This window comes from Actinomyces provencensis, assembly GCF_900155435.1.
GTDB classification, from domain to species: Bacteria; Actinomycetota; Actinomycetes; order Actinomycetales; family Actinomycetaceae; genus Pauljensenia; species Pauljensenia provencensis.
Genome location: NZ_LT700212.1, coordinates 1,389,522 through 1,440,642, shown reverse-complemented (window position 1 = coordinate 1,440,642; position 51,121 = coordinate 1,389,522). Strand labels below are relative to the sequence as shown.

Sequence of the window (51,121 nt, the reverse complement as noted above, 5' to 3'; positions counted from 1 at the left end):
CTCGCCCTCGGCCGACCCGCCCTCGGCGGACCCGACTGCAGCCAGCTCGCCCTCCACCGGCCCGACCCCCACCCGCCTGCCCTCCCCCGGGAATGACGAGGGCGGCGCCGCCCTCGTCAGTGGTGGGTCCGAGGGCGCGGAGGACCACCCCGACGGGCGCGGGGAGGACTGATGCGCGAGGAACGTCCCCGCGGGGTCGTGCGCGTCTGGGCCCTGCTGCCCGCGGCGGTGTTCCTGCTCTTCACGATGACCCTCCGCGCCCCGATCACCGCCGTGCCCCCACTGGTGGGACGGATCGGGGACGACCTCGGACTCGGGCCGACCGCGCTCGGTCTGCTCACGTCCATCCCCGTCCTCTGCTTCGGGCTCTTCACCCCGGTGGCCTCCGCCTGGTTGCGACAGGTGGGCGTCAACTCCGGAGCCCTGGGCGCACTGGGACTCATCGCCGTGGGTTCCCTGGCGCGCTCGGCAGGAGAGGTGTGGACCGCATTCGCGGGGACCGCCCTGATCGGTGCGGGCCTCACCATCGGCAACCTGGCGGCGCCGATGGTCATCGGGCGTGACTTCCGCAGGCGTGCCCCCCTGATGGCCGGCCTCTACACGGCGACCGTCAATGTCGTGGTCACCGGCTCCACCGCACTGGCCGTACCACTGGCCCTCGTGATCGGGTGGCAGGGCTCCGCCGCGGCCTGGGGACTGGTGCCCGCCGTGGTGGCCGCACTCGCCTGGGTGTGCGTGTTCCCGCCCGGGTCCCGCACGGCGCGGACGTCGGTCCTGCGCCGCGGGGGGATGCACACCGGCACGGAGTCCGATCTGTGCATGGACACCCCGACCGCCGGGACCTCCATCCTGCGCTGGCCCGTCGCCTGGGTGATGGCCGCCGCCTTCTCGGGCCACACCTTCTCCTACTACGCGCTCTCCTCCTGGCTTCCCACCGCCCTCGGGCAGATGCGCGCCATGGACGAGTCGGCGGCAGGTGTCGCGGCCAGCGTGTTCCAGCTCACCGGGATCATCGGCCCGATGCTGGTGCCGGTCATGTTCGGCGTCCTGCACTGGTCCACCCGGCGGACCCTGGCCGTCATCTGCGTGTGCTGGTCGGTGCTGCCCCTGGGCCTCGTCCTGGCACCCGGCACCTGGCTGGTGTGGTGCGTGGTCTCCGGGTTTGCCCAGGGCGCGTTCTTCACGGCCCTGTTCACCATCGTCATCCAGCGCACGCGTACCGTCGACGAGAACCGGCAACTCACCGCCCTGGTGCAGACCGTGGGCTACTGCGTGGCGGCCCTCGGCCCCGTGGTGATGGGAGCCCTGCACGAGATGGTCCAGGGGTGGACGCTTCCCCTCCTGGTCGTCTCCGGCGCGCTGGTGGTCATGTTCGTGTGCTCGATGGTCCTCGCTTCCGACACCTCGGAGCCACCCCCTGCCACTGTCCGCCACGTCGACGGCGCGGGAGCAGCCGGTGACGGTGACGATCCCCGGGCGGCGGGAACGAGACCGGGGAAGGTCGTGGGAGACGATGAGGTGGGGCGCCGATGAGTCCGTCCCTGCCCCAGGGGATCGCCTGGCCCCGCGACGGGGCCCTGGACCCGGCCCTCGCCCAGCCCGCTGCCGGGCGTCCCCTCAGCCTCTACGTGCACGTGCCCTTCTGCCGGGTGCGTTGCGGGTACTGCGACTTCAACACCTACACCACGGGTTTCGGGGAGGGCGCGGAGCCGGGTTCCTACGCCACCACGGTGCTCGGCGAGGCGGACCTGGCCGTGGGCGCGCTCGAGCGGGCGGGCTTCGCTCCGCGTCCCGCCAGCACGGTGTTCTTCGGCGGGGGTACCCCCACCATGCTGGACGCCGGGGAACTGGGTGACATCCTCCTCGGCCTGCGGGAGCGCTTCGGGGTCGCTCCGGGGGCGGAGGTCACGACCGAGGCCAATCCCGAGACCGTGACACCCAAGTCCCTTGAGGCCCTGGCGGGGGCGGGTTTCACGCGGGTGTCCGTCGGGATGCAGTCCGCCGTGCCGAGGGTGCTGGCCACCCTGGACCGCGAGCACCGACCCGAGCGGGTGCCCGAGGTCGTGGCGTGGGCGAGGCAGGTGGGTCTCGACGTCTCCGTGGACCTGATCTACGGGACGCCGGGGGAGACCCTCGACGACTGGCGACGCTCCGTGGAGGCCGCGGTGGCCATGGGCCCCGACCACATCAGCGCCTACGCCCTGGTCGTGGAGGAGGGCACGCGCATGGGTGCCCAGGTGGCCCGCGGCGAGCTGCCCACCCCCGACCCGGACGACGAGGCCGACAAGTACGAACTGGCCGACGAGCTGCTCTCGGAGGCCGGCTTCCGCTGGTACGAGATCTCCAACTTCGCGCGCGTGGAGGCGGGGGAGGAGGACCTGGTCGCCACACGGCTGCGCCACGCCTCCTGCCACAACCTCGCCTACTGGCGCGACTGGGACTGGTGGGGCCTGGGCCCGGGGGCACACTCCCACGTGGGGCGCGAGCGCTGGTGGAACGTCAAGCACCCGCGCGCCTACGCGGGGAGGGTGCGCGCGGGCACCTCTCCGGCAGCTGCGGGCGAGGTGCTGGGCACGGACACACGCGAGCTGGAGCGTGTCCTCCTGGCGGTGCGCACCGCGGAGGGGGTGCACCTGGGCCCACTGGACGACCGCTCGGGGGTGGCCGGACTCGTCGAGGACGGCCTGGTGGAGCCGGACCCCGCACGGGAGGGACACATCGTGCTCACCCTGCGGGGCCGACTGCTGGCCGACCTCGTGACCCGCACACTGACCGGATAGGGCAGGCCCGGCGACCGGCGACCCGCGACCGGCGACCCGCGACCGGTGAGCGGCGACTGGCCAGCGGCGCGCGGCGACCGGCACCCGGAGGGGAGTCGGTGGTGCTGCCGGAGGGGCGTGCTGGCAGCGACGGGTGGTGCTGCCGGAGGAGCCCGCTCGCAGGGATGGGTGGTGCTGCCGACGTGGCGCGTCCGCGTCAGCGCACTGACCTCCTAGGCTGTCCCGCGTGATGGACCCCTACGGCACCGACATCTTCAGTCACGACCCCCACCGGGACGGACCGGGCGCCCGGCGCCCGCGCTCGCGGGAGGTCCACGTCGAGATCGGAATGGTCCTGGAGGACGTCTCCACGGGATTCGTCGGAGCCGTCATCGGTGTGGAGAAGTCCGGCGGCATGCACGTCGTCGAGCTCGAGGACCGCCGCGGCCGCACTCGTTCCTTCCCCCTGGGGGGAGGGTTCTGGCTGGAGGGCGCACCGGTCATCGCCCTGCCCCCGCTGCCCGCGTCACCGAGTCCCGACCCCGGGGCACCCACCACACCGGGTGGGCGGAAGGTGACCAACTCCGGGTCCATTGCCGCTCCACGGGGCCCGGCCCGGGTCGCACGCGCGAGCAGGATCTGGGTGGAGGGCCGCCACGACGCCCAGCTGGTCGAGCACGTCTGGGGCGATGACCTGGCCGAGGCGGGAATCGCCGTCCAGCTGCTGGAAGGCGTCGACCACCTGCTGGACGTCCTGGAGGTCTTCGGCCCCAGCGACACCGAACGGGCGGGGATCCTGGTCGACCACCTGGTCGAGGGGTCCAAGGAGTGGCGCATCGCCCGCGCCGCGGAGCAACGCTGGGGCGGGGGCGTGCTCGTGGTGGGCCATCCCTTCGTGGACGTGTGGCAGGCCGTCAAACCCGCACGTCTGGGGCTCGCGCAGTGGCCCCACGTGCCACGTGGCACCGACATCAAGCACGGCACCCTCGAAGCGCTGGGCTGGCCCCACGACGACCAGGCCGACATCGCCCAGGGGTGGCGCCGCATCCTGTCCACCGTGCGCGACTACCGCGACCTGGAGCCGGCGCTGCTGGGCCGGGTGGAGGAGCTCATCGACTTCGTCACCGAACCCGGGGTCCGCTAGGCCGAGGGGCCTCGACCTCGGTCCTGCTCGCAGGTGGGGCGTGTGCGGCGCTGGCGAGCGGGCCGGGGCGCTCGAAGACTGACGAGATCCACGATCGCGGGTGAGATCCACGGTCCATGGTGAGATCCACGCGCAGACCCCGGTATCTCGCCCGGAATCCGGTATCTCACTCCGACCCCGGTGTCTCGCCCAGGACCCGGTGTGGGGGCGGAGTTCACAGGGCCAGCAGGGTGCACCGCGGCCCGTGCGGGGTAGGATTGGCACTCGAATGAAGTGAGTGCCAAGAAGGTGCCGAGCGGGCACCGGACGAAGGGGGGAGGGACCGGTGGCGGATTCACGCAGGCTCGACGTGCTGCGCGCCATCGTCTCGGAGTACGTCCACACCCGCGAGCCCGTCGGGTCGAAGGCCATCGCGGCCTCCCACGACCTGGGTGTCTCACCGGCGACCATCCGCAACGACATGGCTGCCCTGGAGGAACAGGGGCTGATCTTCCAACCCCACACCTCGGCCGGGCGTGTCCCCACGGACTCGGGGTACCGGGTCTTCGTCGACCGCCTCGCAGGCCTCAAACCGATGAGTGCCCCGGAGCGCCGCGCAGTGGAGTCCTTCCTCGCGGAGTCCGTGGACCTCGACGATGTCGTCAACCGCACCGTGCGTCTCCTCGCCCAGGTGACCCACCAGGTCGCCGTCGTCCAGTACCCCTCACTCTCCACGGCGACACTGCGTCGCTTGGAGCTCGTGGACCTCGGTGCCCACCGGGTGCTGCTGGTCGTCATCACGAACTCGGGCCGTGTCGAGGAGCGCATGCTCGACTTCCCCGAGGCCGTCGACCCCGAGACGGTGCGCTCGCTGCGCATCCGCCTGAACCAGGAGTGCGAGAACCTCGCAGCCGACCAGATCAGCCCCGTCCTGGACGATCTGCGCGGCTCGGCAGCGCCGGAGGACTCCGCACTCGTGGCCGCCGTCTGCGACGGGCTGTTGGGGATGCTGCGCCCCGCCACGGAGGCGCGATTCGTCATGGCGGGCGTCTCGAACCTGGCACGCGCCGGCATCGACCTCCGCGACATCGCCCCCGTCCTGGACGCCCTGGAGGAACAGGTCGCCCTGCTGCGACTCTTCTCCGAGGTCGATCCCGACGACCGGCCCGTGCACGTGACCATCGGGTCGGAGAACCCCCACGACGCCTTCACCAGGACGTCAGTGGTCTCCGGTTCCTACGGGCGCGGCGAGGGACCCGTGGCACACATCGGGGTCGTCGGTCCGACCCGCATGGACTACCCGCGCACGATGTCGACGGTGAGGGCCGTCGCCGCGTACCTGTCGCGCTACCTGAACAACTGACCACCCACCCGCACACGAGGACCATCGAGGACCCAACCGAGTGAACGACTACTACGAGATCCTGGGGGTGTCGCGCGAAGCGACCGCCGAGGACATCAAGAAGGCCTACCGCAAGAAGGCACGTCAGCTCCACCCCGACTATGCGGGACCCGACTCCGAGGAGGCCTTCAAGGACCTCTCGGTCGCCTACGAGACCCTCTCCGACCCCCAGAAGCGCCAGATGTACGACATCGGCGGCCCCGACGCCATGAGCGGGATGGGCGGCGGTGGGGCGGGCTTCGGCTTCGCTGACATCTTCGAGACCATGTTCGGTGGTTCCGGCTTCGCCTCCTCCGCGGGCCCGGTCCCGCGCGAGCGTCGTGGCCAGGACCAACTGATCGCCGTCCAGGTCACCCTCGAGGAGGAGACCTTCGGTGCGAAGAAGGAGATCAGCCTCGACACCTTCGTGCGCTGCGAGACCTGTGGTGGCTCCTGCTGCGAACCGGGCACGCACCCCGTGACCTGTTCCTCCTGCGGTGGCACCGGCACCGTGACCCGAGTCCAGCGCTCGCTGCTGGGCAACATGCGCACCCAGAGCCCCTGCCCCGCCTGCCAGGGCCACGGGACCACCATCCCCAACCCCTGCCACGAGTGCTCAGGAAACGGGCGCGTGCGCACACGACGCACACTGACGGTGGACATCCCCGTCGGGGTCGACGATGGCACCCGCATCCGCCTGAGCGGACAGGGCGAGGTCGGCCCGGCCGGTGGGCCCAATGGTGACCTCTACCTGGAGGTGCGCGAAAAGAAGCACCCGGTCTTCACCCGTCAGGGCGACGACCTGCACACCTGGATCACGGTTCCCATGACCACCGCCGCGCTGGGCACGGTCTTCTCCCTCCAGACGCTGGACGGCCTGCGTGAGGTCAGCATCCACCCCGGTACCCAGCCGCGCGACGAGGTCATCCTGGACGACCTCGGTGTCGGCCACCTGCAGCGCCCGGGCCGCGGTGACCTGCACGTCCACGTCGACGTGGAGGTCCCGCGCAAGCTGGACGACCGCTCGCGTGAGCTCCTGGAGGAGCTCGCCTCCATCCGCGGTGAGGAGCGGGTCGAGCCGCGTCGCGGTGACCAGTCGATGTTCGAACGCCTGCGCGACAAGTTCACCGGGCAGTGACCCCGTGACCCTGCCCGTCTTCCTCGCCGACGACCTGGAGCCCCGCGCCGCGGACCTCACCCCGGGGGACCGGGCACACCTGGGTGGGGTGGAGGGTCGACATGCGGCGGTCGTGCGCAGGCTCGCACCGGGGGAGGCACTGGACGTGGTGGACCGTCGTGGCCTGCGCCTGACGTGCCGGGTCGAGGCCGCATCGAAGTCGGGTCTGGACCTCGTGGTCGACTCCCTGCTGCGCGAGCCGGAGGCCCGCCCCCGACTGGTCCTCGTCCAGGCCCTCGCCAAGGGCGGCCGGGACGAACAGGCCGTGGAGACCGCGACCGAGGTCGGTGTCGACGGGGTCGTCCCCTGGCAGTCCGACCGCTCGATCGTCCGGTGGAACGCCCAGAGGGCCGCGCGCGGAGTCGACAAGTGGCGCGAGGTCGCACGCGCGGCCGCCAAGCAGTCACGCCGCGCGTGGGTGCCCGGGGTCAGCGGGGTCCTCGACTCCCGTGGGCTCGTCGCGTGGGTACGTGACCTCATTGACGAGGGCGGCGTGTGCCTCGTCTGCCACGAGGAGGCGACCGGGACCCTCACCGACCTGCTGGGCGAGCACCGGGAGGCGCTCGCCCGGGCCTCCCGGGTGGCTGTCGTGGTGGGTCCCGAGGGGGGGATCTCCCCCGAGGAGTTGGAGGCGCTGCGCGACGCAGGAGGGCAGGTCGTCCTGCTGGGACCGCATGTGCTGCGCTCCTCGACGGCGGGGCCAGCCGCCTGCATTCTCATCGGTGCCGCCCTGGGGCGCTGGTAGGAGACGTCGCAGCTGCACCCCACGGTCGCGGGACACCGTCCGGGGCGGCTGGCGTGGTGCGTGGGCTGGCAAGGCGCGGTGTGCGCGGCGCTCGGCGTGGTGCGGGGCGCTCGACCCTGTTCGGGGCGGATGGCACGGAGCTGGAGAGCTGGCGTCGCGGGGGAGACGGGCGCGCGGCGCCGACGGGAGTGGAGGGCAAGTTCTGCGGGCCTCCTGGGAGGTGTCTACCCTCGATGGATGAATCGCACACGGAGAACCAGGACAATGATCGCTTCTGGGGCACTGCTGGCGGCTCTGCTCGGCGGCTGCACCGGAGGCGGGGATGCCCAGTCGGATCCCGCAGCGTCCGGAGGTGTCCAGTCGGGCACGCAGTCGGGCCCGACGGCGACCACACCCGAGTCGTCAGGTGCCGCTTCTGCCACACCCTCACAGGGGACCACCGACCCCTCCATGGGGACGGGCACCGGGGCAACGGCTCCCTGCACTGCTGAGGACCTTGAGGCGTCGCTGACTGCGGGCGGGGGTGGGGGAGCGGGAAGCACGTACCCCTACCTCGTGCTCACGAACGCCAGCTCCCGGACCTGCACCCTGGGTGGTTACCCGGGTGTATCCTTCGTCGGGGACGACAACGGGACGCAGCTGGGAGCGCCCGCCGAGCGTGAGGACGGCGGCTCAGCACAGACGATCACCCTCGAGCCCGGCGACGCGGCCCACTCCGAGCTGCGGATCGTCAATGCCGGCACCTTCGACGAGGCCACCTGCTCGCCCGAGCAGGCCGACGGCCTGCGCGTCTACCCTCCCGATCAGACCGAGGCACTCTTCGTCCCGAGCAGTGACTACACCGCCTGCGCGAACCCCGAGACGTCGATCATCTCGGTGAAGGCCCTCACCCCAGGCGAGGGATGAGCCCGGCGGCGCCCGGCCGAGCCGTGGCGGCCACGCGGCGCTCGGCCACGCGGTGGTGCCAACGACGTCCCGCCACCTGGCACATCCGACATGCCGCATGCCCTATAGTCATCACGTGATGAAATCATCAGGTGATGACATCGGTTCCCGCGCCGACCATCCCGACGGGGCCGACCGTTCCGGCCACTCCGGCCACCCCGACCGCTCCGACGGCGCCGCACCGGCCCTGGAGGTGACCCACCTCGACGTCTCGCGGGGACGCACCCCGGTGCTCCGTGACCTCACACTGGCCCTCCCACGTGGGACGCTCCTCGGTCTGCTGGGGCCCTCGGGCTGCGGGAAGACCACCCTGATGCGCACCATCGTCGGGGTTCAGCGCATCGACTCCGGCGAGGTCAGGGTCCTGGGTCTCCCCGCGGGCGACACCCGGCTGCGCGGCCGCATCGGCTACGTGACCCAGCAGGTCTCGGTGTACTCCGACCTCTCGGTGCGCGACAACGTCGCCTACTTCGCCTCCCTGCAGGGAGCACCTGCGGGCTCGACCGGGGCGGCCATCGACTCCGTGGGTCTGGACGGCCTCAGCGGACGCACCGTGTCGACCCTCTCGGGAGGCCAGGCAGGGCGCGTCTCCCTCGCCTGCGCGATGGTGGGAGACCCGGAACTGCTCGTCCTCGACGAGCCCACGGTGGGGCTGGATCCCGTGACCCGCGAGGAACTGTGGGAACGCTTCCGCGACCTCGCCACCGACGGTCACACCCTCATCGTCTCCAGCCACGTCATGGACGAGGCCACGCGTTGCGACCTGCTCGCACTCATGCGCGACGGGAGACTCCTGGGCCTGTGGACACCTGAGGAGCTCCTCGCACGCACCGGGACGGACACCCCCGACCGCGCCTTCCTTGCCCTCGTGCGCGGAGGGGCGGCAGGAACCGAGGAGGAACAGGACCGATGAACCCCCGCACCTACTCCGCCACCACCCTGCGCGTGCTGCGCCAGCTCACCGCCGACCGACGCACCATCGGGCTGATCCTCGGTGTGCCCACGGGTCTGCTCGTCCTGCTGTACTTCGTCTACCTGGACGTGCCGACACCTCCCTCGGGGCAGGCGGTCTTCCCCCGGATCGCCCTCACCATGCTGGGGATCCTCCCCATGTTGGTGATGTTCCTCGTGACGTCCGTGGCGATGCAGCGTGAACGGGCCTCGGGCACCCTGGAGCGCCTGTGGACGACGCCCATCCACCGGGCGGACCTCCTGGCGGGCTATGCGAGCGCCTTCGCCCTGGCCGCCCTCGTCCAGGCGGTCCTCCTGGCATCGGTGGCCTACTGGTTCCTGGGGGTCGAGACCGTGGGATCACCCGCCTGGGTCCTCCTCATCGCCGCCCTGGACGCCGTGGTCGGGGTGGCGCTGGGACTGATGACCAGTGCCTTCGCGCGCACCGAGTTCCAGGCGGTGCAGTTCATGCCCGTCATCGTCGGACCGCAGATCTTCCTGTGCGGGCTCCTCGTCCCCCGCGACCAGCTGCCCGACGTCCTGCGGTGGGTGTCCGACGTGCTGCCCATGAGCTACGCGGTGGACGCGCTCGGCATCGTGCGGGACCAGGCGGGGAGCGGTGCGGACCTCGCGCGCGACCTCGTCGTCCTCGCCGCCTTCGGCCTGGGCGCCCTGGTGCTCGCTGCCCTCACCATGCCCAGGAGCACCCGGTGAGCGCACGGGACACACGCCAGCGCATCCTCACCGAGGCCAGGGAGGCGTTCGGGCGTGGTGGTTACGAGGCCACCTCGGTGCGCTCCATCGCGACGCGGGCCGGGGTCGACCAGGCGCTGGTCCACCGCTACTTCGGGACCAAGCAGCAGCTGTTCCTGGCCAGCCTGGAGCTGCCCGTCGATCCCGAGGTGGTGCTCGCCCCCGTCGTCTCCGCCCCCCGCGACCGGCTCGGGGAGACCTTCATCCGTACGCTCCTCAACCTGTGGGACTCCGATGCGGAGCCCATCGTCCTCTCCGTCGTGCGCACGCTGAGCGCCTCACCCGAAGGTGCCGAACTGGTGAAGGGGTTCCTGCTCCACCTCGCCCTGGTGCACCTGGGGCCCCGTGTCGACGACCCGGAGGGATCCGCACCGGCGCGACTGTCGCTGGTGGCCAGCCAGACGATGGGACTGCTCATGGTCCGCAAGGTGGTGCGGCTGGAGCCGCTCGCCTCCATGCCCGTCGAGGACGTGGTCGCCCTCGTCGCCCCGACCCTCCAGCACTACATGACCGGGGAGCTGGCCCCCTCGGCGGGTGCGCCACGCCCCCCCGACCATGCGTGACCCCCGCCCCCGCGACATGGACGAGGGCGCCCCGGGCGCGGCCGGGCCGTCCGGCTAGACTTGCAGGCAGATGGAGAGCAGGGCCGACCGACCAGAGGAGTGTGTGGGCGCATCGCATGAGTGACCCGACCGCAGGCGGAGTCGAACCGACGACCCGACGCATCACGATCCCCGCCGGGGTCGAACCCCTGAGCCTCCTGGGGGCCTCGGACCAGGTGCTCCGCGCGATCGAGCGGGGCTTCCCCGCCGTGCGCTTCATCGTCATGGGGCGCGAGATCACCCTGACGGGCACCGAGGTCGACGTCGACCTCGCCGCCCAGCTCCTCGTCGAGCTCATCGAACTGGCGCGCTCCGGCACCCTCCTGGACGTCCCCGCCGTCGAGCACGCGATCTCCCTGCTGACCAGTGCCGCCCTGGCCGAGCGCGCCAGCAGCGAGATCCTCTCGGTGAGAGGTCGCTCCGTGCGGCCGAAGTCGCCGGGCCAGAAGGAGTACGTCGAAGCCATCGAACGCTCCACCGTCGTCTTCGGCATCGGCCCGGCCGGCACCGGCAAGACCTACCTCGCCATGGCGGAAGCGGTCTCGCGCCTGCTGGCGGGTCAGGTCCGCCGCATCGTGCTGACCCGTCCCGCGGTCGAGGCCGGTGAGAACCTCGGGTTCCTTCCCGGCACGCTCACGGACAAGATCGACCCCTACCTGCGGCCGCTCTACGACGCGCTCAAGGACATGCTGGACACCGATGCGCTGCCCAAGCTCATGGCTGCGGGCACCATCGAGGTCGCGCCCCTGGCCTACATGCGCGGGCGCACCCTCAACGACTCCTTCATCATCCTCGACGAGGCCCAGAACACGACCGTCTCCCAGATGAAGATGTTCCTGACCCGTCTCGGGTTCAACTCCCAGGTGGTCGTCACCGGCGACGTCTCCCAGATCGACCTCCCCGGCGAGCAGCGATCCGGCCTGCAGGTCGTCCAGGACATCCTCACCGACATCGAGGGCGTGGAGTTCTGCCACCTCACCAGTGCCGACGTCGTGCGTCACCACTTGGTGGGGGAGATCATCGACGCCTACTCGCGCTGGGACGAACGGCGCGCCCGTGCCGAACGCGCCAGCCGGACACGTCGGGAGCCACGCACCACGCGACACGGAAGAGGGGACCACAGGTGACCGAGGTCATCAACGAGACGGACCACGACATCGACGGTTCGGAGTTCGTCGCCCTGGCGGACTACGTGCTCGACCAGATGCACGTCTCCACCAGCGTCGAGCTCAACATCCTCTTCATCGACCCCGAGCCCATGGCTGACCTCCACGTGCGCTGGCTGGACCTGGAGGGGCCCACCGATGTCATGAGCTTCCCCATGGACGAGCTGCGTCCGGGCACCCCCGAGCACCCCACACCCGCAGGGACCCTCGGTGACATCTGCATCTGCCCACAGGTCGCGGAGGAGCAGGCCCACGCCGCCGGGCACTCCACCGCGGAGGAGATGCTCATGCTCGCCACCCACGGCATGCTCCACCTGCTGGGCTACGACCACGCCGAACCCGATGAGCGCGAGGAGATGTTCGGCCTGCAGCGCAAGCTCCTCCTCACCTTCCTGGCCACCCGATGACGGGGGACCCGTTCGGGACGGTGCCCGTCGCCGCCCTCGTCGTCATCGCACTGGTCGGGGTGCTCCTGGCCGGGGTCATCTCGGCCCTGGAGTCCTCCCTGGCGAGGCTCTCGCGCGCCGCCGTGGACGACCTCGTGGAGGAGGGACGCCGCCACGCCGACGAGGTCCACGCCCTGGTCGTCCACCGCTCCCGCACGAACCTCTCGCTGCGAGGCACGCGCACGTTCCTCCAGGTGGTCGTCGCGGTCTCCACCACCCTGGCGTTGGTGCACCCCGACCTGCCGTGGTGGGCGATCGCGCTGATCGCGGTCGCCGTGGTCGGGATCGTCCAGTTCGTCGCCGTCTCCGTCATCCCGCTGCGCCTGTCGACCCGCAATCCCGAGGGGGTCGCCCTGTCGGGCGCCCGGCTCGCCACCCGACTGGTGCGGGCCTCCCACCTGGCCGACCCGCTGATCCGCCTGGTGCGCTCCCGCCTGCCCCAACCCACCCAGACCGAGGCCGAGGCCCGCCAGGAGATGGCGGACGACCTGCGTGAGATGGTGGACCAGGTCGGGGAGACCGAGGGCTTCGAGGACGAGGACCGCGAGATGCTGCGCTCCGTCTTCGAGCTCGGTCACACCGTGGTGCGCGAGGTCATGGTGCCGCGCACGGACATGGTGACGGTGGATGCGGAGCTGTCCGCCCGCAAGTCCCTCAAGCTCTTCGTGCGCTCAGGCTTCTCCCGCATCCCCGTCATCGGTGACGACGTGGACGACGTGCGCGGTGTCCTCTACTTCAAGGACGTCGTCCAGCGCCTGGAGACGCGTGGCGGCGAACCGGAGCTGGTCGCTGAGCAGATGATGCGTCCCGCCGAGTTCACCATCGAGACCAAGCCCGCCGACGACCTGCTCCGCCAGATGCAGGAGGAGCACTTCCACCTGGCCCTGGTCGTCGACGAGTACGGCGGTATCTCGGGCCTGGTGACGCTGGAGGACATCATCGAGGAGCTCGTCGGCGAGGTCACCGATGAACACGACCGCAATGTCGTGGAGCCGGAGGAGGTGTCCCCGGGGGTGTGGCGGGTGCCCTCACGTTTCCCGCTGGGCGAGCTGGGCGAACTCCTCGGCCTGGAGCTGGAGGACGAGGACGTGGACTCCGTGGGGGGTCTGCTGGGGAAGGCCATCGGCCGTGTCCCCCTGCCAGGAGCGTGCGGCGACCTCCTGGGGGTCCACATGGAGGCCGAAGGAGCACGCGGTCGCCGCCGCCAGGTGGGCACCGTGCTCTGCTCGCGCACACCCGAACCCGAGGAGACCTCCCCCACGACCGGGGACGACCGGCCGGATCGGGACCAGCCAGACCAGGACCGATCCGTACGCGACCGGGCAGAGCCCCCCGCCACCAGTACCGACGCCCACGGGCAGGAGCAGCGATGAGATTCCCCAGCGACGACGAACTGATGGCCGGACCCAATGCCTTCGACGACGCCGCCATCGAGGTGGACGTCCCCGAGGGGGGGACCCCCGCAGACGCGGACGAGGGCGCCCCCGCTCCCGAGGACGCACCCACGCAGGGGGCGTCGCCCTCGTCCGGGGGGAAGGACCGTGACCGGACCGACGGGGCCGGGAATGCCGGGTCGGCGGACGGTGCGCACGGCACCGACGGCGCGGACGCCGGGGAGGACCCGGACCTGGAGGACGCCGATCCCGAGCAGCTGGCCCACGTCGAGGAGGACCTGGCGGGGCTGCGTACGCTGCGCGAGGAGGCCAACGCGGGGGTGGGGCTCGTCATGCCCGACTACCCCGAGGACTTCCGCGCGGGCTTCGTCACCGTGGTCGGGCGCCCCAACGTCGGCAAGTCCACGCTGACCAACGCGCTGGTGGGCCAGAAGGTCGCCATCACCTCGATGCGTCCGGAGACGACGCGGCACAACGTGCGCGGGATCGTGCAACGTCCCGACTCACAGATCGTCATCGTCGACACCCCCGGGTACCACCGCCCCCGCACCCTGCTGGGCAAGCGACTCAACGAGATGGTGCGCGAGGCACTGGCCCAGGTCGACTGCGTCGTGTTCTGCCTGCCCGCCGACCAGCGCATCGGGCCCGGCGACCAGTTCATCGCCCGGGAGCTGCGCGAGGTGCGCGCCCCCAAGGTGGCGGTGGCCACGAAGACGGACCTGGTGAGCCGGGAGCGTCTGGTCCGCCACCTCCTCGACATCGACAAGCTGGGGGAGTGGGCGGCGATCGTGCCGGTCTCGGCCCTGGAGGGCACCCAGGTCGATGACCTCACCGAGGTGCTGGTCGGGCTCATGCCGCTCTCGCCGCCCCTCTACCCCGAGGGTGACGTCACCGACGAGTCCCGTGACGTCCTCATCGCGGAGTACATCCGTGAGGCCGCGCTGGAAGGCGTGCGTGACGAGCTGCCCCACTCCTTGGCCGTCCAGGTCGAGGAGATCGTGGAGCGCGAGCCCCGTCCCGGCCAGAAGGGCAAGCCGCTGCTGGACGTGCACGTCAACATATACGTCGAGCGCAACTCCCAGAAGGCCATCATCATCGGGAAGCGCGGGTCGCGCCTCAAGGAGATCGGGACCCGGTCGCGGGCGGAGATCGAGCGCCTGCTGGGGCGCCGGGTCTTCCTGGACCTGCACGTGAGGACCGCCAAGGACTGGCAGTCCGACCCCAAGATGCTCGGCCGCCTCGGCTTCTGACCTCCCCCACCCGCCACCCCGGCGAAGTCCGCTCTGTTCTGGGCTCGAAGTCCGCTCTGTTTGAGGCCTGAGGTCCGCTCTGTTCGGGCACCGAGGTCCGCTCAGTTCACGCACCGAGGTCCGCTCTGTTTGAGGCCTGAGGTCCGCTCTGTTTGCGCACCGAAGTCCGCTCTGTTCCGGGGTCGAGGTCCGTCCTGTTCGGGTTCCTCGATCTCTCCGCGCTCCTCGTGGGTGTGGGGACGCTTCCCAGGCGCGGCCAGGCGCGTGCGGAAGGGCCGCGTCTCCCCTTCAACCCCGAGTGCTCGGATGGAGGCGAGGACGACGGCGCAGACCAGGTCTGAACACCACGATGCGGCACATCGGCCCCGGGATGCCGGTGTCGGGAGCCTCGGTGCACTTCTCCACACCGACCCAGCTCCTTTGCGGTCCCCGAGGATCGCCGGAGCGGCAGCACGCGCACGTACGGGAGAGCGGACTTCGACCCCAGAACTGAGCGGACTTCGACCCCAGAACTGAGCGGACTTCGACCCCAGAACTGAGCGGACTTCGACCCCCGAACAGAGCGGACTTCGCGGTGGGGGTGGGTAGGGTTGGGCGATGTCCCGCATCGTCGTCGCACTGGGTGGGAATGCGCTCGGAACCACCCCGACCACCCAACTGGAGCACATCCGCGCCGTCGCCCCCGCCATCATCTCCATGATCACCGCCGAGGACGAGATCATCCTCACCCACGGCAACGGGCCCCAGGTGGGGGCCGTCTCGCGAGCGTTCTCCCTCGGTGCCGGCGTCGACGAGGGCGTCCCGGAGATGCCGCTGCCCGAGTCGACTGCCATGAGCCAGGGCTACATCGGCTACCACCTGCAGCAACAGCTCCAGGCCGAGGTGACGCGCCTGGGCAAGCCCTGGCACGTGGCCACGGTCGTCACCCAGGTCCTGGTCGACCCCGACGATCCTGCCTTCACCCGTCCGACCAAGCCCATCGGCGCGTTCATGACCCGTGAGGAGGCGGAGCGACTCGCCGCCGACCGTCCCGGAACGGTCGTGCGCGAGGACGCGGGACGCGGGTGGCGCCGCGTCGTCGCCTCACCCCGACCACGGGCGATCGTCGAGTGGGAGTCGGTCCTCCACCTCCTCGACGCTGACTTCATCGTCGTGGCCTGCGGGGGCGGCGGGATCCCGGTCGTGCCCGTGCCCGGCGGGGGAGTGCGCGGCGTGGAGGCCGTGGTGGACAAGGACCACTGCGCGGGCCTGCTCGCCGAGTCGGTCGGGGCCGACACACTGCTGGTGCTCACCTCGGTCGACGCCGTCCACACGGGGTGGGGGACGGCACGGGACCAGGCGGTGGCCGACCTACCCGCGGAGGAGGCCCTGCGCCTCATCGCGGCGGGCCAGTTCGCGGAGGGCTCCATGCTCCCCAAGGTCCAGGCGGCCGTGGACTTCGTGCTCGGCTCACCGGGACGCCGCGCGGTCATCACCTCCCCGGACCTCGCCACCCGGGCAATGCTCGGGCGAGCGGGCACCCTCATCCACCCCTGAGACCGGGTTGGCGCCGCGCCGGTGACCGTCGGGAAGGGCGCCGCCCCCCGTCCGCGCCGCCTCCGTCCCTCCCCGCGCTCACACCGACGAGGGCGACACCGGATCCAGGTGCAGCGTCCGCCCCGTCCAGTGCCGACGCAGCCACCTGTCATGGCTGGCGACCAGCACGATGCCCGGGTAGGTGGGCAGCAGTGCCTCCAGGGCGGTCACCAGGTCCAGCGAGAGATGGTTCGTCGGCTCGTCCAGTGCCAGGACCTCGGGCGGGTCGGCGAGGACCTCGGCCAGCTCCAACCTGCGCAGCTGGCCCGTGGAGAGCACTCCGACCGGCCTGGACAGGTCACGGGGGTGCAGGAGCCCGAAGCCCGTCAGGGGCACCTCCTCACTGCGTCCGGTCCCCACGGCCGCCCGGTACGCCTGCTCCGTGGTGAGGGCGGGGTCCGGTGGGGTCGGGTCCTGGGCGAGCAGGTGCAGGCGACCCCTCACCTCGACGTCGCCGGAGGTCGCGGTCAGCCTCCCGGCGAGGAGGGCCAGCAGCGTCGACTTCCCGGAGCCGTTGGGGCCCTCGACCAGTACCTGCTCCCCGGGTGCCACGTCCAGGGTCATGGGCGCCAGGCGCCCCGCCAGTGCCAACCCGCGGATGTGCACACCCGCGCGCCCCGCGTCCGGGGAGCCCCCCGCCTCGAGCCCGCGGAACACCAGTTCCCGGGGTGGGCGCCTCACCTGGGACCTGTCCAGCACCTCCAGGCGCCGCTGGGCGTCGTCCACCCGCCTCTTGACGACGCGGGCATTGCGGTCGGAGTAGAACTTCTTCGAGGCACGGGCCTCGGTGCGGGGTGCCCTCCCGGCGTGTCCGACCTGCTGGTCGGAATGGGTGCGGGCCCGCAGTCGTCGCAGCGCCGCCTGTTCGGTGGCGAACTGGCGCTCCCAGGCCTCGCGCTGGTCGAGCCGGGCCAGGACGTGTTCCGAGTAGCGTCCCCGGGTCCGCGTCAGCCCCCGCACCGGGCCATCGCCCTCGGCCCCCGGTGTCTCCGGTGCGGACACCGCGGTGGGCACGGGGTCCAGGTCGAGGATCTCGGTGGCGATGTCGTCGAGGAAGGCGCGGTCGTGGCTCGCCGCGATCACCGGACCACGCCAGTCGGCCAGCACACGGCGCAGGAAGTCGGCGGCATCGTCGTCGAGGTGGTTCGTGGGCTCGTCGAGCAGCAGGACGTCGGGGCGCTGCAGCAGGAGGAGCGCGAGCATGAGGCGTGCCCGCTGCCCGCCCGAGAGGGTGCGCACAGGGCGCCCCGGATCCACCGCGCCCAGCCCCAGCCCGGCTAGTGTCTCGTCCCGCCGGGCCTCCAGGGACCACACGTCCGCGCGCTCGGCACCGGCCAGGGCTGCGTCGAGCGCATCGGCCCGAGCGGGGTCGTCGGGATCCCCGGCGAGGGCGAGACCGGCCTGTTCGACCCGGTCACGGATGCGCCGCGGGACCTCCTGGGCGTGCTCGGCCGCCGCGAGCACGGGCAGGGACGGGTCCAGGGGGAAGTCCTGCCACAGCAGACCCACGCGGGCACCACCCGGGACCTCGACGGTGCCCGCACCGGGTTCCTGGACACCGGCGAGGACACGCAACAACGTTGACTTGCCGGAGCCGTTCTGGCCGATCAGACCGGCGCGGGCACCCTCGTGGACGGTGAAGGTGACATCGGTGAGCACACGGTGGTCGCCGAAGGACAGGGAAATGCCGTCGGCACGCAGGAAGGCGGCGCGTGAGGGTGAGGAGAGGGGGGAAGTGGTCATGGGGTGTGGCTCCAGGTCGGAGGGTTCGCGCAGGGGCGCCGGTCGGTCCCGGGTTCCGCTCGCACGAGGGCGTCCACTCACTTCCACATGGTTCCGACCCTACGGAGGATGGTCGCCCTCGTCAACGCGGAAGGTGTGGCTGCACCATGGTGGGATCCCTCACACGGGACTACTCTCGGAGGCGGAGACGGGGAACGCCACCAAGGGTCCGCGGGCGAGATGAATGGGCCCGCGCGGCAGGCCCGGAGCGCGCATGGCACACACGATCTGCGGGGAGGGAGGGGCCATGACGGACCAGGTCCACACCGTGCGCCCGCCCGCGGTCGCGGGCTTCTTCTACCCCGCTGATCCCACCGAGGTCGCCGAGGAGGCCGACAGGCTCCTGGCCCGCGCCTCCGCGCAGTTGGTCGCCAGTGAGCACAACTGGACGCCGAAGGCCCTGGTGGTGCCCCATGCCGGATGGGAATGGTCGGGCGACCTGGCGGCGCTGGGGTGGCAGACACTCGCACCCAGGCGCAGGACCATCACGCGCGTGGTCCTCCTGGGGCCGACGCACCGGGTGGGCATCCGCGGCATCGCCCTGCCCGGGTCCGACTTCTTCCGCACGCCCCTGGGTGACCTGCCGATCCCCACCCACGAGGTTCTGGCTGCGACCTCGGACCTTCCGCGGCCGGTCACCGTGGACTCCCTCACCCACGCCGAGGAGCACGCGATCGAAGTCCAGGTGCCCTTCATCCAGCGCGTCCTGGGCACCGTGAACCTGGTGCCCCTCAACGTCGGCATGGCCACCCCGACGGAGGTCGCCGACGTCATCGAGGCGTTGTGGGGCGAGCGCAGCACGGTCGTCGCCGTGAGCTCCGACCTCTCGCACTACCACGACGCCGCCACCGCCCGTGCGCTGGACGCCGCCACCATCGAGCAGGTGCTCACCCTGTCGGGACCCGTGGCGCACGACCGGGCCTGTGGGGCCTCGCCGCTGAACGGACTCCTCGAAGTCTGCCGTCGACGGGGGTTGTCGCCCCACCTGCTCGGTGCCCACAACTCCGGTGACGTTCCCGGGGGTGGTGGCGACCACGTCGTCGGATATGCGGCCTTCGCCATCGAGGAGGAACACCATGACACGCCGTCTTCCACCTGAGGCCGGGGAACAGCTCCTGGGCATCGCGCGCGGAGCCATCGAGGTGCGCTTGACAGGCACGCCCACCGCGCAGATCCCCCTGGACGAGATCGCCCGGCGCGCCGCCCGCCCGGACTGGCTGATGTTCCCCGGGGCCAGCTTCGTCACGCTGGAGCAGGACTCCCGGCTGCGCGGCTGCATCGGCACCCTGGTGCCGCACCGCTCCCTCCAGGAGGACGTGGCCCACAATGCCGTCGCCGCAGCCCTGCACGACCCGCGCTTCCCACCCCTGGGCCTGGCGGACCTGGGGCGCACGACCATCGAGGTCTCGGTGCTCTCGGAACGCGTCCCGCTGCCACACGCCTCGGAGGAGTCCGTGCTGGAAGCGCTGCGCCCCGGCGTCGACGGCCTGGTCCTGGAGGCAGGTGCGTTCAACCGTGCCACCTTCCTCCCGCAGGTCTGGGAGGAGTTGCCCGATCCCCGTGACTTCCTGGACCATCTCAAGCTCAAGGCGGGACTCCCCGCGGACTGGTGGTCGGAGGACGCACGCCTGGAGGTCTACACCGTCCAGGCGTGGGTCGAGGGGGAGCCAGAGCCATGAGTGCCCACGCGGGTCCGCCCTCGTCCGCGGTGCCGTTGCCGTCGCCCTCGGCGCGGGCCCCGGTCGCGGCTCCCCGGGGGCTCCTCGGCGGGCGGGTGGGACGCTGGTGGCACCCGCTGCCCGACGGGCGCCTCCAGTGCGACCTGTGCCCGCGCACCTGCCGCCTGCGCGACGGGCAGCGCGGGTACTGCTTCGTGAGGGCGCGCGAGGGCGACGCCGTGGTCCTGACGACCTGGGGGAGGAGTTCGGGATTCTGCCTGGACCCGGTCGAGAAGAAGCCCTTGGCGCACTTCCACCCGGGCACCGCGGTCCTGTCCTTCGGCACCGCGGGATGCAACCTGGGCTGCAGGTACTGCCAGAACTGGGAGATCTCCGCGGCCACGGAGTGGGACCGGCTGGGCCAGGAGGCCACCCCGGAGCACATCGCGGACGTCGCGCAGGCCTGGGGCGTGCCCCAGGTGGCCTTCACCTACAACGACCCCGTCATCTACGCCGAGTACGCGATCGACACGGCCAGGGCGTGCCACGAGGCCGGGATCCGCACGGTCGCGGTGACGGCGGGCTACATCTCGCGGGAGGCACGGGCGGACTTCTTCGCGCCCATGGACGCCACGAACATCGACCTCAAGGGCTTCGACGAGGACTTCTACCGTCGGGTGACGGGCGGGCACCTCCGCGACGTCCTGGACACCATCTCCTGGGCGGTGGAGCGGGGGTCCACCTGGGTGGAGTTGACGACCCTGCTGATCCCCGGGCTCAACGACTCCGAGGACCGGCTGCGCGAGGAATGCCGGTGGATCCTCGGCGAACTCGGACCCGACGTGCCCCTGCACTTCTCCGCGTTCCACCCCGACCACCGCATGCGCGACGTTCCTCCCACACCTCCCGCGACGCTGCGCCGGGCGCGCGCGATCGCCCTGGAGGAGGGACTGCACTTCGTGTACACCGGCAACCTCCACGACGTCGAGGGGGACACGACGCGTTGCGCAGGGTGCGGGGAGTCGCTGATCGTGCGCGACTGGTACACGATCCTCGGGTACCGCCTGACCCCACAGGGCACGTGCCCCACCTGTGGGACCGCACTGCCGGGCCGCTTCGATGGGGAACCGGGCAGTTTCGGCCCGCGCTCGATCCCCGTGCGGTTGTGAGCACTCCGGCCCGGGCCGGATGGGCGGTCGGGGGCGAGGGCGCCCGACAGGGCAGTCCTGGGTGGTGGGTCGGTCCGGGGGACGAGGGCGGCTCCGGAGGCCGGGACTCAGTCGACGAGGGAGGTGTCCCCGTGGAAGACGGCCTCGATGTTGTTGCCGTCGGGGTCGAGGGCGAAGGCGGCGTAGTAGCCGGGACCGTAGGCGGGGCGCAGTCCGGGTGTGCCGTTGTCGGTGCCGCCCGCGGCGAGGGCAGCCGCGTGGAAGGCATCGACCTGGGCGGAGTCGCGCGCGAAGAAGGACAGATGGATCGGCGTCACCTCCGGGGCGACGGAGAGCCACAGGTCCGGCACCGGCTTGCGGACGCCGGGCACCGGCCCGCCCAGGGCGAGTTCCTCGCCGAAGTCGTGGAGCACCGTGTAGCCCAGGGGCGCCAGGGACTTCTCGAAGAAGGTCCGCGACGCGGCGAGATCAGTGACGCGCAGTCCGATGTGGTCGATCATGGCCCCAGCCTAACTGTGTCGGAGGCCACAGGAGGGGTGGGAGGGGGAAGGGATCCCCGGCGACACGTCCGAGGCGTGGTTGTCTTTGCGTCGGGCGCTGCGGGGCGCTAGGTTGACGACATGCGCACGGCACAGCTGCTGCTTACCCGCCGCGACGAGGCCTGAAAAGGCCGGATCCTCGTCGCGGCGTTCGTCGTACCCGGCCACGGTCACACCGAAGCCAACGACCAAGGAAGCAGCCACCAGCGATGAAGACCACTGCGCACGTCCCCACTCCCGGACGTTCACCCATGCCCGTGTCGAAGTACCGGGCATTCCTCGACGCCAACCCGATCCACCTGCCCGACCGGCAGTGGCCCGACAGGCGCATCACGAAGGCCCCCCGCTGGATGTCCACGGACCTGCGTGACGGCAACCAGGCGCTCATCGAGCCCATGGACCCGGGCCGCAAGCGGGAGATGTTCGACCTGCTGGTCCGCATGGGGTACAAGGAGATCGAGATCGGCTTCCCCGCCGCCTCCCAGACGGATTTCGACTTCGTGCGTTCCCTCATCGAGACCGAGGCCGTCCCCGAGGACGTGACGGTGTCCGTGCTGACCCAGTCCCGCCCGGAGATCATCGAGCGCACGGTGGAGTCCATCGTCGGGTTCCCGCGCGCCACGGTCCACCTCTACAACGCGACCTCTCCGTTGTTCCGTGACCTGGTCTTCCACGCGACCCGCGAGCAGACCGTCGACCTGGCCGTCACCGGCGCCCGCGACGTCATCGCCCATGCGGAGAAGCTGCTCGACGACGACACCGTCTTCGGTTTCGAGTACTCCCCGGAGATCTTCATCGACACCGAACCCGAGTTCGCCCTCGAGATCTGCGAGGAGGTCATGGAGGTGTGGGAGCCCTCGGACGACCGCGAGATCATCCTCAACCTGCCCGCCACCGTCGAGCGTGCGACCCCCAATGTCTACGCCGACCAGATCGAGTGGATGAGCCGCAACCTCTCCCACCGTGAGCACATCGCCCTGTCGGTCCACCCCCACAACGACCGCGGCACGGGTGTGGCCACGGCCGAGCTGGCGATCATGGCCGGGGCGGACCGCGTGGAGGGCTGTCTGCTCGGCCAGGGCGAGCGCACCGGCAACGTCGACCTGGTGACCCTGGGGCTGAACCTGTTCAGCCAGGGCGTGGACCCGGGGATCGACTTCTCCGACATCGACGCGGTGCGCCGCACGGTCGAGCACTGCACGTCGATGGCCACCCCGCCGCGCATCCCCTACGTCGGTGACCTCGTCTACACCTCCTTCTCCGGCTCCCACCAGGACGCCATCAAGAAGGGCTTCTCCGCCCGCAAGAAGAAGGTCGCGGAGGCCGGCGGGCGCGAGGAGGACGTCATCTGGGAGCTGCCGTACCTGCCCATCGACCCCCATGACGTGGGCCGCTCCTACGAGGCGGTCGTGCGCGTGAACTCCCAGTCCGGCAAGGGCGGGGTCGCCTACCTCATGTCGACCTCCCACAACCTGGAGCTCCCCCGCCGCCTGCAGATCGAGTTCTCCCGCGTGGTCCAGCGCCACACCGACTCCTACGGTGGGGAGATCGACGCGGACTCACTGTGGAGGATCTTCGCCGACGAGTACCTGCCCACCTCCTCCGCCGAGGGGCTGGCGCCCTGGGGTCGTTTCGAACTCGGGTCCTCCCGGGTGGTCAGCCACGGCGACGAGGAACAGGTCGACCTGCACGCCTCCCTGCGTGACAACGGCGAGCCGGTGGTCATCGAGGCCAGTGGATCCGGCCCCATCGATGCCTTCGTCGCGGCGCTGCACCAGTTCGAGCTGGACGTCCGCGTGCTCGACTACTCCGAGCACGCCATGAGCCAGGGGCGTGACGCCCGTGCGGCCTCCTACGTGGAGGCGGCCGTGGACGGTCAGATCGTGTGGGGCGTGGGCATCGACTCCTCCATCACGAGGGCGACCTACAAGGCGGTCATCTCCGCCGTCAACCGCGCCCTGCGCTGAGGGGGTGAGGCGCCCCCGTCGCTCCTCCCGACCCCGACCGGACGCAGCCGCCCGTGCGGCCCAGGCCGATCCACTCGGTCCGGGCACGCCTGCCGGACCGCACCGGGACCCGCACACCGTCCACTCCTGACCACCCACCCGCGCCGCTCCGGGGAGGACCTCCCCCGACCAGCGCACTCAGACCGACCCGACCGCCGCGAGCTCCGTGTGATCCACGGACGGCACGGCACAGGGTCCCACCACGGGGCGACCCCCCACGGTGAGCTCCGGCCCCCCTCGGCACCCGTCCGCGGGGGGCCGAGCTGCGCCCGGCCCGACCGTGTCCCCCAGGGGACCGAGGCAGTCCCCCCACCGGGCGTCCCCTCCCTCGTGCGTCCGACCACGCTGGTGGGTCCGCCCTCGTGCGCGCGTCCGACCACGGAGGTGGGTCCGCCCTCGTACGTGCTCCCGCCACCTGCGCGGCCACCGCGAAGGAGCTCCCACCGGGTGCGACAATGGGCCCGTGATGCGGACCTACCGAGATGAGGCCGTCGTCCTGCGCACCCACAAGCTGGGCGAGGCCGACCGCATCATCACGCTGTTGACCAGCGACAATGGCCAGGTCCGGGCGGTCGCCAAGGGAGTGCGCCGCACGACGTCCAAGTTCGGGGCGCGGGTCGAGCCGTTCTCCGTCATCGACGTCCAGCTGCACCGGGGACGCTCCCTCGACATCATCACCCAGGTCGAGACCATCACCTCCCACGGGCGCTCCCTGGCCGAGGACTACGACCTCTTCACCCCGGCCACCGTCATGGTGGAGACCGCGGAGCGTCTCACGGCCGACGCGGACGAGGGGTCGCACGCCCAGTACCTGCTGCTGGTCGGCGCTCTCTTCGCCCTCGCCCACCGTCGGCACGACCCGATGATGGTGCTCGACTCCTACCTGCTGCGTGCCCTGGCGATCGCAGGGTGGGCGCCCTCGTGCTTCGACTGCGCGGTGTGCGGGGTCGAGGGGCCCCACACGGCGTTCTCCGTCCCGGAGGGTGGTGCCGTGTGCGAGCACTGCCGTCCAGCGGGATCGGCGGCGCCCTCGGCGGGGGCGATGGCGCTGCTGGGGGACCTCCTCAGCGGGGACTGGGGACCCGTGGACTCCGCGCAGGACTACTGCCGCAACGAGGTCGTGGGACTGGTCTCGGCGTACACGCAGTGGCACCTGGAACGACGGCTGCGTTCCCTGCAGGTGCTGGAGAGGTCGAGGTGAGCATGGAGGACCACAGGTCCGGACCGTCCGGGGAGGACCGCAGGACGGGTGGGCCCGGGACGTGGGGTACGCCCGTCGTCCCCGCAGGTCCGGGGGCGCTCCGGGGCAGTGGGCCCGCCCCCATGGACCGCGCGCCCGCGGACCCCAGCGCACCCGTGGCTGGGCCGGGGGAGTGGCCGCGTCCGGCCCCCCACCTGGCGGCCTCCGAGGTGCCCGCCCACGTGGCGCTCGTGATGGACGGCAACGGTCGGTGGGCGAACTCGCGCGGTCGGACGCGCACCGAGGGTCACCGGGCCGGCGAGTACGCGCTCATGGACACCGTCGCCGGGGCCATCGACGCCGGTGTGCGCTACCTGTCCGTCTACACCTTCTCCACGGAGAACTGGAAGCGTTCCCCCGCCGAGGTCCGCTTCATCATGTCCTACGCCTCCGACGTCCTGCGTCGCCGCACCGCCCAGCTGGACGAGTGGGGGGTGCACGTGCGCTGGTCGGGGCGCGAACCCCGCCTCTGGAAGTCGGTGATCCACGCCCTGCGGCAGGCGGAGGCCACGACGCGGCACAACGACACCCTGGACCTGGTGATGTGCGTGAACTACGGGGGCCGCGCGGAGATCGCAGACGCCGCACGCTCCATCGCCGAGGACGTCGCCCAGGGGCGCCTGAAGCCCGGGGGAGTCACGGAGCGCACTTTCGCGCGTCACCTCTACCTGCCCGACGTGCCCGACGTCGACCTCATGGTGCGCACCTCGGGGGAGCAGCGGATCTCCAACTACCTCCTGTGGCAGTTGGCCTACGCCGAGATGATGTTCGTGGACACGCCCTGGCCCGCCTTCGACCGCGAGTCCCTGTGGGACTGCCTGCTGGGGTACGCGGGGCGGGAGCGTCGCTACGGCGCGGCGGAGGACCACCCGGGGTCCTGACGAGGGCGGCCCNACCCGTCCGCGGGGGGCCGAGCTGCGCCCGGCCCGACCGTGTCCCCCAGGGGACCGAGGCAGTCCCCCCACCGGGCGTCCCCTCCCTCGTGCGTCCGACCACGCTGGTGGGTCCGCCCTCGTGCGCGCGTCCGACCACGGAGGTGGGTCCGCCCTCGTACGTGCTCCCGCCACCTGCGCGGCCACCGCGAAGGAGCTCCCACCGGGTGCGACAATGGGCCCGTGATGCGGACCTACCGAGATGAGGCCGTCGTCCTGCGCACCCACAAGCTGGGCGAGGCCGACCGCATCATCACGCTGTTGACCAGCGACAATGGCCAGGTCCGGGCGGTCGCCAAGGGAGTGCGCCGCACGACGTCCAAGTTCGGGGCGCGGGTCGAGCCGTTCTCCGTCATCGACGTCCAGCTGCACCGGGGACGCTCCCTCGACATCATCACCCAGGTCGAGACCATCACCTCCCACGGGCGCTCCCTGGCCGAGGACTACGACCTCTTCACCCCGGCCACCGTCATGGTGGAGACCGCGGAGCGTCTCACGGCCGACGCGGACGAGGGGTCGCACGCCCAGTACCTGCTGCTGGTCGGCGCTCTCTTCGCCCTCGCCCACCGTCGGCACGACCCGATGATGGTGCTCGACTCCTACCTGCTGCGTGCCCTGGCGATCGCAGGGTGGGCGCCCTCGTGCTTCGACTGCGCGGTGTGCGGGGTCGAGGGGCCCCACACGGCGTTCTCCGTCCCGGAGGGTGGTGCCGTGTGCGAGCACTGCCGTCCAGCGGGATCGGCGGCGCCCTCGGCGGGGGCGATGGCGCTGCTGGGGGACCTCCTCAGCGGGGACTGGGGACCCGTGGACTCCGCGCAGGACTACTGCCGCAACGAGGTCGTGGGACTGGTCTCGGCGTACACGCAGTGGCACCTGGAACGACGGCTGCGTTCCCTGCAGGTGCTGGAGAGGTCGAGGTGAGCATGGAGGACCACAGGTCCGGACCGTCCGGGGAGGACCGCAGGACGGGTGGGCCCGGGACGTGGGGTACGCCCGTCGTCCCCGCAGGTCCGGGGGCGCTCCGGGGCAGTGGGCCCGCCCCCATGGACCGCGCGCCCGCGGACCCCAGCGCACCCGTGGCTGGGCCGGGGGAGTGGCCGCGTCCGGCCCCCCACCTGGCGGCCTCCGAGGTGCCCGCCCACGTGGCGCTCGTGATGGACGGCAACGGTCGGTGGGCGAACTCGCGCGGTCGGACGCGCACCGAGGGTCACCGGGCCGGCGAGTACGCGCTCATGGACACCGTCGCCGGGGCCATCGACGCCGGTGTGCGCTACCTGTCCGTCTACACCTTCTCCACGGAGAACTGGAAGCGTTCCCCCGCCGAGGTCCGCTTCATCATGTCCTACGCCTCCGACGTCCTGCGTCGCCGCACCGCCCAGCTGGACGAGTGGGGGGTGCACGTGCGCTGGTCGGGGCGCGAACCCCGCCTCTGGAAGTCGGTGATCCACGCCCTGCGGCAGGCGGAGGCCACGACGCGGCACAACGACACCCTGGACCTGGTGATGTGCGTGAACTACGGGGGCCGCGCGGAGATCGCAGACGCCGCACGCTCCATCGCCGAGGACGTCGCCCAGGGGCGCCTGAAGCCCGGGGGAGTCACGGAGCGCACTTTCGCGCGTCACCTCTACCTGCCCGACGTGCCCGACGTCGACCTCATGGTGCGCACCTCGGGGGAGCAGCGGATCTCCAACTACCTCCTGTGGCAGTTGGCCTACGCCGAGATGATGTTCGTGGACACGCCCTGGCCCGCCTTCGACCGCGAGTCCCTGTGGGACTGCCTGCTGGGGTACGCGGGGCGGGAGCGTCGCTACGGCGCGGCGGAGGACCACCCGGGGTCCTGACGAGGGCGGCCCGGTGGGGACTGACGAGGGCGGCCCGGCGGGTCGACAGGTGGTCACCGACGAGGTCGGCCCCCGCACCTGTCCGTGGTCCCTCCCACGACGACCCGCCCCGAGTGCCCTGTCCGGGTCGCCGGACCCGGGGGCGGAGGGCCCCGGGCGGGGTGGCGCTCAGGCCCGCTCGGTGGAGTGCGCGACGGCGGGTGCCGCCTCCTCGGCGTGCCCGATGCGGTGGCCGCCGTGGCGTCGGTGCCACTGCAGCCCGATGAACAGGGCGGCGACACCGGCGAAGGCTGCCCAGGCCCACGGGCTGCCGGCGATCGCGGCGAGGGCCGCCTGCCACACGGCCAGCATGCCGAGGCCGTACATGAGGGCCCAGGCGACACAGCCCGGCACCATGGCCAGGGTGTAGGTCCGCCAGCGCAGGCGCACCACGCCCGAGCCCGCATTGACGGCCGTCTGGATGCCGACGGTGAGGAAGCACAGGGGGATGATGATGAGCCCCCAGCGCTCGAGGAGGGCCGCGCCCTTGCGGGGGGTGGGTCCGTTGAACCAGTGGGCGATCCGACCCACCAGGCCATTGCGGTCGGAGGCCTTGAGGGCGCCCGCAGCGGCGAGCCTGCCCAGCCAGTACGTGCCCTGGGCGCGCAGGAGGACGACGAAGAACAGGAAGACGATCAGGCGTACACCGGAGGAGGCCCAGTCGGGAACGGGCATGATGACTGCTTCCTTGTCAGACGGTGGTGGGGGATGGTGTGGCGTCCGGTGCGTCCGCGGTGGTGCCTGCCGGTGTCGCCGGGGCCGGGTCCTCGTGACGCGCCGCCGAGCAGGTGGCGCACAGACCGAAGAGTTCCATGGAGTGGTCGACCTCGGTGTACCCGTGCTGGCGGGCGACGTCGGCGACCCAGGACTCCACCTCGGAGAGCAGGATCTCCTCGGCGTGCCCGCACTGCCGGCAGACCAGGTGGTGGTGGTGACCGCGGTCGTCGCAGAGCCGGTAGAGACTCTCCCCATCGGCGGAACGCAGGACGTCGACATCGCCCTCGGAACTGAGTCCCTGCAGGTTGCGGTACACCGTGGCGAGCCCGACGCGGTGGCCCTCCTCGCGCAGGTCCTCGAAGACCTGCTGGGCGGAGCGGAAGTCGTCCACGCGCCGGAGCTCGGCGAGGACGGCCTGGCGCTGTCGCGTCATGCGTTGCACTGTGCCTCCGATGGTGGTCCAGGACGAGGGGGACGCCCTCGTTGCCGGGGCGGTACGCACGGCCGTGCGACGCCCCACTCCCGTAGGGTAACCCCCCGCGCAAGAGGTCTCCACGTGGGACACGGTGTCAGAAAATCCGCGTGATTCCGCGGGTGGTCGGGAGTCGCCCCGTCCTGTCCGTGGGGCCTCGCGCCGGGGCAGGGCGAGGCGGCACGGGGCGGGGCGGTGTCAGACGGGGGTGCGGCTGCCCCGGGGGCGTGGATCCGATCCGGCACGCTCCGGGGCCTGGGCCGTGGACCCCCGCACGACGAGGTCGGGGGTGTACACGTAGGCTTGGTGCTCCTGAGGTGATCCGGGCTCCATGGACGTCAGCGCGCGGACCGCGGCCGTGGTGATCGCCTGGACCGGTTGGCGCACGGTGGTCAGGGGAGGGTCCAGGTGTGCCATGAGCATCGAGTCGTCGAAGCCCACCAGGGAGACGTCCTCGGGCACGCGCAGCCCCATGGCGTGGATGGTGCGTGCCGCTCCCAGGGCCTGCAGGTCCGAGCCCGCCACGATGGCGGTCGTGCCGGCCTCGACGAGCCCGCGTGCCGCGCTCGCAGCGGCCTCGTAGGTGTAGAAGGTCTCGGTGATCCGGGGGTCGGTGTCGCCGAGCTCGCGTCCCATCACCTTCCGGAACGCCTCGGCCTTGCGGGCCGCCGGGACGATGTGGGTGTGACCACCCAGCAGGGCGATGCGCCGGTGGCCGAGCTGGACGAGGTGGTGGACGGCTGCCTCAATGCCCATGGCGTCCCCGGTGGAGAAGTCGGGTGCGGGCACCTCCGCGCGGGCGCCGTTGACGGTGACGAAGGGGACGCCACTGGCGGCCAGGTAAGCGTAGCGGCTGATGTCGGCGCGGTAGTCGGCATGCCGACCCGAGACGAAGACGATGCCGGCCACGCCGCGATCCAGCAGACTTCGGACGTACTGCTCCTCACTGGTCCCCCCCGGTGTCTGGGTGCAGACCAACGGCAGGAACCCCGCACGCGTGATCTCGGCCTGCATGGAGTGGGCGTAGAGGGCGAAGATCGGGTTCACGAGCTCCGGGGTGATGACCGCGATGGCGGAGGAGTTGCCCGGGCGCTCGGCGTTGGGGCGTTCGTAGCCGAGGGAGTCCAGCGCGACGAGGACCTTGTGCCGGGTCTCCCCGGAGACCTGTCCCGAGCCGCTGACCACCCTGGACACGGTGGCCGTGGAGACGCCGGCCAGTGCGGCGATGTCCGCCATTCGCGTACGGGGTCTCGACATGGGTCCTCCTCCGTGGGGCGCGTCCTCGCTGCCTGTGAATGTAACAGTTCGTCAACGCTTCCTGCATCAATCACCCAATCCTTGCAGAAGATTGCAGCAACGATTACAGTCATGTTCAGCGACCGTGCTCACCGATGAGTGCGGCGGAGACACCACTGAGGAGTTGACATGCGAAGAGGTATTGCTGCTCTGGGAGCCCTGGCACTGGTGGGGACCCTCGCGGCCTGTGGCGGGGAGGCAGACCAGTCCGGTGACGCCGCCTCCGGCGCCGCCGGGGACCAGTCGGGCGCGGCCGGGGTGGGAACCCTCACCATCTGGGCCGATGACACGCGCTACGGGGAGATGCAGGAGTTCGCGAAGGACTTCACCGCCGCGACCCAGATCGAACTCTCCGTCGTCCAGAAGTCCGAGTCGGACATGGACCAGGAGTTCATCACCCAGGTCCCCACGGGCAAGGGCCCCGACCTGATCGTCATGGCCCACGACAAGCTCGGCGCCCTGGTCACCAACGGCGTGGTGGGAACCGTGGACCTCAGCGACGTCCAGGACGAGTTCTCCGACTCCGCCGTCCAGGCCGTCGCCTATGACGGCCAGACCTACGGGGTCCCCTACGCCATCGAGTCGGTCGCGCTGGTGCGCAACAACGCGCTGACGACCGACACCCCCACCACCTTCGACGACATGATCTCCTCCGGGGAGGCCACGGGGGTGAAGTACCCCTTCATCATCCAGATGGGTGACGAGGGCGACCCCTACCACTTCTACCCCTTCCAGACCTCCTTCGGGGCGCCGGTCTTCGAGCAGTCCGCTGACGGCTCCTACACGACCGACCTGGCCCTGGGCGGCGAGAACGGCACGGCCTTCGCCGAGTGGCTGAAGGCCCAGGGCGACGCGGGCATCCTGGACCCGGCCATCACCTCCGACGTCGCCAAGCAGGCCTTCCTGGACGGCGAGGCACCCTACACGGTGACCGGCCCGTGGAACGTCACCGCCTTCCGTGAGGCGGGGATGGACGTCTCGGTCCTCCCCGTGCCGAAGGCCGGCGACCAGGATGCCCAGCCCTTCGTCGGGGTCCAGGTGTTCTTCCCCTCGGCGAAGACCGAGAACCAGCTGCTGGTCAACAAGTTCCTCGAGTACGTCGGGACGGCCGCAGCCCAGCAGCAGCTGTACGAGATCGGCGGACGTGTGCCGGCGATGACCTCGGTCGCCGAGGGGATCGACGACGAGGACATCAAGGGCTTCGCGACGGTTGCCGGAGCAGGTGTCCCGATGCCGGCCATCCCGGAGATGGGTTCGGTCTGGCAGTTCTGGGGTGTCACCGAGGCGAACATCGTCACCGGCAAGGAAGCCCCCGAAGAGGGCTGGTCGACTATGGTCGAGAACATCAAGGGTGCCATCGGTCAGTGACACACCTCGACTGACGGCAGTCAGGGGCGTCCCCGGGCCCGAGGGGCCCGGGGACGCCCCGACCCTCGCCCTCGTCCCATGACGCAACAACAGGAGCACCCCATGGCTTCACCGGGCACCTCACCCAGCACCACCACACCCCCCACCCGCCACACCAACTCCCACGCCCGTGACGTGGGGGGGCGCGGCTTCCTCCTCAAGCTCGTCCTCGTCATGCTCGTGGACGCCCTGGGTGTCTACGGCATCCTCACCGCCTGGAACGCCGGGTCATGGGGGATCGTCGCCGTCCTCGTCCTGCTCCTCGTGGCGGTCAACGTCGTCTACTTCTCCCCGCGGATGCTGCCCGCGAAGTACCTGCTCCCCGGGCTGGTCTTCGTCCTCGTCTACCAGGTCTTCGTCATGGGCTACACCGGCTACGTGTCGCTGACCAACTACGGGCAGGGACACAACTCCACCCAGCAGGACGCGATCTCCGCGATCCTCCAGAAGCACGAGAAGCGGGTCGAGGGATCCCCCACGGTGCCGGTCGCCGTCATCGACGACGGGGGCACGCTGGGGTTGGCCGTCCTCGACCCGGACACGGACGTCGTCTCCGTGGGGACCCCGGACCAGCCCCTGGAGCCCGTGGAGGGCGCCGAGGTCGGAGCGATGGGCATCACGGCCGTCCCCGGGCACGACGTCCTGACCTTCGCCCAGCTCAGCCAACGCCAGCAGGAGGTGGCAGGTCTGGCCGTCCCGGTCTCCGACGACCCCTCCGACGGCCACTACGTCACCACCGACGGCTCCAAGGGCTACCTCGCCCGCTCCACCTTCTCCTACGACGCGGCCACAGACAGCATCACCGACAACGAGACGGGGACCACCTACACCGCGACCGACGCGGGTGCCTTCGTCGCCCCGGACGGGACGGAGCTCACCCCCGGGTGGCGGGTCTTCGTGGGGCTGGACAACTTCACGAACATGGTGGTCAGCCGTGACCTGGGTGGGCCCTTCCTCAGGGCACTGGTGTGGTCCTTAGTGTTCGCCGGTGGCTCCGTGCTCACGACCTTCGCGCTCGGCCTGTTCCTGGCGCTGGTCTTCTCCGACACCCGGGTGAGGGGGCGCAGGATCTACCAGTCCCTGCTGATCCTGCCCTATGCGTTCCCGGCCTTCCTGGCGACGCTGGTGTGGAAGGGGATGCTCAACGAGCGCTTCGGGTTCGTCAACCAGGTGCTGCTCGGGGGTGCGGAGATCCCGTGGCTGACTAACGGGCTGCTGGCCAAGGTCGCCATCCTGGGCGTCAACCTGTGGCTGGGCTTCCCCTACATGTTCCTCGTGTGCATGGGCAGCCTCCAGTCGTTGCCCTCCGACGCCCTGGAGGCCGCGAAGATCGACGGCGCCGGGGCGCTGCGCACCGTCTGGTCCGTCAAGCTGCCGCTGGTGCTCCAGTCGACGGTGCCGCTGCTCATCGCCTCCTTCGCCTTCAACTTCAACAACTTCTCCCTGATCTACATGCTCACCGGGGGAGGCCCGAACTACCCGGGCCTGTCGGTGCCGGTGGGGGAGACGGACATCCTGATCTCGATGGTCTACAAGATCGCCTTCGACAGAGGAGGCCAGGACTACGGCCTGGCCTCGGCGATGTCGATCGTCATCTTCATCGTGGTGGGCCTGATCGCCTGGGCCGGTTTCCGTCGGACGCGAGCACTGGAGGACCTGTGATGAGTGCACCCGGTACGACCCCCCTGGAGGTGGGGCGCGAGGAAGGACGCAGCACCGGCGGGCCGGGGAGGAGGACGCGCCGCACCACCCGGCGGGCGCCGGAGGAACTCCACACCTCCCTGAAGGGGCTGCGCTGGTGGGCGGAGGTCGGGTGGCGTCACATCGTCGGCGTGGTGGCCATCATCTACTGCGTGGTGCCCCTGCTCTACGTGCTCTCGGTCTCACTGGTCCCCAATGCGACGTTGACGGGGTCCAACAGGTTGTTCGCGACCTTCAGCACGCAGAACTTCTCCGCGCTGTCCGGCACGGAGTACTGGAGCTGGATCCGCAACTCCCTGGTGGTCTCCATCAGCACCGCCGTCGGCACGGTGCTCATGGGGGCGAGTGCCGCCTACGCCTTCTCCCGCTTCCGCTTCCGGGGACGGCGGGGCACCCTGACCTTCCTGCTCCTGGTCCAGATGTTCCCGCAGATGCTGGCCTTCGTGGCCCTGTTCCTGCTGCTGCTCTCACTCCAGGACGTCTTCCCGGCCCTGGGCCTGAACTCCCAGCTGGGGCTCATCTGCGTGTACCTGGGTGGTGCGCTCGGGTCGAACACCTTCCTCCTCTACGGGTTCTTCAACACCGTGCCCAAGGAGTTGGACGAGGCCGCCGAGATCGACGGCGCCTCGCACGCCCAGGTGTTCTGGACGATCATCATGCCCCTGGTCCTGCCGGTCCTGGCCGTGGTCGGACTGCTGTCCTTCATCGCCAGCTTCGGTGACTTCGTGATCGCCCGGGTGGTCCTCCAGACCCCCGACAGGTACACGCTGGCAGTGGGCATGTACAACTGGGCGGCGGATGCCCGCACCGCCCCGTGGGGTCTCTTCGCCGCAGGAGCAGTCGTGGCGGCGGTCCCGGTGGTGCTGATCTTCCTGTACCTGCAGCGCTACATCGTCTCCGGTCTGACGGCGGGGTCCGTCAAGGGCTGAGTGGAGCCGGGAGGGGCTGTGCCACCGGTGCCTGTCACGGACCGGTGCCCGGTCCCTCCGGACCGCCGTGTGTGGTTCCCCTGTCAGGAACCCGCGTCGCCCTCGTGGGCGAGTGGGTCCACCCGCATCAGGGTGTGGGCCCGCCCTCGTCAGGGTGTGGGTGCGCCCTCGTCGGGCTGTGGGTGCGCTCTCGCGGGGGTGCGGTCCGCCCTCGTCGGGGAGGACCCGCGCGATGCGCACCCGTCCGCCCGGGCGCGCCCACCCGGACGGCACCGGCCCCGGGGTGCACCTGAGGCTAGAATCTGCACAGCCAGGAGCCGCGCCAGCCAGGTGCGGCCCACAGGACACAAGGAGTGCACCAAGTGGCACAGGGTTCCAGCCGCCTCGATTCCGTCATCAGCCTGGCCAAGCGCCGTGGCTTCGTCTTCCCCTCCGGAGAGATCTACGGCGGCACCCGGTCCGCCTGGGACTACGGCCCCCTGGGCGTGGAGCTCAAGGAGAACATCAAGCGCCAGTGGTGGAACCGCGTCGTGCGTTCCCGTCAGGACGTCGTCGGCCTCGACTCCTCCGTCATCCTGCCGCGCAAGGTGTGGGAGGCCTCCGGCCACGTCCAGGCCTTCACCGACCCGCTCATCGAGTGCCTGAGCTGCCACAAGCGCCTGCGCGAGGACGAGCTCATCGAGAACTACGCCGAGCGCAAGGGCCTCACCGAGGACCAGGTCAGCCTCTCCGACCTGCCCTGCCCCAACTGCGGCACCCGCGGCCAGTGGACCGAGCCGAAGGCCTTCTCCGGCCTGCTCAAGACCTACCTCGGCCCCGTCGACGACGAGGCCGGGCTGCACTACCTGCGTCCCGAGACCGCCCAGGGCATCTTCACGCAGTTCGCGAACGTCATGTCGACCTCGCGCATGAAGCCCCCCTTCGGCATCGGCCAGATCGGCAAGTCCTTCCGCAACGAGATCACCCCCGGCAACTTCATCTTCCGCACGCGTGAGTTCGAGCAGATGGAGCTGGAGTACTTCGTCGAGCCCGGCACCGACGAGGAATGGCACCAGTACTGGATCGACGAGCGCTTCTCCTGGTACACCGACCTCGGCATCGACCCCTCCCACCTGCGCATGTACGAGCACCCCCAGGAGAAGCTCTCCCACTACTCCAAGCGCACCGTCGACATCGAGTACACCTTCGGTTTCCAGGGCAGCCAGTGGGGTGAGCTCGAGGGCATCGCCAACCGCACCGACTACGACCTCACCGTCCACTCCGAGGCCTCCGGACAGCACCTGGACTACTTCGACCCGGAGAAGAAGGAACGCTGGACGCCCTACGTCATCGAGCCCTCCGCCGGCCTGACGCGCTCCCTCATGGCCTTCCTGGTGGAGGCCTACTCCGAGGACGAGGCCCCCAACGCCAAGGGCGGGGTGGACAAGCGCACCGTGCTGCGCCTGGACCCGCGCCTGTCCCCGGTCAAGGTCGCGGTCCTGCCGCTGGCGCGCAAGCCCGAGCTCACCGGCCCCGCCTCCGAGCTCGCCCAGGAGCTGCGCTCCACCTGGAACGTCGACTACGACACCTCCGGCGCGGTGGGGCGCCGCTACCGTCGCCAGGACGAGATCGGCACCCCCTTCTGCATCACCTACGACTTTGAGTCCGTCGAGGACCACGCCGTCACCGTGCGTGAGCGCGACTCCATGGAGCAGGTGCGCCTGCCCCTGGACGAGGTGCGTCCCTGGCTCGTCGAGCGCCTGGGGTGCTGCTGAGTGGTCCCCACTCCCGCCGTCAGCGGTCCGGCCCCCCGTGTGGAGGTCGGGCCGCTGCGTCTGTGGTCCCCGGTCATCCTCGCCCCGATGGCCGGGGTCACCGACGCGCCCTTCCGGCGCCTGTGCCGCCGCTTCGGTGAGGAGGGGCTGCGCCCCGGGCTGCGTCCCGCCCCGGTGAGCTCGGCGGACGAGGGCGGACGCGCCCTCGTCGGTGGTGCCACTGGTGGTGGGTCCGCACGCAGGACCGGGATGGACGAGGGCGGACCCGCCCTCGTCGATGCGGACAGGGACCGCGGCACCGCGCCGGCAGGCGCACCCACCACCCCAGGAGCGCCCTGGACCCGCGGGGTGGACGCCCCGGCCGGGCTGTACGTGACGGAGATGGTGACCTCCCGGGCGCTGGTGGAGGGCAATGCCGAGACCCTGCGGATGGTGCGCACCGACCCGGAGGAGCGCGTGCGCTCCATCCAGCTCTACGGGGTGGACCCCGCGACCATGGCGGCGGCCGTGCGGCTGCTGGTCGAGCGTGACCTGGCGGACCACATCGACCTGAACTTCGGGTGCCCCGTGCCCAAGGTGACCCGCAAGGGCGGGGGAGCGGCCCTGCCGTGGAAGCGGGACCTCTTCGAGGACCTCCTGCGCGCGGTGGTCGGCGCCGCCGAGGGGGCCGGGAGGGCTGCCGGGCGCGAGGTGCCCGTGACCATCAAGATGCGCGTGGGCATCGACGACGACCACCTCACCTACCTCGACGCCGCACGCACCGCGCAGCGCTGCGGGGTGGCGGGCATCGGGCTGCACGCCCGCACCCAGGCCCAGTACTACTCGGGGCACGCCGACTGGACACGCATCGCGCGTCTGCGCCAGGAGGTCACCGTACCGGTCTTCGGCAACGGGGACGTCTTCTCAGCGGCCGATGCGCAGGGGATGATGGAGCAGACCGGCTGCGACGCCGTGGTCATCGGGCGCGGTTGCCAGGGAAGACCCTGGCTGTTCCGGGACCTGGTGGCCGCCGCCCACGGCCTGCCCGTGCCCGCGGGGCCCACCCTGCGCGAGGTGGCCGAGGTCATCGAGACCCACGCGCGGTGGTGCGTGGAGGACCAGGGGGAGGAGCGGCGCGCCATGCGTGAGATGCGCAAGCACGTGGGCTGGTACCTGCGCGGCTTCGCCGTGGGCGGGCCCGCGCGGCGCGACCTCAACCTCGTGTCCTCCCTGGCGGAGCTTCACGAAAGGTTGCGTGCCCTGGACGTCGACCAGTCGTTCCCGGCGTCCGCGGAGGGCGCACGGGGGCGGGCGGGGACGCCGAAGCTGCCCCACCTCCCTGAGGGATGGCTCGACTCGCCGTGCCTGTCGGAGGCGGAGCGCTCGGAGTTGCACCTGGCCGAGGACGGTGTCTCCGGTGGGTGAGGGAGACGGGCTGCTCGTCTGGCCTCCGCAGCTCCTGGGCAGCGGGGACGTGGACGGTCGCGGTGAGGGTCGCGGTCATGGTGACCGTGACCGAGACCGGGATGTCGCATGGTCGGAGGGGAGTGGAGGAGCGCGACCCAGCGAGGCGGGTGCGCTGCGCAAGGTGCGACCGGCGAGGATCGGGCGTGGTGAACCTGCGGTCGAACTCGGTGGCCCCACCCGGATCATCGTGCCTCTGACCGGTGCCGACGTCGACGAGCTGCGTGCCCAGTGCCAGGCCCTGGGAGGCCACCCCGTGGACCTGGTCGAGTGGCGGGTGGACCAGCTGGCGGCTCTGCGCGGTGGGCTCGGGGTCGTGGGCGGTGGTGCCTGTGGCTTCGGTGAGGCCGGTGGCGACGGTGGCTCCGCCCGACCGGTCCGCGCCGGGGAGTCCCGTGACACCGTTGAGCCCGTCGCACGGCGATCACGACCGGGGCGCGTACTGGGGAGGACCGCGAGACATGCGGTCGAGGAGGCGCTCGAAGTGGTCCTGGGGCAGGCCGGACTGCCGGTGCTCGCCACGGTGCGCACCGTCCACGAAGGTGGGGCCGCAGATCTCGGGGACCTCGGATACGCGGAGCTCGTGGAATGGCTGGCCAGTGGCGGCGCTCATGCGGTCGACGTCGAGTACCGGCGTGCGGGTGCTGCGTCGATCATCGAGAATGCCCACCGTGCGGGGACTGCGGTCATCGCCTCGAACCACGACTTCGGGGGCACACCCCCCGAGGACGAGGTCATCGCCCGGCTCGTCGCCATGCGTGACCTCGGGGCCGACGTGGCCAAGGTGGCCTACCGCGCGCGGGAACCGCTGGACATGTTCCCCGTGCTCAACGCCCAGATGTGGGCACGTGAGCACCTGGGGATCCCGGTCATCGCCATCTCGATGGGGGTGGCGGGCGCCATCACCCGCATCGGCGGAGAGCGCCTGGGCAGTGCTGCGACGTTCGCAACCGTGGGTCGCGGGAGTGCACCCGGACAGTTCAGCGCCGAGGCCGTCGCCGAGGCCCTGCGTGACGAGTCCCGCCCCTGACCTCCCCCCTTGCGCGAAGTCCGCTCTGTTCTGTGTGTGAGGTCCGCTCTGTTCGGGGCGCGAAGTCCGTCCTCCGCATGCACCTGGGTCCTGGCAGGACCATGCGCTGATGGGCGAGAACTCCGACGGCGAGGAGTCAGTCGCGTGATGCCGCGGATCTGGCGCGTGCAGTGTCCTGGGGCTGTGGGCGCGAGCACCTGGGAGCTCATGCCTCTGGTCCTGTCGGCCCTGCGCGTCCCCGCGGCAGACAATGTTGGCGGTGGCGGTGCGCCTTGTCCCGGTCGGGCAGGTGTTTGTGCAGGTCACACTCACTTCGTCTGAAGTGACGAAACCACTCGGATGGCACATTGTCTGCCGTGGGTCGTCGCGCCGCGCGGTCGGAACGAATCTGGGCCCGGCACGTGAGAGTGGCACGCTAGCAATGAGGTGCAAGGTGGGAGGTGGGAGGAGCGAGGCACCGGGTGTCGACGTGTCCGGCAGGGAGTTGCTCCGGGGACGGACCTTGTCGGGAACTTGACGGTCCTCGTCACGGATCAGGACGGACTTCGTCACGGCAGAGCGGACCTCGTGCCCCGAAGTGAGCGGACCTCATGCCCCGAAGTGAGCGGACTTCGCGGGGGGGCGGGGCGGGGGCGGGAGGGAGAGAGGTCAGTCCGTGTGCTCGAAGGGGGCGGGCTGGATGCGGGCGGTGTCGAACCAGGCGCAGGTCTCGGGCGGAACGGTCCGCGTGACCCCTGCGGGATGGGGGGTGACCTGGTCCATGACGTGGGAGGACACGAGGAACCTATGCTCTGCCGGCACCTCCACGGGCGCACCGGACGTGTTGAGGACGACCATCGTTCCGGCGCAGACGTGGACCCCGACCCCCGGATGGGTCCAGTCCAGGTGGTCGACGAAGGCGAAGGAACCCGAACCCATCGCCCGTTCGTTGCGCAGACGCAACGCGGTGCCCAGGGTCCGTGCCTCCATGGAGGCACGCTCGTCGGCCGCCCACGTGCGGTGTGCCCGACCTTCCCCGAGTGGGTGCAGGCGTCCGGCGAGGTGCTCGAAGGGCACGTAGACCGCACCGGGAACGGACAACTCGTACAGGGCCATCGCTGCGCGGCGCTCCGGCGAGGCCCCCACCTCCCAGGAGCCCTCCTCGGGAGCATCGTCGCGCCCGTTCAGCGCGCGACCCGACGCATGCCAGGCCGCCACGTGTCCCAGGAGGTCGCGGTCCTCGAGTGCGCGCCTGACCCTGCCCCTCAGCAGATCCGCGTCCCACGGGCACGTGGTCAGCGAGTCGTCGCGGAGGTGGTGGAACCACTCCTCCTCGAGGTGACGGTGGAAGGCGTCGTCGTCGGTGGTACTGGCCTCGGCTGCGAGGATCGGCAGGGCATCGAAGTCCGCGAGCTCCGCATGGAGGATGCGCACCAGCTGGGAGAAGCGCTCGGCGTGCCGGGCGCGCCGCACGGGATCCGGCGACACCGGATCCCCGCAGGTGTCGTCGATCCGGCCCAGGTCGATGCCGTCGGCCCCTGCCTTGAGCGCAGCCCGCGCCCGCAGCACCAGGGTCGTCACGCCATCCTCCAGGTCGATGAAGGTTCCCCCACACCCACCGGGCAGGGTCGCCCCGGACAGGCGCACGATCACCTTCACCCCGGCATTGTGGACACGGGTGATGAAACGCTCCAGGGTCGTGCCATCGGTGATGATGTTCGAACGGGCCGGGCGGACGAGGATGGCCGTGAACCCGACCCTGGCGATGTCCAACACGATGCCCTCGACCTCGGTGAGTTCCGTGTCGTCGAGACCGTCCGCCAGGTCGCACACGACCGCCCGACGCCACCACGGGAAGCGTCCGCGTTGGATGCGGTGGACGAGCGTCGTCGTGACACCGACGGGGGCTGGGGCAGGTGCGGTCTCGGTCACGTTCCCATTGTGGCCCATTCGGCGTCCCGAGGTGTGCGCGGGCGGGCGGGATAGGCTGGCGACGTGAGACAAGGACCACCACGCACCGGCCCGTCGGACGGTGCAGCCGGAGCAGGAGCCCCGACCCCCGGACAGACCGGTGGAGGCTACGGCCCCCATGACAGGGCCCGCTTCGTCACCGAGAGCCCGAAGAACCCCGCCCGCACCGACTTCGAACGCGATCGGGCGCGTGTCCTGCACTCCTCCGCCCTGCGTCGACTCGGTGCCAAGACCCAGGTGCTGGGGCCCTCCTCCGACGATTTCGTGCGCACCCGACTCACCCATTCCCTGGAGGTCGCCCAGGTCGGGCGCGAGCTCGGCAAGGAACTGGGAGCCGACCCCGACGTGGTCGACGCGGCCTGCCTGGCACACGACCTGGGCCACCCGCCCTTCGGCCACAACGGGGAACGCGTCCTGGACGAGCTCGCCGCGGAGGCCGGCGGCTTCGAGGGCAATGCCCAGACCCTGCGAATCGTCGCCCGCTTGGAGCCGAAGGTCCTCACCCCCGAGGGAACACCCGCAGGCCTCAACCTCACACGCGCCACCCTGGACGCCATCGCGAAGTACCCCTGGCTGCGCGGTCAGGGCCCGGACCCCGTCAGGTCCGCGCACAAGTACAGCGTCTACCCCGAGGACGCGGAGGTCTTCACCTGGATGCGCCAGGGTGCCGAGCCGGGCAGGCGCTGCCTGGAGGCCCAGATCATGGACCTCTCCGACGACATCGGCTACAGCGTCCACGACGTGGAGGACGCGGTGGCCACCGGCAAGATGGACCTCGCCCGCCTCACCACCGACGAGGAGTTCGACGCCGTCATCGCCTCCACCCTGGAGTGGTACGGGGCAGCGGTCAGCGCCGATGACCTGGCACGGGCCATCGAGCGACTGGTCTCCATGCCCGCCTGGCTTCGCTCCGACTCGGGTTCCTACGCCGACATGGCACACCTCAAGGACATGACCAGCCAACTCATCGGCCGTTTCTGCTCGGCCACGGTCCTGGCCACCCGCCAGCGCTTCGGTGACGGACCCCTGGGGCGCCACGGCGCGGACCTGGTGGTGCCGGCCACCACGCGCGCGGAGATCCAGGTCCTCAAGGGCATGGCCGTCCACTACGTCATGAGCCCCCGCGAGACCGAACCGGTCTACCTCCACCAGCGCACGCTGCTCGCCGACCTCGTCGATGTCCTGTACGAGGGCGGCCCCGCCGCGCTGGAGGAACCCTTCGCCACGGACTGGCGGGAGTCGGAGGGCGATGCGGGCCGGGTGCGCGCGGTCATCGACCAGGTCGCGACGCTCACCGATCCCTCGGCCTCGCGTCTGCACGCGCGCCTGTGCGGGATGCTCTCCACGCAGTTCTGAGCGTTCCCCCTCCGGAACAGGACCCGGCGCCGCCCTCGTCAATGCCGGTCGGCTCTGCCTTGCACGGCCCCCCGACGCGGGCGAGCGGGCCCGTCCCGCTCCGACCCGCCACCCCTGTTCGCCGCTGGCGCACGGGCCTGGGGACCGCCGTCGCAGCGGGTGGCCTGCGCATAGACTGGGCGCCATGGCTGGCCTGATCCGACGCGAGGACATCGCGTCCGTGCGCGAGGCCTGCCGCATCGAGGAGATCGTGGGCGAGCACGTCGCCCTGCGCACCGCCGGCGTCGACTCCCAGAAGGGACTGTGCCCCTTCCACGACGAACGCACCCCCTCCTTCCACGTCCGCCCGGCCGTGGGCCTGTGGCACTGCTTCGGGTGCGGCGAGGGCGGGGACGTCATCTCCTTCGTGCAGAAGATCGACCACCTCTCCTTCTCCGAGGCCGTGGAGATGCTCGCCCAGCGCGCGGGCATCACCCTGCACTACGAGGAGGGTGGGCGCCAGGTCCGCAGTGAGGAGCCGGGGCGCCGCCAGCGCCTCCTGGACGCCCACCGCGTGGCCGAGGAGTACTACCAGTCCCAGCTGGCCACGCCGGAGGCCCATGTGGGACGCGCCTTCCTGGCGGGTCGTGGTTTCACCGAGGCCATGAGCCGCCACTTCGGGGTCGGCTACTCACCCCAGGGGTGGGACCACCTCACGCGCGTGCTGCGCTCCAGCGGCTTCACCGACGCCGAGATCCAGGCGGCGGGCCTGGGCTCCCAGGGCAGCCGCGGGGTCTACGACCGCTTCCGCGGGCGCCTGATGTGGCCCATCCGCGACATCACCGGGGCCACCGTCGGTTTCGGTGCGCGCAGGCTGGACGAGGACGAGGACTCACCCAAGTACCTCAACACCCCCGAGACCGCCATCTACAAGAAGTCCCAGGTGCTCTACGGCCTGGACCTGGCCAAGCGGGACATCACCCGCCAGCGTCGCATCGTCATCGTCGAGGGCTACACCGACGTCATGGCCGCCCACGTCGCCGGGGAGACGACGGCCGTGGCCACCTGCGGGACCGCCTTCGGCTCCGAGCACGTCCGCATCGTGCGCCGCCTCCTGGGCGACGCCGCCGACCCGGCCGCCGGGGTGGTGCTCTCCTCGGGCCGCGCACGCGGCGCGGAGGTCATCTTCACCTTCGACGGGGATGCGGCGGGTCGCAAGGCCGCCCTGCGCGCCTTCCACGAGGACCAGAACTTCGCCTCCCAGACCTTCGTGGCCGTCGAGCGCACGGGGTTGGACCCCTGCGACCTGCGCATGCAGCGCGGCGACCAGGCGGTGCTGACGCTCGTGGCCTCACGCACCCCGCTCTTCGAGTTCGTCATCCGCTCCGTGCTGGCCCAGGTCGACCTGGACACCGCCGAGGGGCGCGTGGCCGCCCTGCGCGGCGCCGCACCCGTGGTCGCGGGCATCAAGGACCGCGCACTGCGCCACGAGTACACCCGCTCCCTGGCCGGGTGGCTGGGCATGGAGCAGGGCGAGGTCGCGCGCGCCGTGCGCCAGGCGGAGTCGCAGCGGGGACGACCCGGGGACGAGGGCGGCCGCCCCCAGCCCGACCGGGCGGGGGGACCCGAACCGATGGCCGGAGCAGGTCTGCCCGGGGGCGCAGTGCGGCGTGGTCCCGAGGACCCCGTCACCAAGGTCGAACGCCAGGCCCTGGAGGCCCTGCTGCAACGGCCCATGGACCTGATCGGCTCCGGTTTCGAGGACCTGGACGGAGCGTCGTTCACGGTGCCCGCGCACCGCGCCGTCCACGACGCGGTGCGCGCCGCCGGTGGCCTGGACACCTTCACGGAGATGCTGCGCAAGGCTGAGTCCGCCCTCGGTGTGGGCGAGGAGTCGGAGGCCGCGGCGACGCGGGCCTTCGACGAGGCCGTGCGCGAGTCGGCCGGCGACGTGGTGGGAGCCGTCGTCACCGAGCTGGCCGTCGCCCCCCTGCCCCAGGACCGAGCCGGTGGGATGCGCGCCTACTCCCGAGGCGTCATGGGCGCCCTGGTGCGCATGGACCTCACGCGGCGCACCGGGGACGCGCGCGCGGCACTCCAACGCATGGACCCCGACGACCCGGACTACACGGCCACCTTCACCGAGCTCATGAAGTTGGAGCAGCGCAGGCGCGCCTTCTCCGAGGGCCAGCAGTAGGGACGGACCCGGCGGGGCCGGGAACGGTCCGGAGTGGGGCCGTGAGTACTCGGCGGGACGACGCTGGGACCCTGCCGGGGTGGGTGTCACCTGGTCTCGGAACGGGTGGACGCACTGCGCCGGGGCGCAGGTGCGGGCAGACTCCACCACATCGGAGAGCACCGATTCCCACAGGAGGACACACCCATGGCTGATGTCGAGAGCTTCACACTGGACCACACGCGGGTCAGGGCACCCTACGTGCGACTGATCGCCCGGGAGGAGGGACCCCAGGGGGACACGATCTCGAACTTCGACCTGAGGCTGGTCCAGCCCAACGAGAACGCCATCCCCACCGCAGGACTGCACACCATCGAGCACCTGCTGGCCTCCCTGCTGCGCGACCGCCTCGACGGCGTCATCGATTGCTCCCCCTTCGGGTGCCGCACGGGGTTCCACCTCATCACCTGGGGGACTCCCGGGGTGGAGGAGGTCGTCCGGGCGTTGACGGCCTCCCTGCGGGCCATCGCCGAGGAGATCACGTGGGACCAGGTTCCCGCGACGACGCCACTGAGCTGTGGCAACTACCGCGACCACAGCCTCTTCTCCGCCAAGGAATGGGCGCGCACGGTCCTCGACCAGGGGATCAGCACCGACGCCTTCGAACGCGTGTTGCCCAGGGGATGAACAGGTCGCGCGCGCCGCAGTGGGCGGCCCCGCGGACCCGGCCCTTCGCTTCCCTGGAGGGGGAGGTCGTCCTCGTCACCGGTGCCCGCCAGGGGATCGGCGCGGGTGTGCGGGACGCGTTCCTGGCGGTCGGGGCGCGGGTGGTCGGCGCCGACCTCGCATGGCAGGAGACCGTGCCGACCCGGGTCCCCGCCGGTTACTGGCGGGCCCACGTGGACGTTTCCGACGAGGGCGCCGTGGAGTCCCTGGTCAGTGCTGTGGAGGCGTCCCTGGGGACCATCGGGGTGGTCGTCAACTGTGCGGGTCTGTCCACCATGGCCCGGGTCGTCGACACCCCGGTGGGGGACTGGGACCTGGACGAGCGTGTCAATGCCCGCGGGTCCTTCCTGGTGGCACGCGCGGTGGCCCGTCGGCTGGAGGCCGCGCGCCGGGGTGGGCGCATCATCCTCGTCGCCTCCCAGGCAGCGAAGAACGGCTACCGCTGCATGGGTGCCTACGTGGCCTCCAAGCATGCGGTGCTCGGCCTGACCCGTACCCTCGCCATCGAGGAGGCCTCCCACGGCATCACCGTCAACGCCGTGTGCCCGGGCATCATCGAGACCCCCATGAAGCACCGTGAGCGCATCGAGGGCGGAGCCCTGCGCGGCATGACGGCTGCGGAGGTCGAGGCCGAGGACAACTCCCAGGTGCCCCTGGGTCGCACCGGGACCCCGGAGGACGTGGCGGGGGTCTGCCTGTTCCTGGCCTCGGACCTGGCGTCCTACATGACGGGGCAGGGGATCAATGTCACCGGCGGGATGACGATGCACTGAGGCGGTGCCGGAGTCCCGGAGCACCGGGGCGTCGGAGCGCTCGGCTCGGGACGGTGAGGTCGGCCCGATCGGGCGGGCCGTTGGTCGCCCTCGTCGATGTCCGTCGTGGTGCAGGGGCAGCTGCGGTGCGGCACCCGCCGCCGGGTGGGGGAGGGCATCACCCGGGCACGGCGGCGGCCGACCCGCAGCCCGGCGGTCGACAGGAGCGGCTCGCGCCCAACGGGAATGCCGCAGGTACGTGCGGCGTTGGGAGGAGCATGAAGAAGATCGCCTTCCTGTCCTTCGGGCACTGGGGGAACACGCCGGGCTCCCAGGTGACCAGCGCCTCCGATGCGCTCATCCAGTCCATCGAGTTGGCCGAGGCAGCGGAGGAGGTCGGGGCGGACGGCGCGTTCTACCGGGTCCACCACTTCGCGCGGCAGCTGGCCTCCCCCTTCCCGCTGCTCGCAGCAGTTGCTGCACGCACCTCCCGCATCGAGATGGGCACCGGCGTCATCGACATGCGCTACGAAACCCCGCTCCAGACCGCCGAGGAGGCGGGGGCGACCGACCTCATCAGTGGAGGCCGTCTGCAACTGGGGATCAGCCGCGGTTCACCGGAGCAGGTCAGGGACGGTTACCGGTACTTCGGTCACGTCCCCGCCGAGGGCACCACGGACGCGGACATGGCCCGGGACCACACGGACACATTCCTGAAGGTCCTCCAGGGGCGGGGCTTCGCCCAGCCGAACCCGCGACCCATGTTCCCCAACCCGCCGGGACTGCTGCGCATCGAGCCGCACTCCGAGGGACTGCGCAAGCGGATCTGGTGGGGTGCCGGGTCGCGCTCGACGGCGGAGTGGACGGCGCGCCAGGGCATGAACCTCATGAGCTCGACGCTGCTGACGGAGGACACGGGTGTGCCCCTGCACGTCCTCCAGGCCGAGCAGATCAGGGTCTTCCGGGAGGCGTGGCGTGAGGCCGGATGGGACTGGGAGCCGCGCGTGTCCATCAGCCGCAGCATCTTCCCAGTGGTCTCCGACCTGGACCGCGCCTACTTCGGTGGGCAGCGCACCGACGAGGACCAGGTCGGGTACCTCGACGGCGGGAACGCCCGTTTCGGGCGCAGCTACATCGGCGAGCCTGAGCAACTGGTGCGTGAACTCGCCGAGGACGAGGCGATCGCCGAGGCGGACACCCTCATGCTCACCGTGCCGAACCAGTTGGGAGTGGAGTACAACGCCCACCTGCTCGGGACCGTGGTCCGGGAACTGGCCCCCGCCCTCGGGTGGCGGTGAGGTCGCACCTTCCCGATCTGTGTCAGGTGACGTCCGTCCCTCCCGCCGGGTTCCCGGGGAGCGTCATCCGGGATCGTCGGGTGTGAAGATCTCCTCGATCCTCAGCCCGAACGTGCGTGCGATCTGGAAGGCGAGTGGCAGGGAGGGGTCGAACCTCTCCTTCTCGATGGAGATGACCGTCTGACGGCTCACGCCCAGTGCCTCGGCGAGTGCCTGTTGGGACAGCCCCCTCTCACGGCGGAGCTCAGGAAGTCGGTTTCTCACCGTTCTCATCTGCTCCTGCGCGCGATCCAGAGGTAGCTGACACCCCAGGCGAGGGCAGCGACGAGGAAGACGCACGAGAATGTCCAGGAGACCGCGGAGGGCAGCCAGAACAGTGCGAGGAAGGAGCCGAGTCCGCACACGACAAGGACGACGTGGAAGGAAATGGTCGCCGCCTGGGAGTACCACGCGCCCTCGACGCTGGCCTCGGGGTTCCGGACGGCTCCGGGCAGTGTCGTCCTGTCCACGACGAGCACCCAGGCCAGGGCGATGGCGCAGGGAGCCACGCACACACCCAGGATGACGCCTGCGATCCACTGGTAGGGACCATCGGGGTTCACCAGCACGACCCTGGCGATCCCCAGGGTGAGCGATGCCACGAGCCCCAGTGGCACGGCCACGCGCAGGGCCGGCACGCCGCCGGGCCTGGTGAGCCCGAGACGGCGTTGGTTCTGGGGTTCTGTCTCCTTCATGTCTCCTCCTCGACGAACGTTCATGTCAAGCACACTGTACAGTCAAGCTAGCTTGACGACAAGTGAACTTGACATGTCTCCATCCGTCGGGGCGGTGGGTCTCCACCCCGTCCGGGCTCCACGGTCGAGTGGACTGCCCGTCCGAGTTGGCCGCGCCGGCCGATCTGTGACTGTCGCCTTCAGGGGCTCGCCGTTCCGCCCCCGCCCTCGTCGATCGGCTTTCCCCTGCCCCGGGTGCTCGCGGCGCGGCGTAGCCTGACCCTGCCGCGCTGCGGTGGGAGGAGATGGAGACAATGGGAGACGGGGATGCCCCCGACGGCGCGCGGCGAGCCGGGGAGGAGAACCGCGGCTCCCCGTACGAGTCCGAGGATCCCCGCTCGGTGCTGGCACGTCTCTCGCGATCGACGTTCCGCTCGCGCTTCCAGCTCACCGGGCGTGACCGTGCCTACGCCAGGTCCAAGGGACGCGACACCATCGTCCGTCACGCCCACGAGCTCCTCGGGGGCCGCATCGCCGCGGCCCATCCCCACAACGACGGGCGCCAGACGCCCATGCGCGGCCATCCCGTGTTCATCGCGCAGCACGCCACGGCCACCTGCTGCCGGGGATGCGTGGCGAAGTGGTACCACATCCCCCAGGGGCGTGAGCTCACCCCGGGGGAGCTGGACCACCTGGTCGACGTGGTCATGGCCTGGATCGAGGCGGAGCTGGTCCGTGAGATCCACGGTTGACGGCGAGATCCACGTTCGCGGTTGAGATACCGGGGTGTGGCCGTGGATCTCGACGTGAACTCGGTATCTCAACCGGAGCTCGGTATCTCAACCGGAACTCGGTATTTCACGACGCACCCGGAGTCTCGCGATCGACCAAGACCGTGGAGACGCGAAGGGGGAGTGCTTCGAGGCTCGAACGGGGCGTGCTTCGAGGGTCGAAGGGGGCGTGCCTCGAGGGGAGGGGAGGAGAGGGGAAGAGAGGGAGGGGTGGGGTCCTGGGCAGCGTCGACGCTCGCTGGGCGGACGGTGGGACGCGGATCCGGTCGCTCGTCTGTTACGGTGTCCACGTGCATCTGAACCTGTGTTGTTGTCGCTGATCTGCTGACCGCTCCACGCCCCGGCGTGTCGACGCGGTCCTCTCGGCGCCACACAGTGCGACCACCCCTGATGAGCTGGTCGACGCACATCTCCTCGGTCCCACCGCACCACCCGTGCACCCACGTGTCGCACTGCGACACGGGACCTCCGCCTCCACCCCCACCGGAGCCATGCCATGAGCACCCGTACCCCGTCCGTCGACACCCTCCCCGCCGTCCGCGTCCCCTCCTCACGGACCACCACCGCCTCACCCTCCGGCGGTGCGGAGACCACGCCCCTCGCGATGACCTACGCGGACTCCGTCACCGACCTCATCGGTGACACGCCACTGGTGCGCCTCACCCGCGTCACCGAGGGGATCGGGGCGACGGTCCTGGCCAAGCTGGAGTACCTCAACCCGGGCGGTTCCTCCAAGGACCGCATCGCCCAGCGCATCATCGAGGCCGCCGAGGCCACGGGCCACCTGCGCCCGGGTGGGACCATCGTGGAACCGACGTCGGGCAACACCGGCGTCGGTCTGGCGCTGTTCGCCATCCAGCGCGGCTACCACATGGTCTTCGTGGCTCCCGACAAGGTCAGCCGGGAGAAGCGCGACGTGCTGCGCGCCCTCGGCGCCGAGGTGGTCGTCACCCCCACCAATGTCACACCGGAGGACCCGGACTCCTACTACTCGGTGGCGGACCGCCTGGTGGAGGCCATCCCCGGCGCCTTCCGCCCCGACCAGTACTCCAACCCCAACGGTCCGGCCTCCCACCACGCGACCACCGGCCCCGAGATCTGGCGCGACACCGCAGGTCGGGTCACCCACTTCGTCGCCGGCGTCGGCACGGGAGGGACCATCTCGGGCACGGGGCGCTTCCTCAAGGAGGCCTCCGACGGTCGGGTGCGCGTCATCGGCGCGGACCCGGAGGGCTCGATCTACTCCGGTGGTCCCGTCCACGGCTACTTCGTGGAGGGAGTGGGGGAGGACTTCTGGCCGGGCGCCTTCGACCCCTCCGTCCCGGACGCGCTGGAGCGGGTCAGCGATGCGGAGTCCTTCGGGATGACGCGCCGCCTGGCGCGCGAGGAGGGCATCCTCGTGGGCGGCTCCTCCGGCATGGCCACGGTCGCGGCCCTGCGGGTGGCACGCGACCTGCCCGATGACGCCGTGGTCGTGGTCCTCATGCCCGACTCCGGACGCGGCTACATGGACAAGGTGTTCAACGACGAGTGGATGGTGGGACACGGCTTCGCGGAGCCGCCCTCGTCCCCGCAGTGGGTCACCCCGCGGGCCAGCGAGGTCATCGAGCGCTACCGCATCGTGGGGGAGGGCGTGCCCGCCTCCGAGCCACTGGACACTGACGAGGGCGCCGCCCACGAGGGCGGGACCACCGACCCGGCCCGGACGGAGGGCCCGGCGTCGGCGCTGATCTCCGCGCACACTTCCGCGGCTGGTTCCGGGCGCACGCCCACCGCTGACCCCGTTGGAACCTCCAGCGCCGCGGACGGTCCGACGCCCACGGGTGACGCCTTCGCGACCCGCGCCATCCACGCCGGACAGGAACCCGATGCCGCCACCGGTGCCGTGGTGACGCCCCTGTACCTGACCTCCACCTTCGCCCAGGACGGCGTGGGTGGGCTGCGCGGGGGGTATGAGTACTCCCGCTCCGGGAACCCCACCCGCGACGCCCTGCAGGAGGCCCTCGCCTCCCTGGAGGGGGGCACGCACGCCTTTTCTTTCGCCAGCGGCCTGGCGGCGGAGGACACGCTGCTGCGCACGATCACGCGCCCCGGGGACCACGTCCTGCTCGGCAACGATGCCTACGGCGGCACACACCGCCTCATCAACTCCGTCCTCGGGGCATGGGGGGTGACGAACTCGGCGGTCGACACCACCGACCCGGTCGCCCTGGAGGCAGCTGTCCTCCGCGACCAGCCGAAGGTCGTGTGGGTGGAGACGCCCTCGAACCCGCTGCTCGGGATCACCGACATCCGGGCCGCCGCAGAGGTGGCGCACCGTCACGGCGCGCTCCTGGTCGTCGACAACACCTTCGCCACCCCGTGGCTGCAGAACCCGCTGGCGCTCGGCGCCGACTTCGTCGTGCACTCCACGACGAAGTACGTTGGTGGGCACTCCGATGTGCTGGGCGGGGCCGTCATCGTCGGTGACGACCGCTTCACCGAGCAGCTCGGCTGGCTGCAGAACGCGGCCGGGGCGGTCTCCTCTCCCTTCGACGCGTGGTTGACCCTGCGCGGGCTGAAGACCCTGGCCGTGCGCGTGGAGCGCCACTCCGCCAACGCCGCCGCGCTCGCGGAGGCCCTCGCCGGTGACGAGCGCATCGCCCAGGTCCTCTACCCGGGCCTGTCCACCCATCCCGGCCACGCGGTGGCAGAACGTCAGATGCGTGCCTTCGGGGGCATGGTCTCGGTGCGGCTGCGTGGGGGAGCCGAGGGAGGGGCACGGGCCGCGCGGGCCTTTGCGGCCTCGACCCGGCTGTTCACCCTGGCCGAGTCGCTGGGCGGCGTCGAGTCCCTCATCGAGGTCCCCGCCGCGATGACGCACTCCTCGGTGAAGGGAACCAGCCTGGAGGTGCCCGATGACCTCGTGCGCCTCTCGGTGGGCATCGAGGATGTGGGGGACCTCGTGCGCGACGTGCGCCGCGCTCTGGACGCACTGTCGGACCCGGTGGGCGCGGCGCGCGGCTGAGGTGGCGGCGGGGGTGGTCGGCTGAGGTCGGGGCCGGTGTGCCCGGTTCGGGCCGGGACCGGGCTGGCCGGCTGCTCCCGGCTGCATCGACGCCCGCGTCCAGCGCCCGGTGTGTCCCTCACCCCTCGCGGTGGCGGGGCGCGCGCGCCTC

The 51,121-nt window shown here is 71.0% G+C and carries 45 protein-coding genes; 37 read left to right on the top strand and 8 right to left on the bottom strand.

The window, feature by feature from the left end; translation table 11 throughout:
• The first annotated feature begins 171 nt into the window (after positions 1–171).
• The 16 genes from BQ9890_RS06355 to arcC all read left to right on the top strand — a co-directional run bounded on the left by BQ9890_RS06355 (position 172) and on the right by arcC (position 16,228).
• Positions 172–1,533 carry an MFS transporter gene (locus BQ9890_RS06355; RefSeq protein WP_075890205.1) on the top strand — a complete coding sequence of 454 codons (1,362 nt, stop codon included), beginning with the start codon at positions 172–174 and terminating at the stop codon, positions 1,531–1,533.
• Positions 1,530–2,780 carry a radical SAM family heme chaperone HemW gene (gene hemW / locus BQ9890_RS06350; protein ID WP_075890203.1) on the top strand — a complete coding sequence of 417 codons (1,251 nt, stop codon included), beginning with the start codon at positions 1,530–1,532 and terminating at the stop codon, positions 2,778–2,780. The genes BQ9890_RS06355 and hemW overlap by 4 nt, the downstream gene beginning before the upstream one ends.
• Before the next feature lie 229 nt (positions 2,781–3,009).
• Positions 3,010–3,903, top strand: a complete 894-nt coding sequence (locus BQ9890_RS06340) for a DUF3097 family protein (RefSeq protein WP_075890201.1) — start codon at positions 3,010–3,012, stop codon at positions 3,901–3,903.
• 325 nt (positions 3,904–4,228) lie between these two features.
• Complete coding sequence (gene hrcA / locus BQ9890_RS06335; protein WP_075890199.1) at positions 4,229–5,245, top strand: heat-inducible transcriptional repressor HrcA; 1,017 nt, start codon at positions 4,229–4,231, stop codon at positions 5,243–5,245.
• A gap of 40 nt (positions 5,246–5,285) precedes the next feature.
• A complete protein-coding gene (gene dnaJ / locus BQ9890_RS06330) occupies positions 5,286–6,401 on the top strand; it encodes a molecular chaperone DnaJ (protein WP_075890197.1) in 1,116 nt (371 codons plus the stop codon).
• A 4-nt stretch (positions 6,402–6,405) separates the two neighbouring features.
• Positions 6,406–7,185: a 16S rRNA (uracil(1498)-N(3))-methyltransferase gene (locus BQ9890_RS06325; protein ID WP_075890195.1), complete on the top strand. Its 780-nt coding sequence runs from the start codon at positions 6,406–6,408 to the stop codon at positions 7,183–7,185.
• Positions 7,186–7,449: 264 nt separating this feature from the next.
• Positions 7,450–8,091 carry a DUF4232 domain-containing protein gene (locus BQ9890_RS06320; protein WP_195907637.1) on the top strand — a complete coding sequence of 214 codons (642 nt, stop codon included), beginning with the start codon at positions 7,450–7,452 and terminating at the stop codon, positions 8,089–8,091.
• A gap of 118 nt (positions 8,092–8,209) precedes the next feature.
• Positions 8,210–9,043: an ABC transporter ATP-binding protein gene (locus tag BQ9890_RS06315; protein WP_078062275.1), complete on the top strand. Its 834-nt coding sequence runs from the start codon at positions 8,210–8,212 to the stop codon at positions 9,041–9,043.
• Complete coding sequence (locus BQ9890_RS06310; protein ID WP_075890191.1) at positions 9,040–9,795, top strand: ABC transporter permease; 756 nt, start codon at positions 9,040–9,042, stop codon at positions 9,793–9,795. Before BQ9890_RS06315 ends, BQ9890_RS06310 begins: the two co-directional genes overlap by 4 nt.
• Positions 9,792–10,397, top strand: a complete 606-nt coding sequence (locus tag BQ9890_RS06305; protein ID WP_075890189.1) for a TetR/AcrR family transcriptional regulator — start codon at positions 9,792–9,794, stop codon at positions 10,395–10,397. The genes BQ9890_RS06310 and BQ9890_RS06305 overlap by 4 nt, the downstream gene beginning before the upstream one ends.
• Positions 10,398–10,513: 116 nt before the next feature.
• On the top strand, positions 10,514–11,563 hold the full coding sequence (locus BQ9890_RS06300; RefSeq protein WP_075890187.1) for a PhoH family protein: 1,050 nt from the start codon (positions 10,514–10,516) through the stop codon (positions 11,561–11,563).
• Positions 11,560–12,009, top strand: coding sequence for an rRNA maturation RNase YbeY (gene ybeY, locus BQ9890_RS06295; protein ID WP_075890185.1), 450 nt, complete (start codon positions 11,560–11,562; stop codon positions 12,007–12,009). Before BQ9890_RS06300 ends, ybeY begins: the two co-directional genes overlap by 4 nt.
• Positions 12,006–13,421, top strand: coding sequence for a hemolysin family protein (locus tag BQ9890_RS06290; protein WP_078062274.1), 1,416 nt, complete (start codon positions 12,006–12,008; stop codon positions 13,419–13,421). The genes ybeY and BQ9890_RS06290 overlap by 4 nt, the downstream gene beginning before the upstream one ends.
• On the top strand, positions 13,418–14,692 hold the full coding sequence (gene era, locus BQ9890_RS06285; protein ID WP_075890181.1) for a GTPase Era: 1,275 nt from the start codon (positions 13,418–13,420) through the stop codon (positions 14,690–14,692). The genes BQ9890_RS06290 and era overlap by 4 nt, the downstream gene beginning before the upstream one ends.
• Positions 14,693–14,844: 152 nt before the next feature.
• Entirely contained in the window at positions 14,845–15,033 is a 189-nt protein-coding gene (locus BQ9890_RS06280) for a hypothetical protein (RefSeq protein ID WP_075890179.1), read from the top strand.
• A 256-nt stretch (positions 15,034–15,289) separates the two neighbouring features.
• Positions 15,290–16,228 carry a carbamate kinase gene (gene arcC / locus BQ9890_RS06275; RefSeq protein ID WP_075890177.1) on the top strand — a complete coding sequence of 313 codons (939 nt, stop codon included), beginning with the start codon at positions 15,290–15,292 and terminating at the stop codon, positions 16,226–16,228.
• Positions 16,229–16,306: 78 nt separating this feature from the next.
• Here the strand turns inward: arcC and BQ9890_RS06270 are convergent, their stop codons facing one another.
• Positions 16,307–18,010 (bottom strand): ABC-F family ATP-binding cassette domain-containing protein, encoded by a 1,704-nt coding sequence (locus BQ9890_RS06270; protein ID WP_075890175.1) that lies wholly within the window; start codon positions 18,008–18,010, stop codon positions 16,307–16,309.
• Between the two features lie 286 nt (positions 18,011–18,296).
• Here BQ9890_RS06270 and amrB point away from each other — a divergent pair, with 286 nt between their 5' ends.
• From amrB to amrS, 3 genes are read left to right on the top strand one after another with little or no spacing between them, the layout of a single operon-like run.
• Positions 18,297–19,148: an AmmeMemoRadiSam system protein B gene (gene amrB / locus BQ9890_RS06265; protein ID WP_075892836.1), complete on the top strand. Its 852-nt coding sequence runs from the start codon at positions 18,297–18,299 to the stop codon at positions 19,146–19,148.
• Entirely contained in the window at positions 19,126–19,728 is a 603-nt protein-coding gene (amrA, locus tag BQ9890_RS06260) for an AmmeMemoRadiSam system protein A (protein ID WP_075890173.1), read from the top strand. The genes amrB and amrA overlap by 23 nt, the downstream gene beginning before the upstream one ends.
• Positions 19,725–20,876, top strand: a complete 1,152-nt coding sequence (amrS, locus tag BQ9890_RS06255; protein ID WP_078062273.1) for an AmmeMemoRadiSam system radical SAM enzyme — start codon at positions 19,725–19,727, stop codon at positions 20,874–20,876. Before amrA ends, amrS begins: the two co-directional genes overlap by 4 nt.
• Positions 20,877–20,983: 107 nt before the next feature.
• On the opposite strand, the gene BQ9890_RS06250 is transcribed toward amrS, so the two are convergent.
• Positions 20,984–21,376 (bottom strand): VOC family protein, encoded by a 393-nt coding sequence (locus tag BQ9890_RS06250; protein ID WP_075890169.1) that lies wholly within the window; start codon positions 21,374–21,376, stop codon positions 20,984–20,986.
• A 248-nt stretch (positions 21,377–21,624) separates the two neighbouring features.
• Here BQ9890_RS06250 and leuA point away from each other — a divergent pair, with 248 nt between their 5' ends.
• The 5 genes from leuA to BQ9890_RS06225 all read left to right on the top strand — a co-directional run bounded on the left by leuA (position 21,625) and on the right by BQ9890_RS06225 (position 27,434).
• Positions 21,625–23,382 (top strand): 2-isopropylmalate synthase, encoded by a 1,758-nt coding sequence (gene leuA / locus BQ9890_RS06245; RefSeq protein WP_075890167.1) that lies wholly within the window; start codon positions 21,625–21,627, stop codon positions 23,380–23,382.
• Between the two features lie 505 nt (positions 23,383–23,887).
• Positions 23,888–24,622, top strand: coding sequence for a DNA repair protein RecO (gene recO / locus BQ9890_RS06240; RefSeq protein ID WP_043534162.1), 735 nt, complete (start codon positions 23,888–23,890; stop codon positions 24,620–24,622).
• Between the two features lie 122 nt (positions 24,623–24,744).
• The gene (locus tag BQ9890_RS06235) at positions 24,745–25,542 is read left to right on the top strand and encodes an isoprenyl transferase (protein WP_075892834.1); all 798 of its coding nucleotides are present in this window, start codon (positions 24,745–24,747) and stop codon (positions 25,540–25,542) included.
• 237 nt (positions 25,543–25,779) lie between these two features.
• The gene (gene recO, locus BQ9890_RS06230; RefSeq protein WP_043534162.1) at positions 25,780–26,514 is read left to right on the top strand and encodes a DNA repair protein RecO; all 735 of its coding nucleotides are present in this window, start codon (positions 25,780–25,782) and stop codon (positions 26,512–26,514) included.
• Positions 26,515–26,636: 122 nt separating this feature from the next.
• Positions 26,637–27,434 carry an isoprenyl transferase gene (locus tag BQ9890_RS06225; RefSeq protein ID WP_075892834.1) on the top strand — a complete coding sequence of 266 codons (798 nt, stop codon included), beginning with the start codon at positions 26,637–26,639 and terminating at the stop codon, positions 27,432–27,434.
• 168 nt (positions 27,435–27,602) lie between these two features.
• Here the strand turns inward: BQ9890_RS06225 and BQ9890_RS06220 are convergent, their stop codons facing one another.
• From BQ9890_RS06220 to BQ9890_RS06210, 3 genes are all read right to left on the bottom strand, one after another.
• The gene (locus tag BQ9890_RS06220; RefSeq protein WP_230297845.1) at positions 27,603–28,148 is read right to left on the bottom strand and encodes an SNARE-associated domain-containing protein; all 546 of its coding nucleotides are present in this window, start codon (positions 28,146–28,148) and stop codon (positions 27,603–27,605) included.
• Positions 28,149–28,164: 16 nt separating this feature from the next.
• Positions 28,165–28,632 (bottom strand): Fur family transcriptional regulator, encoded by a 468-nt coding sequence (locus BQ9890_RS06215; RefSeq protein ID WP_075892832.1) that lies wholly within the window; start codon positions 28,630–28,632, stop codon positions 28,165–28,167.
• Between the two features lie 228 nt (positions 28,633–28,860).
• Positions 28,861–29,919 (bottom strand): LacI family DNA-binding transcriptional regulator, encoded by a 1,059-nt coding sequence (locus BQ9890_RS06210; RefSeq protein ID WP_075890165.1) that lies wholly within the window; start codon positions 29,917–29,919, stop codon positions 28,861–28,863.
• Positions 29,920–30,087: 168 nt separating this feature from the next.
• Here BQ9890_RS06210 and BQ9890_RS06205 point away from each other — a divergent pair, with 168 nt between their 5' ends.
• The 6 genes from BQ9890_RS06205 (at position 30,088) to BQ9890_RS06180 (ending at position 38,222) form a co-directional block, all read left to right on the top strand.
• The gene (locus BQ9890_RS06205; RefSeq protein ID WP_075890163.1) at positions 30,088–31,326 is read left to right on the top strand and encodes a sugar ABC transporter substrate-binding protein; all 1,239 of its coding nucleotides are present in this window, start codon (positions 30,088–30,090) and stop codon (positions 31,324–31,326) included.
• Positions 31,327–31,428: 102 nt separating this feature from the next.
• Positions 31,429–33,027 (top strand): ABC transporter permease subunit, encoded by a 1,599-nt coding sequence (locus tag BQ9890_RS06200; protein ID WP_075890161.1) that lies wholly within the window; start codon positions 31,429–31,431, stop codon positions 33,025–33,027.
• Positions 33,027–33,995, top strand: a complete 969-nt coding sequence (locus BQ9890_RS06195; protein WP_078062271.1) for a sugar ABC transporter permease — start codon at positions 33,027–33,029, stop codon at positions 33,993–33,995. Before BQ9890_RS06200 ends, BQ9890_RS06195 begins: the two co-directional genes overlap by 1 nt.
• 362 nt (positions 33,996–34,357) lie before the next feature.
• On the top strand, positions 34,358–35,749 hold the full coding sequence (locus BQ9890_RS06190) for a glycine--tRNA ligase (RefSeq protein ID WP_075890159.1): 1,392 nt from the start codon (positions 34,358–34,360) through the stop codon (positions 35,747–35,749).
• 87 nt (positions 35,750–35,836) lie between these two features.
• A complete protein-coding gene (gene dusB / locus BQ9890_RS06185; protein WP_075892828.1) occupies positions 35,837–37,153 on the top strand; it encodes a tRNA dihydrouridine synthase DusB in 1,317 nt (438 codons plus the stop codon).
• Positions 37,146–38,222, top strand: a complete 1,077-nt coding sequence (locus BQ9890_RS06180) for a type I 3-dehydroquinate dehydratase (RefSeq protein ID WP_230297844.1) — start codon at positions 37,146–37,148, stop codon at positions 38,220–38,222. Before dusB ends, BQ9890_RS06180 begins: the two co-directional genes overlap by 8 nt.
• Positions 38,223–38,870: 648 nt before the next feature.
• Here BQ9890_RS06180 and BQ9890_RS06175 read toward each other — a convergent pair.
• Positions 38,871–40,133, bottom strand: a complete 1,263-nt coding sequence (locus BQ9890_RS06175; RefSeq protein WP_143226258.1) for an alpha-amylase family protein — start codon at positions 40,131–40,133, stop codon at positions 38,871–38,873.
• A 63-nt stretch (positions 40,134–40,196) separates the two neighbouring features.
• Between BQ9890_RS06175 and BQ9890_RS06170 the strand changes: the two genes are divergently transcribed.
• The 5 genes from BQ9890_RS06170 to BQ9890_RS06150 all read left to right on the top strand — a co-directional run bounded on the left by BQ9890_RS06170 (position 40,197) and on the right by BQ9890_RS06150 (position 46,459).
• On the top strand, positions 40,197–41,528 hold the full coding sequence (locus BQ9890_RS06170) for a deoxyguanosinetriphosphate triphosphohydrolase (protein ID WP_078062270.1): 1,332 nt from the start codon (positions 40,197–40,199) through the stop codon (positions 41,526–41,528).
• A gap of 184 nt (positions 41,529–41,712) precedes the next feature.
• A complete protein-coding gene (dnaG, locus tag BQ9890_RS06165) occupies positions 41,713–43,704 on the top strand; it encodes a DNA primase (RefSeq protein ID WP_075890155.1) in 1,992 nt (663 codons plus the stop codon).
• Between the two features lie 186 nt (positions 43,705–43,890).
• Positions 43,891–44,370, top strand: coding sequence for an S-ribosylhomocysteine lyase (locus tag BQ9890_RS06160; protein WP_075890153.1), 480 nt, complete (start codon positions 43,891–43,893; stop codon positions 44,368–44,370).
• Positions 44,367–45,182 carry an SDR family NAD(P)-dependent oxidoreductase gene (locus BQ9890_RS06155; protein ID WP_078062269.1) on the top strand — a complete coding sequence of 272 codons (816 nt, stop codon included), beginning with the start codon at positions 44,367–44,369 and terminating at the stop codon, positions 45,180–45,182. Before BQ9890_RS06160 ends, BQ9890_RS06155 begins: the two co-directional genes overlap by 4 nt.
• A gap of 257 nt (positions 45,183–45,439) precedes the next feature.
• Complete coding sequence (locus BQ9890_RS06150) at positions 45,440–46,459, top strand: LLM class flavin-dependent oxidoreductase (protein WP_075890151.1); 1,020 nt, start codon at positions 45,440–45,442, stop codon at positions 46,457–46,459.
• A gap of 63 nt (positions 46,460–46,522) precedes the next feature.
• Here BQ9890_RS06150 and BQ9890_RS06145 read toward each other — a convergent pair whose 3' ends face one another.
• Complete coding sequence (locus BQ9890_RS06145; protein ID WP_195907635.1) at positions 46,523–46,732, bottom strand: helix-turn-helix transcriptional regulator; 210 nt, start codon at positions 46,730–46,732, stop codon at positions 46,523–46,525.
• Complete coding sequence (locus BQ9890_RS06140; protein WP_075890149.1) at positions 46,729–47,193, bottom strand: hypothetical protein; 465 nt, start codon at positions 47,191–47,193, stop codon at positions 46,729–46,731. Before BQ9890_RS06140 ends, BQ9890_RS06145 begins: the two co-directional genes overlap by 4 nt.
• Positions 47,194–47,477: 284 nt before the next feature.
• Here BQ9890_RS06140 and BQ9890_RS06135 point away from each other — a divergent pair, with 284 nt between their 5' ends.
• Together BQ9890_RS06135 and BQ9890_RS16220 are read left to right on the top strand one after the other, a co-directional pair.
• Positions 47,478–47,924: a DUF4186 domain-containing protein gene (locus BQ9890_RS06135; RefSeq protein WP_075890147.1), complete on the top strand. Its 447-nt coding sequence runs from the start codon at positions 47,478–47,480 to the stop codon at positions 47,922–47,924.
• A 535-nt stretch (positions 47,925–48,459) separates the two neighbouring features.
• Positions 48,460–50,970, top strand: a complete 2,511-nt coding sequence (locus BQ9890_RS16220) for a cystathionine gamma-synthase (protein WP_268258643.1) — start codon at positions 48,460–48,462, stop codon at positions 50,968–50,970.
• Positions 50,971–51,121: the final 151 nt, after the last annotated feature.

What these genes read in the sequence shown, in the direction of transcription:
- BQ9890_RS06355 (WP_075890205.1), top strand. Translation starts at nt 172, where the DNA reads ATGCGCGAGGAACGTCCCCGCGGGGTCGTGCGCGTCTGGGCCCTGCTG.
- hemW (WP_075890203.1), top strand. Translation starts at nt 1,530, where the DNA reads ATGAGTCCGTCCCTGCCCCAGGGGATCGCCTGGCCCCGCGACGGGGCC.
- BQ9890_RS06340 (WP_075890201.1), top strand. Translation starts at nt 3,010, where the DNA reads ATGGACCCCTACGGCACCGACATCTTCAGTCACGACCCCCACCGGGAC.
- BQ9890_RS06320 (WP_195907637.1), top strand. Translation starts at nt 7,450, where the DNA reads ATGATCGCTTCTGGGGCACTGCTGGCGGCTCTGCTCGGCGGCTGCACC.
- BQ9890_RS06315 (WP_078062275.1), top strand. Translation starts at nt 8,210, where the DNA reads ATGAAATCATCAGGTGATGACATCGGTTCCCGCGCCGACCATCCCGAC.
- BQ9890_RS06310 (WP_075890191.1), top strand. Translation starts at nt 9,040, where the DNA reads ATGAACCCCCGCACCTACTCCGCCACCACCCTGCGCGTGCTGCGCCAG.
- BQ9890_RS06300 (WP_075890187.1), top strand. Translation starts at nt 10,514, where the DNA reads ATGAGTGACCCGACCGCAGGCGGAGTCGAACCGACGACCCGACGCATC.
- BQ9890_RS06290 (WP_078062274.1), top strand. Translation starts at nt 12,006, where the DNA reads ATGACGGGGGACCCGTTCGGGACGGTGCCCGTCGCCGCCCTCGTCGTC.
- era (WP_075890181.1), top strand. Translation starts at nt 13,418, where the DNA reads ATGAGATTCCCCAGCGACGACGAACTGATGGCCGGACCCAATGCCTTC.
- arcC (WP_075890177.1), top strand. Translation starts at nt 15,290, where the DNA reads ATGTCCCGCATCGTCGTCGCACTGGGTGGGAATGCGCTCGGAACCACC.
- BQ9890_RS06270 (WP_075890175.1), bottom strand. Translation starts at nt 18,010, where the DNA reads ATGACCACTTCCCCCCTCTCCTCACCCTCACGCGCCGCCTTCCTGCGT.
- amrB (WP_075892836.1), top strand. Translation starts at nt 18,297, where the DNA reads ATGACGGACCAGGTCCACACCGTGCGCCCGCCCGCGGTCGCGGGCTTC.
- amrA (WP_075890173.1), top strand. Translation starts at nt 19,126, where the DNA reads ATGACACGCCGTCTTCCACCTGAGGCCGGGGAACAGCTCCTGGGCATC.
- amrS (WP_078062273.1), top strand. Translation starts at nt 19,725, where the DNA reads ATGAGTGCCCACGCGGGTCCGCCCTCGTCCGCGGTGCCGTTGCCGTCG.
- BQ9890_RS06250 (WP_075890169.1), bottom strand. Translation starts at nt 21,376, where the DNA reads ATGATCGACCACATCGGACTGCGCGTCACTGATCTCGCCGCGTCGCGG.
- leuA (WP_075890167.1), top strand. Translation starts at nt 21,625, where the DNA reads ATGAAGACCACTGCGCACGTCCCCACTCCCGGACGTTCACCCATGCCC.
- recO (WP_043534162.1), top strand. Translation starts at nt 23,888, where the DNA reads ATGCGGACCTACCGAGATGAGGCCGTCGTCCTGCGCACCCACAAGCTG.
- BQ9890_RS06235 (WP_075892834.1), top strand. Translation starts at nt 24,745, where the DNA reads ATGGACCGCGCGCCCGCGGACCCCAGCGCACCCGTGGCTGGGCCGGGG.
- recO (WP_043534162.1), top strand. Translation starts at nt 25,780, where the DNA reads ATGCGGACCTACCGAGATGAGGCCGTCGTCCTGCGCACCCACAAGCTG.
- BQ9890_RS06225 (WP_075892834.1), top strand. Translation starts at nt 26,637, where the DNA reads ATGGACCGCGCGCCCGCGGACCCCAGCGCACCCGTGGCTGGGCCGGGG.
- BQ9890_RS06220 (WP_230297845.1), bottom strand. Translation starts at nt 28,148, where the DNA reads ATGCCCGTTCCCGACTGGGCCTCCTCCGGTGTACGCCTGATCGTCTTC.
- BQ9890_RS06210 (WP_075890165.1), bottom strand. Translation starts at nt 29,919, where the DNA reads ATGTCGAGACCCCGTACGCGAATGGCGGACATCGCCGCACTGGCCGGC.
- BQ9890_RS06205 (WP_075890163.1), top strand. Translation starts at nt 30,088, where the DNA reads ATGCGAAGAGGTATTGCTGCTCTGGGAGCCCTGGCACTGGTGGGGACC.
- BQ9890_RS06200 (WP_075890161.1), top strand. Translation starts at nt 31,429, where the DNA reads ATGGCTTCACCGGGCACCTCACCCAGCACCACCACACCCCCCACCCGC.
- BQ9890_RS06195 (WP_078062271.1), top strand. Translation starts at nt 33,027, where the DNA reads ATGAGTGCACCCGGTACGACCCCCCTGGAGGTGGGGCGCGAGGAAGGA.
- dusB (WP_075892828.1), top strand. Translation starts at nt 35,837, where the DNA reads ATGGCCGGGGTCACCGACGCGCCCTTCCGGCGCCTGTGCCGCCGCTTC.
- dnaG (WP_075890155.1), top strand. Translation starts at nt 41,713, where the DNA reads ATGGCTGGCCTGATCCGACGCGAGGACATCGCGTCCGTGCGCGAGGCC.
- BQ9890_RS06160 (WP_075890153.1), top strand. Translation starts at nt 43,891, where the DNA reads ATGGCTGATGTCGAGAGCTTCACACTGGACCACACGCGGGTCAGGGCA.
- BQ9890_RS06155 (WP_078062269.1), top strand. Translation starts at nt 44,367, where the DNA reads ATGAACAGGTCGCGCGCGCCGCAGTGGGCGGCCCCGCGGACCCGGCCC.
- BQ9890_RS06150 (WP_075890151.1), top strand. Translation starts at nt 45,440, where the DNA reads ATGAAGAAGATCGCCTTCCTGTCCTTCGGGCACTGGGGGAACACGCCG.
- BQ9890_RS06145 (WP_195907635.1), bottom strand. Translation starts at nt 46,732, where the DNA reads ATGAGAACGGTGAGAAACCGACTTCCTGAGCTCCGCCGTGAGAGGGGG.
- BQ9890_RS06140 (WP_075890149.1), bottom strand. Translation starts at nt 47,193, where the DNA reads ATGAAGGAGACAGAACCCCAGAACCAACGCCGTCTCGGGCTCACCAGG.
- BQ9890_RS06135 (WP_075890147.1), top strand. Translation starts at nt 47,478, where the DNA reads ATGGAGACAATGGGAGACGGGGATGCCCCCGACGGCGCGCGGCGAGCC.
- BQ9890_RS16220 (WP_268258643.1), top strand. Translation starts at nt 48,460, where the DNA reads ATGAGCACCCGTACCCCGTCCGTCGACACCCTCCCCGCCGTCCGCGTC.